Source organism: Maribellus mangrovi, from assembly GCF_037646455.1.
Taxonomy (GTDB): domain Bacteria; phylum Bacteroidota; class Bacteroidia; order Bacteroidales; family Prolixibacteraceae; genus Draconibacterium; species Draconibacterium mangrovi_A.
Window position 1 is genome coordinate 115,343 of the sequence record NZ_JBBIXN010000005.1, and the last position, 57,671, is coordinate 173,013.

The window sequence follows — 57,671 nt, forward strand, 5'->3', positions numbered from 1 at the left end:
TAAACCGGTAACAAGTTACCAATCAGTATTTGAGAATTTCATTCTGTTTTTTAACGAGAAAATCGCGGTTCAGCCCAATGCGTCAAATTATTTAAATCGGGGTATTTTTTACAGTCTGACCGAAAATTACAACCGGGCAATGGAAGATCTGAACAAGGCCATTGACCTTGACGAACGTCTGGGACTGGCTTATTTTGCACGGGCAAACTGTGCCTACAGAATTCAGGAACAAATTGAGCTGATCAGTGAATCGCAAAGTAATAATGTTTCCATTTCGATGACCAATCGTTTAAATGACACCGATGATGATGAATCGGATGTTGTAGCACATAATTACGACCGGATATTGGAAGATTACCAGATCGCTTTGTTTTTAAACCCCAAGTTCTTTTTTGGATATTACAACCGGGCATACATTAAACTCCGATTGAACGATTACCGCGGCGCAGTGGAAGATTTAAACCGTGCCATTGACCTGGAACCTGAATTTGCTGAAGCCTATTTTAACCGTGGCCTTACAAAAATATTCCTCAACGATATTGAAGAAGGAGCACTGGATTTAAGCCGTGCCGGAGAATTGGGAATCGATGGGGCGTATAATATTATTAAACGGTATTGTAATTAAGTTCGGATTGACAGAAGGTTGAAGCAGATTGAGGACGATTGTTAAACTGATAAGTTCTAAAATTGAAATATGCATGCTGCTGACATCTAAATCCACTCTATTAAATTTGATTTTTTACTTTTGACTTTTCAGTTTTCCCTTTTTACTTTGTACTTCTTACTTTTGACTTAAATATGAATCAACCACTCGCAGAACGACTTCGCCCCAAGACGCTTGATGATTACATCGGGCAGGAACACCTGGTGGGCAAAAATGCCGTTATGCGCAAGATGATCGAATCGGGAAATATTACTTCACTTATTTTGTGGGGACCACCCGGCGTAGGAAAAACCACACTGGCTAAAATTATTGCCAATACTTTGAAACGTCCGTTTTTTACTTTGAGTGCAATCAATTCAGGAGTAAAAGATATTCGCGAGGTAATCGAGAAAGCCAAAAAGCAACAATTTTTTAGCCGGCCAAATCCCATTCTTTTTATCGACGAGATCCATCGCTTTAGCAAATCGCAACAAGATTCGCTTTTGGGTGCGGTTGAAGACGGCACCATCACCTTAATTGGTGCCACTACCGAGAATCCATCGTTTGAGGTGATCTCTCCCCTGCTCTCGCGTTGCCAGGTTTATATTCTGAATCACCTCGACAAAAGTGCACTGCTTAAAATTGTGAAACAGGCCGCGAAAAAAGATTTGTTACTTAAAGAAAAGAAAATAACGATCCGCGAAGACCAGGCCATGTTGCGTTTTTCGGGAGGCGATGCACGCAAACTGCTGAATGTGGTTGAACTGGTTGTATTGGGTGAGGAAAGTAACAACATCGTTATTACCGATAAAAAAGTAACCGACCGGCTGCAGAAGAATCTGGCCATTTACGATAAGAAAGGCGAAATGCATTACGACATCATTTCGGCATTTATTAAGAGTATCCGCGGTGGCGATCCTGATGCGGCGGTATACTGGCTGGCAAGAATGCTCGAAGGTGGCGAAGACATTAAATTCATTGCACGCCGTTTGTTGATTCTGGCTGCTGAAGATGTTGGATTGGCCAATCCAAATGCATTGTTGCTGGCTCAGAACACATTTGATGCTGTACATAAAACAGGAATGCCCGAAGCACGAATCATCCTTTCGGAATGTGTGATTTACCTAGCCACTTCACCCAAAAGCAATTCAGCTTACGAAGCGATCGATGCGGCTATATCGATGGTCCGGCGAACAGGCGATCTCCCGGTTCCTTTGCACATCCGCAATGCTCCAACTAAGCTGATGAAGGAAATCGGTTATGGCAAAGATTATAAATATGCCCATGCTTACGACGGTAATTTTGTAGAACAGGATTTTCTGCCGGAAACCATCAAAACAGAACGCTTCTATCATCCACAAAAAAACGCGACGGAGCTCAAAATTCTGGAACGTTTGAAAAAGTGGTGGGGGAAACGATTTGAGTGATTGGAAATTCACAAAGCCTGATTCCATATAATTCTGATCCGGTTCCACATTCCGGTAATGCGCATTGCAAATATCCCTAAGTATATTTGTATGTTGGTATCTGTACGCTGATGGAAGTCACTTGATCGACATTTCAAATTTATCAGGGAAAACCTGTCAGCATTGATTTTACAGCCAGATTTTATCTCCGTGTGATGATAATCGGCCAAATTGATTTCAGCAGGCAAACATTCGCCTGCCAGCCGGATAAACGATAAAAACCAAAAAAGGCTGCCTGAAAAATTCAGAACAGCCTTTAAGGTTTGATAAACAAACAATGAACTATTGTTTCATAATTTTAAATGTACGTTCCAGGTTTTCACCGTGAAGTTTTACGTAATACATTCCGATGCTTGCCTCCGAAATGTCGAGTTGAATACGGCCGGATGATGCAGCAAACTGCTTATCATATATAGCAACGCCTGCAATATTCAAAACAGTAATCCTGACATTGCCGCGCATCATATTTTGCGGAAGATCTACAAACAATGCTCCTTCAGTCGGATTAGGATAATACCGGATATTTCCTTCAAAAGCGTTGTTAATACCGGTAATAGTCAGGTCGATATTTTCGATTATATCCGTATTATCTACAGCAACGTCACCTGAAACCATCTCGTATCCGTCGGCTTCGATTGAATAAGAATACGATCCTGCAATAACTTCCCTAAAAACGGCATCTCCGTCAGCGTTTGTACTTACAGTTTCGCCATTCATAACAACTGGTATATTGGCAACGGCAGTATCATGATTAGTGATATGGAAAGTAACACTTTGCCCCTGCGTTAATGTTACAATTTCAAACTCTTTACTAATGTCCAGGCTTGCATCCACCTCGTTATACCCTTCTTTTGTAGCCGCATAAGCATAAACATATTCCACTGCATTTTCAGGAAATCGGTTGAATTTGGCGAGGCCTGTATCATCAGTTGTATCAGTTACATTCCATACAAGTGTTACATCTGCCCACAGGTTCCAATCATAATACGTATAAGAAGCAGTCAAATTAACCACTGCCCCTTCAATAGGGTCGCTTGCCGTATTTACCGTGTAAATTTCGACATCCTTAGCCGGAGCAGGAGCAAACGATAAGGTGTAAGAAGGCGACTCTTCTGACAGTGTAAAAGTACCCGAGTATATTGCCAACGATTCATCATCAGGAATAATAGTATAAGTATGAGTCCCCAAATCAAGAGGATAAGTACTTCCCACTTCTGCATTGTAGAGTTGTTGTTCAACGTCATCTATAAAAACAGTTGAAGGAACTCCTCCAAAACCAATACCACCAGAAACCAAAAGATTAATAAATACATTTGGTTTTTGCAAATAAATATATTGGTTAAGCTTATTATTCACCCCCCATTTATAATTAATACTAGTCAGTGGAGCTGAAACAGATCCTGCGTCAGCAATAAAACCGGAACCTTCCGGGCCATTAACTGAGTATTGATAAGGATCGGCACTTGGTGCCACATGCGCAAATACAGCCATGCCATCAGCCCCGGTTACAATCGTATCAGTTCCAAAAATAACAGTTGCACCTTCCACCATAGAAAAATCGGCAGCGTTGTAAACATTAAAACTGACCAAATAGTCAGGAACCATGAAAATCGTAACAGTCGTATCTTTTTGAATATCTTCAATATTTACCGGAACACTTATAAAACCGGCCTTTTCATTGATAAACGACAGGGTTGTTCCGGCTGCCACACCAAAGGTCAGTATTCCGGAAGCATCGGTAATTTTGGTTAAATTATTAATGGTAACAGTATCCTGCTCCAGCCCCACATTGCCACTCTCGCCATTGATGATATTAAAAGTCAGGTCGAATCCCGATTGCAGTATAATATCGGTTTGGAGATCTGCATCAGCCACGGTAACAGTAACCGTTGTATCAACAAATCCGCTCCTTGTTACCAGGAACGAATAGGTTCCGTTTATCTTTTTTGAAAAAGATATGGAACCGCTGGCATCGGTGGTATCCGACTCACCTTCCATGGTAAAAAACGCCCCTGAAACCGGGTTTGTTCCGTCGCTTACAGAAAAGGTAATGTTATAAGCCGGTTTTAACTTAATGACAGGTACATGCACTGTTAATGCCGAATCTTTAGTAATCTTAACTTTGGCTGTAGAGTCGGCATAACCTTCGGCAGAAACCACGTACGTATGTGTTCCTGTGGAATAAAGGCTATCGAAAGAAACTTCGCCGTTGGCATCGGTATATCTCACCGAGTCGGGAGATGTTTTAATTTCTACCGAAGCATTTTCGATGCCTGTACTAGACTGATCTGCAATCGTGAAATCAATATTAAATGTTTTTCTAAGAGTAACTTTTTTTGATCCCTCAGTAGCTGTAGGCGAGACAGACACGGTGCCTGTATAGTCGATAAAACCCGGTGCTGAAACAGACATCGGTAAATACGCCCAGGAATCCGGAGATGGTACGGTAAAAGTAGCTTGCCCGTGGGCATCGGTAACTGCGATAGTGTCATCAGCAGCGGGCAATGTTACAGTGGCTCCTGCAATAGAATCGTAATTCAAATTATCTACTACTGTAATAGTTACCGTAACCTGAGCCATGGCAACCCTGAGAATTAACATTAAAAGCGAAAAAGTAATCATTCTTTTCATAAACTTTATTTTTTAAGGTTTGAAACTACTGTATAGTTGATGACCGAAATCCCATATGTATGGAACTCCGGCCATTAACTGTTATTAATTATTGCTTGATTATTTTATTTCCCCACACTTCGTTTTTGCAGATCAGTTTAACAAAGTAAAATCCATTGGGATAACCTGTTAAATCGAACGAAACCAGGGTTGATTCTCCTTCGTAAAAGCTCTTTTGTTTTAACATGCGCCCATTTGAATCGAACAGATAGAGTATTGATTCTCCCTCTATTTCTGAAGGTAGCGTTATGAAAACTTCCCCTTTGGTTGGATTTGGATAGATCCCAAATTCCTTGTCCTCTACACCTGGAGCAACTGAAGTAAATTTCTTCCCAACCAGGATATGAACAGTGTTGGTCGCCTGTGCACCATACTTATCGGTAGCCAGGAATGTAATCGAGGTTTCTCCCGATTCCCCGGGCATCAGCAGGAAGCTTTTATCGGAACTGTACAAATTCAGGATATCGGTATCCCCGGAACTGCCTTCCAGAATTTCAATATCGTTGTCCGAATCGTAGAACAGATCTTCCAGGTTAAATACCTGGTAATTTCCAAACGGTTCCAGTTTAACGGTATCAGTTGCAATGGCTTCAGGCCACCGGTTTACATTATTAACCGTTAATACAACTGTTGATGTTGTTGTTTTCTGATATGCATCCGTTGTTGTTATTCCAAACTGATGTATTCCCTGACTATTATAATCGGGTGTATATACAAAACTTAAGATCTTGTTTTTCGCGTTATCCAGACCTGAAGTTTCCCGTGTATTTTCAACGGAAAGAAAATCATATTGCTGATCGAGTTCGAATGAGAAATCATCTCCTTCCTGATCGGTAATTACCACGTCGAAACGCAGGGTATCGTTTTCATCCACATTTAAATCTGCCGGAGCAGAAATAAGCGGTCCGGAGTTTTTAACCAGGTGCAGTACAACTTTCTTTAACGGATTAACAATATCGTTTGAGTTAAACAATAATGTTGCATAGTTATCCCTGTTTTCCGCAGTTCTGGCTGTAAAATCCATTTGTATATTTCCACTCTCTCCGGGTTCCAGAGTTCCCTCATATGCTGATTTAAGCACTACCCAGGGCGTATCATTCTGAGTTGCTTCAACAGCCCTCATCATCCATCCGGTCCTAGCGAACTGACTATAATTGGCAAGATCATCCCAGGCATATCCCGAACCAAACATATACCTGTTATGTGGAATATCCTGGTCAGGAATAACACACCCCTGTGGATGTGTCAAAGCCGCCTCATAACCAAATGCTACAAAGAATTTTTCTCCCGGGTAAATCTGAAGACTGTCTGACAATTTATAGGTAAGAAGCGAACCTGCTTCATCATCTGCAGGTATGTTGTGCTCAAAAGTTTCGCTGGTAAGTACGACACAGTTATTTATATCATCGTCTCCGGCCAAAACCATGACCTGAATTCTAGAATTCAACCATTCACCCGGAACAAACCAGTTCTGAATATGAGTCAGGTTAAAGCCGTCAGGCGGGGCCACAAATCCGGTGGCAGTAAAAAATGCACGTCCTCCGTTATATCCCAGCCTGCTCTGGCTGTCCGTAATGGTATCGTGTGACAGAATACGGTTATATTCTACGTCCAGACTTAGCTGTCCTGCATTCACTGTCATAGTACCTGCGGCAACAGGGGCAATAACAAGCGAATCACCCATACCTGACGTTGCAACTGTTTTTTGATTCGAAGTGCCGGTTGCTGCATCTGATGTTTCGATGCCTTCCCTCTGGTAGAGTAATTTAACTGAATAGTCCAGTTTATAGCCACCGGTTTCATTCCCAAACTGTCTTTCTTTCAATGCAGTAAAATCATCGGTTTGTGCAAAACAGGTGATCGTATCTGTAGTCATCGATATAACCGACGGATTAAAGATATCCGCATTTACTGCAACCCGGTAAGAAGCCGGGGTCAGCGATGTACTGAGAATGATGGTGTCCCGGATAGACTCAGGTGTTTCAGGATGCATTGTAACCCTGATTTTCCGTGATGATCTTGCCAGAACCGTTACCGGGAAAGAGGTCGAAGCCATATCGGTCCACTCCCAGGTGTCGCCATTTTTCATGTATATCTCAATTTGTGAATCTTCATCCTGATGCGACAAACCGGATAATGTATAATTGGCAGTCCCTGTGTTTTTTATTTCAAATACCTTTGAGATATCAGGAGTTTCCGGATTGATAATCAGATCTCCGAATTCCAGCGATTCAGGAATTTCGATAGCCGGTTCCCCGCTTACAACCATCTTCACTGGCAGTTTGTGCAGCAGACTGAACGGATCGTTATTAACAAAATGAATACTGTCCGAATAAGATCCTTCAACAAGGTATTTTGTATCGAGGTGCAAATTAAAGTCTTTAGATTCGCCCGCAGGTATCGTGTAACTTCGTGCCGGGTAAAGGCCAATGGCCATATCTGAATTTACCACATACTGGAAATCAGACACCATCACACCATCCGTCCCAGACGCATTTTCAATTCCAATCGTACCCTGGTTGGTTACAGTGTTGTCGCCGCCTTCAGGCATTTTGTACTGAAACTTGATATTACCGTTTGGGTATAATATAACCTCGAACGAAATGGGTGGCCCCATTACAAAATTGGAGTTGTACTCGTGGTATTCAACAACAACTTTATCTTCATCGAAGCGGTAATAAATTCCGGCATTCGGATAAATTGTAACCCAGTCGGGCCCGCCGAACAACCATAGCGGAGCTATATAATTGTTTGGTTGAGTTGTATCCGGAATAGCTCCACCTCCCCAGAAATAGAAATGATCATTCTGATCTTTTGTAAAAGTAACCAGGCCATTCCCAATGTATAATGTATCGTATTCTACGCCGTAAAAGTTAAAACTGAACGGCATTTCCAGGCCTTCGCTCCAGTTAGGTCCATACCATGTATCAATACCTTCAATCTTACTTCCACCATTTCCAAAAACATCAATCCATTCGTACTGCACTCCTGATGAAAGATTACTTTTTTGTACCATATACATTACACTGTCAGTAAGTTCTGATTGAACGTTTTCTGTAATCGAGGTCCATTCATTGTTGAACGGAGCTACCTTCAAATCAGCACTGCCGGGATTGTTGATTTTAAATCCAACATCGGTATTGTCCCCCGCAGTCATAAATTTGGTCACCGATTTTAATGCTGAACTGCCCGAGGCATTCAGTAGTTCGAAAACCGGCCCCAGTATTATCTCTGAATGCAAGGCGACTTTAAAGACCTGCCCGTTTAATGATGTAATCCTCAAGGTATCAGCGAAATCTCCTATTGTTTCTGATTTCGCCTTAATTACCAGAGGAGCCTTGCGTTCAGGTTTCAACATACAGGGAACGCTCCCGCTCAGGGTAAAATAATCATGGTCGAATTCTGCTGATTTTATGCTATCAATTGCAGTGCCCGAATTGGATACCACGATGGTCTTTCCCGAAATTGTTCCTTTAAAAAAGGTACCAAAATCCAAATTCAATGTATCAACAGAAACGATTGATTTGCCACCATTTGTTATATTGAAATTAACGGTATGGATTGCCGGATTGGTCTGCGGATCATTGGTAATAACCACCAGATTTTCATTATATGGTATTGCCGATAAACTGTCGGTGGTTATACTATATGCAACCTGAACTGAGTCATGCGCCATTACCGTTCCAAACGGATTTGTCACATTTGAGAACAGGCCCAGTCCCGGATTTTTGATATGAATGGCACTTCCAGGTTTATAGGTAAAATCTCCAACTGTATTTCCCCAGTCTTTATATTTATTTCCCTGGATCAGAATTCCGTCTTCCATTGTTCTGTCTTCCATAGCAATCAGGGTATATTGCTTTCCAATCCATTCTGGAATTGTACCATCTTTATAAAACAGGTCAATATTACCGTTATCGTACAATACCATCTGGAATGTAACCGAAACTCTGATTTCTTTAGGAGTACTGCTGTAAGGATCATCATAAGCAATACCATCCCAGAATGGTGCATCCTCGAACTGGACAATTAATCTGTCCGGCTCATTTTTGTAATAAATTTTTCCAAAACCTGCTTCTTCGAACAACATTGGAAAACCACAGCCACTGATATAACGGTCCGGATTTCCTTCATAGTGATATGCTAACGGTGATGTTGCATTCATATACTTGTTCGGGGTGAATTCGAGCACTCCATATTTAGTGATGTATACATCGTTTTCATATTTTCCATAAAACGGGAATATGAAATCGATAGGAATTTTCTGTTCTATGTTATTATCAATATTTCCTAAATACATTGAAGTAATATCCGTTCCGGTTGCAGCAATGTCGTTCCAAACGAAAGTATTCCCGGTTGTATCGATCTCAACAGAATAGCCAAATTTTTGAATGTCTTCAGGGATATTCTCCATATTTGAGCCATCGGCAAAAACAGGCAGGTAATAATCTAATGGATAGTTCCCATCATTTTTAATCCAAACCTGGCCATTAATCGTATCGCCAATGCTTAAATTATCATAAGTTACCGAATTGGGATTAAGAGCAACAACAGGAGGTTCTAGTCCGGAGGCAAACAACTCAAAGCTGTAATCATTCCCGTTTTCTTCGAACAGGGTTACCTTACAAACATTATTTCCCACTTTGGCAGCATCGAACTTGAACCTTAATACCTGTGATGTTTTTGCCTCAAAATTCTGACTGACTCCGTTTACCAAAGAGAACTGAGGATTATCCAATTGAACGTAAGGAGCTTTAAACTTAAATCTTCCTAATCCGTTATTGTCGAATTTAACATCTATCGTTTTTGAAGTTCCAACAAGCAAGTTTCCAAAATTTACACGATTCTCCGATGATATTTCAGGCTTGTGCCCGGTTACAGTAATGTTAACAGGCATTCGCATGATTGAATTATCGGTTTCATTGGTATAAACAACCAGGTTGGCTTTATATTCTCCGTTAATCATATTTGTCCCGCTCACAGTGGCAACAATGGTCGTGTCCTTACCGGAAGCTACATTCCCGTATGTTGGACTGAGGATTACATATTCGTCAAGTTTAAGATTCTGCGACATGGCATATACTGCCCAAACCACCTGATTATCGTAATATAGTTCTTCGAAAAGACTCCATGTTTTTCCACCATTCAGGCTCATGTAACAGTTTTTTGAATCTTCTTCGTGCAATTCTGCCCCTGCACCCAATGGATATTTGTTTCCGGCAGGTACATGTAATACAATCCAGAAATACTTCCCGTTTTCAAAAAACATCTGTTCATCCAGCGGAATATTGGTAAAATTACCCGAAGCTGTTTCCGCAACTTCCTGTGCCAGCAAAAGTTTCGCGTTATTTATTTCATTCCCTTCATAAATTTCCAGGATTACCGGGCCTGTACTTTCATCATGGTTTAAATATGCATCTACCTGCGTTAAATTAAATCCATCTTCTTCATCAACATAAAACCGGGTTGCCGACGAATTTGGCAAATTCGTATTTGTTTCACCCATTATCCACAAATTCTGGGTAAAGTCCACATATCCTTTTTCGGTTGAATTTTCAAGCTGAATATTATTGGACATTAAAGGAGAAGCAAATGCAAAGCTTTTAATTATACCTGTAGGCGTTTGCACTTCGTTGGCTGCGGCCAATTCGGGATAGCGCAGCGCAGGAGGATTACTCAGCGGAACTGCTTCTTTATGACGTGGAGTAGCGTCCCATTTCAATATACCTTCACCTGTATTTATCAATTTGATATTATCAGATCCAAGAGTATCTTTGGTTACATCAATAACAATTTCCAATTCGTTCTTTTCAGGCGAAAAGGAAGTTATAGGGCCGTTATTTGTGGTTTCTGAAATTATGTTTGAAAAGTCCGAAATATTACCCCAACGGTCCAGCGAACGAACTGCAAAATAATATTTTGTGACAGACTGAAGTTCGTGCACTTCAAAATCAACCTTTTCCCCGGGGTTATTTGTATTTTTTATTTTGATCTTTGTTGCATATTCCAGGTTTGTCTCATTTATCTCTTCTTTTGAATAGAGAACCTCGAACCAACGAGGCAGATCATCGTCCTCATCGGCAGGGACAGTCCACGTAAGAGATGCAAAATCCTGGGATATCCCAGCCATTTTGAGATCTGAAACTATATCTGGTGCAATTTTATTGTCTATAGCAAGCGCGAGTCCCCCGTCAATCAAACCGGCCCCAAGCAGACCGATTTCGTCAGCATTTTCTTCTACCGTATAAATATCCTTAATCCCTGTCAGGATGTGGGCTTTTAAATCTTCGTTTGTAAAATCCGGGCCTCCGTATTCAGAAACGACCAGGGCAGCAACACCTGAAACGTGCGGACATGCCATTGAAGTTCCATCGAGATAACCATATCCGTTTTGATCGAGCGTACTTAGAACTCCGTTTGAATAATCTCCCCCAAATGTAAGATCATCGTCAGAGTCGCCACCCGGTGCGGCAATATCGACCCATTCCCCGTAATTGGAGTAAGGTGCACGGGTTCCGGTAGCATCCAGCGACGCTACTGAAACACATGATGAATAAGCTCCGGGATACATTTCTTCTTGAGTATTGCTGTTTCCGGCTGCAAAAATTACAATGCCCCCCTTCATCGGGCTGCCTGGATAATCACCGGCTTCTTCAATAAAATAGTCAATAGCATCGTGAACGGCCTGGTTATAATAGCCCGGAGTTTGGTATCCCCAGCTGTTTTGAGAAATAACAGCTCCGTTGTCAGCTGCATACACATAGGATAAAGGTATATTTGCCTCATGCACTCCGCCGAGTATCTGGCAACTCATCACACGCACGCCGTCTCTATTTCCCGAGCCACCAGCTACACCGCAAACGCCAATACCGTTATTGTTTTCAGCGGCTATAGTTCCTGCAACATGGGTACCATGCATCATCACATCAATTTCACCCGTATTGCCTGAAAAGTTAAATCCGTATATATCGTCTAAAAATCCGTTTTTATCATCATCAACTCCCGGTTCCCCGTTCAATTCAGCCTCGTTGATCCACATCATATTTTTCAGATCCTCGTGCCTGTAGTCAACACCCTGGTCGTGAATGGAAACAATCACATTCGGTGTTCCGTGCGTTATTTCCCATGCCTTAAACAGGTTGATATCCATTCCTGGTGTTCCACCGGTTTGCCCTGTATTATTATAATGCCATTGTTTTTCCAGGTATGGATCATCAAAATTCACGGTATCCGATGCTGAAGAAAAATCCGCTAACCCGGCTGAATTTGAACTTCCGTCATTAATTACGGGAACATAAATGGGTTCAGCTATTTCAACTTCCTGAAGCCCTGAATAATCTTCTGCCATATTGGTTGCGGAAACTGAAGCATTGACATCCAATTCGTACCACAGATGCAGGCCATGTTTCATGTGCTTCCCTTCAAATTCCTGCGAATAAGGGAAAAGCCGCTTCATCCCGGTTACATTATAACTGACATTTAAATTGTTCATGGCCTGAATCCCGGTGGATACAATTCCCGCGGATTTGGTAATGTTTATATTTTCTTTTGATTCGGGTTTTAATTTAATCCACAGTTTTCCCTGCACAATTCCATCATTATTTTGCTGAGCGCTTGTATTGAAATTAATTAATCCAAGCATAATGACAGAAAAAAGAATGAGTTCTATAGTTCGTTTCATTTAGTTATCTTTTTTATTGTTTCCTTTTGAATTTAAATTGGTAAGAATTTTTTTCAATGCTTTATTTTTCTCTTTTCGTTTATCGATAAACATCAATATTTCCTGGTCGTCAGGTTCCGGATTCTTTTCTGGAGGATCAGAAGGTTTATCCAGGTTTTTAGACTTTAGTAATTTTTTTTTCATCCGTTTCGTTTTACTTGATGCAATAATAATTCGCCCTCAACGAACGTGAGAATAATACTCCTATTCAAAAACATGACAGGTTAAAGCTTCACCCTGACATCACTTATACAGATCAGAAATCTACCTGTACATTACCCCTACAAGCATATATAACTTACTATACGAGTGATACTTGTGAAATCTTTTTTTTGAAGTTTGTGTGTAAATAAAGTCGGGATTAGTATTGTAAATGGTAGTAAGATTGCCTGATATCTAAATATTCAGCAGGAAATTCACAAGGTTGACTTCCTTGTTATTTATTCCGAGTTTTTTGCGTAGGCGGTACCTCGCTGTTTCAAGACTGTTCACGCTTTGTCCGGTTATGGATGATATTTCCTTTGTGGTCATATTCAGACGAAGAAATGCGGCAAGTCTGATTTCTAATGGAGTAAGTTGTGGATATTTTTGTTTAAGTGCCTGGTAGAATTCTTCATGCACATTTTGAAAACGATATTCAAATTCCTTCCAGACATCATCATCGCTTATCGATTGTAAATCGAGTATAATACGGTGAAGTTTGTTCACATTTTCCCCTTTTAACTGGGATTTCAGATTCAATAACCTTTCTGTTATACTGTCGATTAACTCATTCTTTTTTAGAAGGTAAATGACGTTGGTTGTGAGTTCCTTATTTTTGACGACCATATCTTTTCCCAACTGAACATACTCTTTAGTTATTCTTTTATTCCGGTTTTTACTTAATATATAGAGTAATCCGAGAATAATCAATCCAAGCGTTAAGGAAGATACTATAACTGTGATCCTAAACATTATTTTCTGACGTGACTTTTCCTTTTCAATCTCCTCCTTTTCGTAATTAAACTTTAGCTGGAGCCGTGTTATTTCTTTAATGTTATTTTCATTTATCAGACTATCGTTTAGCTGCTTAAAAATTTCGTGATAATAAAGTGCCGAGTCAGAATTACCCAGTTCTTTATAATTATTATATAACAACATAGCAGCCACCTGGGCCGATAAAGGTTCATTGACTTCCCTGCTAATCTGTAGCGCTTTGTGGGCATATTCAAGGGCCAGTTCCGACTTGCCAGTAACCTCATAATAGTGGGAAAGATTATAATAGGATTTGGCAATCCCTGATTTATCGTCAATGTCCTGTCTTGCCTGAAGCGATTTTTTTAGGTATTCCAGCGAGGTGGAAAGATTGTTTCTTTGCAATTCAAGTTTTCCAAGGTTGTTACAAATGATCCCGATATTGATATTATTGCTCTTTTTTACTGCCAGGGCCAAGCCTTTTAAATAATATTCCTCGGCATTCTCAAGTTCATTATTCGACAAATAAATATTTCCAATATTATTGTATATACCCTGAATATTTGTGTTATTTTCCAAAGGGTTATCGACCTCAACACTTTCGTTGTAAATATTCAGCGCTTTAAAATAATACTCAAGAGCAACATCGAATTGTTCAATCCTATCCTGAACAACGCCGAGACGAGTATAAATAATAATTTCATCAGTCAGGTAATTCTTGTCCTGTGCAGTTTTTAATGCTGATAAAAAATATGACATCGCTTCGTCATAGTTTCCAATTGATATGAGTGCCCTGCCAATGGCCATCTCTGACCTCACAATAAACAAGTTGTTTTCTATTTTTTTTGAGAGCTCGAGCGCGGATCTGGCTTCCTCCAGAGATTTGATAAGGTCGGTGGTGTAATATGCTTCTGCTAATTCAGTATATAGCTTTATCTTACTAGTATCTTCAACCTCGTTGTCAAGTTTTATGTGCAGACTGTCTATTATGACTTGTTTTTGTCCGACAATAATCTGCCAACTGAATAATAACAATATAATTAATAATCCTGATCGCATTCAAAAACAATTTTCTATTCAAATATAACAATTCGAATTTGTGGAAGATATTTTTCATCTCAGAGAAAATCAGGAAATGAATTCCAAAGTGTAGATTAGAGTTTACAGGAAACAAATTTTATGCCGTATTTAACCGATTTTTTATAAAACGAACGCAGGCTATTCCGCTAATTCATGAAAGTGTAAACAATATAATAATGATTCACGGAGTCTTAAAGAGTAACGAAAGCTAATTGAAGGCTTTAGCTACCATTTTTGACCTCTCCCCATAAGTTGGGAATTGCTTGCGGGTGGATTCCAGAATGCGGCCCATGATAAGGCAATATTTATTGGCAATACGGAGATTTAAAAAAAGCCGATCTGTTAAATACAAATCGGCTTTTCAATATCATTACGAAAAAATACTATTCTTCTTTCTTCTTATCCTCTTCGTTAGAAGCTTTATCTTCCTCGTCCGCCTCAGCTTTTGGCTCCTCAGCAACATCTTCAGCTTTCACTTCAACTTCAGCTGCCGGAGTTTCCTCCGCTTTGGTTTCTTCAACAACTTCTGCTTTTGGAGCTTCTTCCTTGGTTGCTTCTACTTTTGTTTCTTCAACCTTGGTTTCAGCTACAGGGGCAGCAGTATCGGCAGATTTTTTACCACCACGACGTGAACGACGTTTTTTCGGTTTTGCTGCTTCTTCTTTAGCCGCCAGCATTGCTTCGTTGTAGTCTACCAACTCGATGATACACATATCTGCATTGTCGCCTAAACGTGTACCGGTTTTCAGAATACGAGTGTATCCTCCCGGACGATCGGCAACTTTTACAGCTACGTCTCTGAACAATTCAGAAACTGCATTTTTATCTTGCAGGTAGCTAAATACGATCCTGCGCGAATGTGTAGTATCATTTTTTGCTTTGGTAATCAGTGGCTCAACATACATACGCAAAGCTTTCGCTTTGGCAACAGTAGTTGAAATTCGCTTATGCTCGATAAGAGAACTTGCCATGTTTGCCAGCATCGCTTTACGATGTGCTGATTTACGGCCTAAATGATTAAATTTCTTATTGTGTCTCATTGCTTATTACTCCTTATCCAATTTGTACTTGGTAATATCCATTCCAAAATTCAGTCCCATGTTATCCAGAAGGTCATCCAATTCTGTCAACGATTTTTTACCGAAGTTTCTGAATTTCAACAAGTCGTTACGATTGTAGGTTACCAGGTCGCCCAGTGTATCCACATCAGCAGCTTTCAGACAGTTCAGTGCACGCACTGAAAGATCCATATCTACCAATTTGGTTTTCAACAATTGACGCATGTGCAATACTTCTTCGTCGAACTCTTCGTTTGCAAATTTCTCATCGGTGTCAAGAGTGATCTTTTCATCCGAGAACAGCATGAAGTGATAGATAAGAATTTTAGCAGCTTCTTTCAAAGCGTCTTTTGGGTGAACAGAACCATCGGTTTCGATATCTAAAACCAGCTTTTCGTAGTCGGTTTTTTGCTCTACGCGATAGTTTTCAACAGCGTACTGAACTTTTTTAATTGGAGTAAAAATAGAATCGATCGGAATCAGTCCGAATTCTTCTTCTACCGGTTTATTTTCCACAGCAGGGATATAACCACGACCTTTGTTGATGGTCAGTTCCATCTGAACTTTTACATCGGGTTCCATTCTGCAGATTACCAATTCCGGATTCAATACCCTAAAACCGGTCATGAATTTGTTGATATCGCCGGCGGTCAGTTCTTCCTGTCCACTGATCGAAATCGATACTTTTTCACTGTCAAAATCTTCCACTTCGTTTTTAAAACGAACTTGTTTCAGATTCAGGATAATATCAGTAACATCTTCAATAACCCCTTTAATCGTAGAAAACTCATGGTCAACACCTTCAATTTTAACAGTTGTAATTGCATAGCCTTCCAACGACGATAACAGTATTCGACGCAGTGCATTACCAACCGTAATACCGTATCCCGGTTCTAAGGGACGAAATTCGAATTTGCCGACTTTTTCATCGGACTCTAACATTATCACCTTGTCAGGCTTTTGGAATGCTAATATTGCCATAATAACTTTAGTAAATTTATTATTTTGAATACAACTCTACGATCAGTTGTTCTTTGATGTTTTCCGGTATTTCTTCGCGTTCCGGACGATTCAGGAATTTACCAATCATTTGGTCGTTATCCCACTCGATCCATTCGTATTGTGAACTTCTACGCGAATGCAATGAGTCAGTAATTTCTTCCAGTGATTTTGACTTTTCGCGAACGCCGATTACGTCGCCCGGTTTAAGTGAATACGATGGAATATTTACTACATTTCCGTTTACTGTAATGTGTTTGTGTGTCACAAACTGACGGGCAGCTGCCCTTGTTTTAGCAACACCCAGGCGAAAAACAACGTTATCGAGTCTCGACTCCAGTAACTGAAGCAGAACCTCACCGGTAATCCCTTTTGCAGCCGAAGCTTTTTCAAAAAGGTTACGGAATTGTTTTTCCAAAATACCATAGGTATATTTTGCTTTTTGCTTTTCTTTTAACTGAAGCCCGTATTCCGATTTTTTTCTTCTTTTTGAAGACAAACCGTGCATCCCTGGAGGATAATTTTTGTGTTCGAACACTTTATCCGGTCCGAAAATTGGTTCACCGAATTTACGAGCGATTTTAGATTTTGGTCCTCTATATCTTGCCATTTCCTTTTCGTTTTAAAATTAAACTCTACGTCTTTTAGGAGGCCTGCAACCATTGTGTGGAAGCGGTGTAACATCAACAATTTCGGTTACCTGAATGCCAGTACTGGCCAGTGCCCTTATTGCTGATTCACGACCGTTACCAGGTCCTTTAACGAATACCTTAACTTTACGAAGTCCAAGGTCATAAGCAGTTTTTGCACACTCTTCAGAAGCTACCTGAGCTGCATACGGAGTGTTCTTTTTAGAACCACGGAATCCTTTTTTACCCGCTGACGACCAGGAGATCACTTCTCCGTTCATGTTGGTCAGCGTGACAATAATATTGTTGAAAGACGAGTGAATGTGAGCCATCCCGTTGGCCTCAACAACCACTTTTCTCTTTCTGCTTGTACCAGTTTTTTTTGCCATAACTCAAATTCCTTATTTAGTGGCCATTTTTTTGTTGGCAACAGTTTTACGTTTACCTTTTCGGGTACGAGCGTTGTTTTTGGTACTTTGTCCGCGCACCGGTAAACCGATACGGTGACGCACACCACGATAACAACCAATATCCATTAATCGCTTAATGTTCAATTGTACTTCTGAACGCAATTCACCTTCAACTTTAAAGTTGTCGCCAATTGCTTTCCGAATAGCAGCAAACTGGTCATCGTTCCAGTCCTGTACCTTCTGGTTTTTGTCTACTCCGGCTTCTGCCAGAATTTTTTGTGCCCTGCTACGGCCAATACCATAAATGTAGGTAAGCGAAACCTCACCTCTTTTATTATTTGGAATATCAACACCTGCAATACGTGCCATAAATTTAATTTTTACAGATTAATGCTACCCTTGACGTTGTTTAAACTTCGGGTTCTTTTTATTAATCACATACAAACGTCCTTTCCTGCGGATAATTTTGCAGTCTTCGCTACGTTTTTTTACTGAAACACGAGTTTTCATTTTTTAAATTGTTTTAATTTTTAGGTATATGATGTCCCACCTTCTTTCGGCGGGATAACTCACCCCGGCTATACCGTGACTCGTTTCTCTAATTATTCAATCTTAGTTTTTATAACGGAATGTAATCCGACCTTTTGTAAGGTCGTAAGGCGACATTTCGACTTTTACTTTATCACCTGGCAAAATTTTAATATAGTGCATTCTCATCTTACCGGAAATGTGCCCTGTAATAACGTGCCCGTTTTCCAATTCAACTCTGAACATAGCGTTCGATAATGCTTCTATTATTGTTCCATCTTGTTCTATGGAAGGTTGTTTTGCCATAAAAATTTAATTTACAATTCTTAGTTAAAGTTAAAATCTAATTTCGCTACTTATTTACATTCCCATACCCGGACGACCTTTAATACGGCCTGATTGCATCAGTCCGTCGTAATGGCGCATCAGCAGGTGACTTTCGATTTGCTGTAATGTATCTAACACAACACCTACAAGGATAAGCAGCGATGTTCCTCCGTAAAACAGAGCGAACGACTGGCTCATACCCATCATCATAGCAAAAGCCGGAAGAATAGTTACCAATCCCAAGAAAATAGATCCGGGGAGTGTAATTCTACTCATCACGGTATCAAGAAATTCAACTGTTTTCTTTCCGGGTTTAACACCTGGAATAAAACCGCCGTTTTTCTTCATGTCTTCGGCCATTTGTGTAGGGTTAATAGTAATAGCGGTGTAAAAATACGTAAAAGCTACCACTAATAAAAATTGTGTTAAGTTGTACCAAAACCCGGTGATGTTAGATAAAGCAGCCGCAACACCACGTAGGTTCTCTGAGTTCGCAACACCAACAATAGTAATAGGCACCATCATAATTGCCTGAGCAAAAATGATGGGCATTACACCTGCGGCATTTACTTTCAGCGGGATGTACTGACGTACACCACCATATTGCTTGTTACCCACAATTCGTTTGGCGTATTGTACGGGTATCCGGCGGGTTCCCTGAACCAGCGCAATGGATGCCATAAATACGATAAACAGGATAACAAACTCAACAAGGAACATTACCAGGCCGCCGCCGTTAACACGTGATCCAAATTCCTGAACCACTGCCATTGGAAGACGGGCTATAATACCAATCATGATTATCAGCGAAATACCATTACCAATTCCTTTATCGGTAATACGTTCTCCTAACCAAAGAACAAACATCGATCCGGCTGTTAGTATCACAATTGAAGGGGCATTAAACCAAATGCCTTTCATTGCAAAAGCCGTATCGGGCAACTGATAATGAAGGTTCGTAAGATAAGCCGACGCCTGAGGAATCAGAATCAACACGGTTAAATAACGTGTAATCTGATTGATTTTCCTCCTTCCTGACTCTCCCTCTTTCTGCAACCTCTGGAAATAGGGAACTGCGATACCCAGCAACTGGATAACGATTGAGGCAGAAATGTATGGCATGATTCCTAAAGCAAAGACTGAAGCCTGTGCAAAAGCACCTCCTGAGAACATGTTGATCAGGCCCAGCAATCCATCAGATGTCTGATTTTGCAAATTTTGCAGCTGAGCAGGATCGATCCCCGGCAAAGAAACAAACGAGCCTAATCTGTATATTAACAGAAAAAACAGGGTTGTCCCGATTCTGAATCGTAAATCTTCAATCTTATAAATATTCTTTAGGGTCTCAATGAATCGTTTCATTACGGTTTAAAGTATTTCAGTTGTTCCTTCTAATTTTTCTATTGCTTCTTTCGCAGTTTTCGAAAACGCGTCGGCTTTTACGTCCAGTTTTTTAGTTAAAGTTCCGCCGCCAAGAATTTTGATCTTGTCATTTTTCGATGCGATACCTGCCTGTACCAATGAAGCTTTATCGATAGCAGTTAGGTTATTCTTTGTTGCAATGGTTTCTAATACATCAAGGTTAATTGCTTTGTAGGCAACACGGTTAATGTTTTTGAATCCCATTTTAGGAACAACACGTTGCAAAGGCATCTGTCCGCCTTCGAAACCGATCTTCCTTGAATAACCTGATCTCGACTTCTGGCCTTTGTGACCACGTGTAGATGTACCACCACGGCCGGTGCCCTGTCCACGACCAATTCGCTTCGTTTTTTTAGTCGATCCTTCTGCAGGTTGTAAGTTATTTAAGTTCATTTTATTAATACTTTTTGGTTTCAAATGTTTCGGATTCCAGGTGTTTCAAGTTGAACGCCTAACATCCTCACTTTGAAATATTAATTCACTTCCTCAACACTAATCAAATGCCTCATTTTGTTAACCATGCCAACAATCTGAGGAGTAGCTTCGTGTTCAACAGTCTGATTAAGTTTTTTCAGTCCCAGAGCTTCCATAATGGCTTTCTGGCGTTTTGTTGAACCGATTGTACTTTTTACTTGTGTAATTTTTAGCTTCGCCATAACGTGTTATCCTTTAAAAACTTTTTCTAATGAAACACCTCTGTGTTCGGCTACTGTATATGCATCTCTGAGTTCCATCAGTGCAGTCATGGTTGCTTTAACCAGGTTGTGCGGGTTTGATGAACCTTTTGATTTTGCAAGAATATCGTGTACACCAACGCTTTCGAGTACTGCACGCATCGCACCACCGGCTTTTACCCCGGTACCTGATGATGCAGGTCTCAGCAAGATGTCGGCACCGCCGTATTTGGCAGCCTGCTCGTGAGGAATAGTTCCGTTAATTACCGGAATTTTCACCAGATTCTTTTTAGCTGCATCTACACCTTTGGCAATTGCGGTTGTTACCTCGCTAGCCTTTCCGAGTCCCCAGCCTACGATTCCTTTTTCGTCGCCAACCACAACAATGGCAGAGAAACTGAATGTACGTCCACCTTTTGTTACTTTGGTTACACGGTTAATGGCTACCAACCTGTCTTTTAATTCCAGGTCGCTTGTTTTTACTTTGTTACTTACTTTCGCCATAATTTATTAGAATTTAAGGCCACCTTCGCGGGCAGCGTCAGCTAATTGTTTTACTCTTCCATGGTATAAATAACCATTTCTATCGAATACAACTTCGGTAATTCCGGCTTTCTGTGCTTTTTCTGCTACCAGTTTACCTACCATTGCGGCTTTTTCAGATTTCGAACCTTCAGCACCAGCAATTGCTTTGTCTGAAGAACCTGCGGCAACCAGAGTTGTTCCCTGTACGTCGTCGATCAACTGAGCGTAAATCTGCTTATTACTTCTGAATACACTCAATCTTGGACGTTCTGCTGTGCCTGAAACAATGGTGCGCACGCGACTTTTTATCCTTGTTCGCCTTTGTACTTTTGTTAATGCCATAACAATTAATGTTTTAAATAATTATTTTGCAGCGGCTTTACCAGCTTTACGCCTCAATTCTTCGCCAACAAACTTAATACCTTTTCCTTTGTAAGGTTCAGGTGCACGGAATGATCTGATTTTTGCAGCAACCTGTCCAATCAGTTGTTTATCGTGGCTTTTCAGGGTCACGATCGGGTTGCTACGCTTATCTGATACTGCTTCTACTTTCACTTCATGAGGAAGTTGCAGGTAAGTGTGGTGTGAGAATCCCAACACAAGGTCGAGCACGTTATCCGGCATTACTTCTGCACGGTAACCAACACCTACTAATTCCAACTTAATTTCGTAGCCTTTTGAAACGCCTTCAACCATGTTGTTTACCAGCGAGCGGTATAATCCGTGCATCGATTTCTGGCGTTTAGTTTCGCCTTTTCTCGATACATTAACATTACCGTCTTCAATAGCTACTTCAATATCCTGGTCTATTTGTTGTGTCAATTCTCCAAGAGGTCCTTTAACGCTAACAACGTTTTCGTCGTTCACATTAACTTCTACTCCTGAGGGAATTGCTACGGGTAAATTACCTATTCTTGACATGACCGTTCCTCCTTTTTAATATACGTAACATAAAACTTCTCCGCCTACGTTCAGCTCACGAGCTTCTTTATCGGTGATCACACCTTTCGAGGTAGAGATAATTGCTATGCCCAAACCATTTAGTACGCGTGGAATACTGGTGCTATCGCAGTACTGACGCAAACCTGGTTTACTTATGCGTTCTAACGCTTTTATTGCAGATACTTTTGTCTCCGGGTTGTATTTCAATGCAATTTTAATGTTTCCCTGGTGGCCAACTTCGTCTTCAAACTTGTAGTTCAGGATATAACCTTTGTCTTTCAACAATTTGGTCATTTCCTTTTTAAGGTTTGAAGCAGGAATATCAACCACGCGGTGCTTCGCCATAATTGCATTTCTTACCCTTGTCAGGTAATCTGCTATTGGATCTGTTACTTTACTCATTTTTCAAGTTCTTTAAACGATTACCAACTTGCCTTTTTAACTCCGGGGATCAAGCCGTTTGAAGCCATTTCCCTAAAATTAATCCTGCTGATTCCGAATTGGCGCATGTATCCTTTCGGACGTCCTGTAAGTTTACAACGGTTGTGTAAACGAACTTTCGACGAGTTTTTAGGAAGTTTTTGCAACCCTTCCCAATCGCCTTCTGCTTTCAGCCTGGCACGTTTCTCGGCGTATTTCTCAACTAATTTTGCACGTTTTACTTCGCGTGCTTTCATTGATTCTTTAGCCATTACTAGTTCTTTTTAACGTTTTTAAATGGTAAACCTAATTCTCTTAACAGTGCAAAACCTTCTTCATCGGTATCTGCAGAAGTGACAAAGGTAATATTCATCCCGTTGATCTTACTCACTTTGTCGAGTACGATTTCGGGGAAAATAATCTGTTCCGGAACGCCTAAAGTGTAGTTTCCACGTCCGTCCATTTTGCTTTCCACGCCCTTAAAGTCGCGGATACGTGGCAATGCCACGGCGATCAGACGATCGAGGAATTCATACATTTGGTCGCGACGCAGTGTAACACGCACGCCAATAGGCATTTTCTTTCTCAATTTGAAATTAGAGATGTCCTTTTTTGACATAGTTTGTACGGCTTGCTGGCCGGCTATCTTAGTCATTTCGGTTGTGGCAACGTCAATCAGCTTCTTATCGGCGATTGCTGCTCCTACTCCCTGGTTAAGAACAATTTTTTCTAATTTCGGAACCTGCATTACAGAAGAGTAATCGAACTCCTTCTTCAGTGCAGGAATAATTTCTTCCTGATATTTCTTTTTAAGAGTTGGTACGTAAGCCATTACTTAATCTCCTCTCCTGATTTTTTCGAAATACGAACTAATTTACCATCGTCATTCAATTTCCTTCCAATACGTGTTGGTTCTCCTGATTTAGGATCAACCAGCATAAGGTTGGAAATGTGTACCGGTGCTTCTTTTTCAACAATACCACCCTGTGGCGTTTCCGCGTTAGGTTTGGTATGTTTTTTAATCATGTTCACACCTTCTACAATTGCTCTGTCGCTTTTACGGATCACTTCCAACACACGTCCTTTCGAACCTTTGTTGTTGCCTGCGATCACAACCACAGTGTCACCTTTCTTTATGTGTAACTTTTTCTGCATTTTGAGCTTTTTACTAATTACAGTACTTCTGGTGCGAGTGAAATAATTTTCATATTGTGCTCGCGCAATTCACGTGCAACTGGCCCGAAGATACGTGTTCCACGCATCTCGCCGGTGTTGTTCAACAGTACTACAGCGTTGTCATCAAAGCGGATGTAAGATCCGTCCTGACGACGAACTTCTTTTTTAGTACGTACTACAATGGCACGCGAAACGGTACCCTTTTTCACTTCGCCGCTAGGCAGCGCATTCTTAACAGTAACCACTACAGTGTCGCCCAGAGAAGCATAACGTTTTCTTGTACCTCCTAAAACACGGATACAAAGAACTTCTTTTGCTCCACTATTATCGGCTACCGAACATCTTGATTCTTGTTGTATCATGATTACTTCGCTCTTTCAATTACTTCAATTACTCGCCAGCATTTGGTTTTACTTAAAGGACGAGTTTCCATAATCCTTACTGTATCACCAACGTGACAATCATTTTTCTCATCATGGACATGGAATTTGGTTGTTTTGTTAACAAACTTACCATAGATCGGGTGCTTAACTTTACGTTTTTCGGCCACCACGATTGATTTGTTCATTTTATCACTAACAACAACCCCGATTCTCTCTTTCCTGAGATTTCTTGCGTTATTCTCTTCCATCGCTGAATTAATTCTGTTTTTCATTTAATTCTTTTTCGCGAAGAACTGTTTCTAACCGTGCAATGTTACGCTTGGTTTCCCTCAGTTTATTCGGGTTATCAAGCGGCGATACTGCGTGGTTCATTCTTAGGCGAACAAGACTCTCTTTTTCGATCTGTAAGCGTTCGACGATTTCTTTATCCGTCAATTCTTTGATTTCACTGATTTTCATGATTCACCTAATTTTATTCTTCAACATAATCGCGTCTTACGACAAACTTTGTTTTAACCGGTAGTTTCTGAGCGGCTAATCGCAAAGCTTCTTTGGCCGTTTCAAACGGCACACCTTCGGCTTCAATGATTATACGTCCCGGCGCTATCGGCGCAACAAATCCTTCAGGAGCACCTTTACCTTTACCCATCCTTACTTCGGCTGGCTTTTTGGTAATCGGCTTATCGGGAAAAATTCTGATCCAAATTTGACCTCGACGTTGCATGTGACGAGTTACCGCAACCCTTGCTGCCTCGATTTGGCGACCGGTAATCCACGACTCTTCCAACGACTTTATTCCAAATGAACCGAATGCTAACTCGGTACCGCGTTGTGCGTTACCTTTGATTCGGCCCTTCTGTACTCTTCTAAATTTTACTTTTTTCGGCTGTAACATTCTTGTTTACAATTGTGAGTGTTAAACCTCTATTTTCTTCTACCTCTACGGCCGCCTTTTGGTCCACCATGACGTCCACCGGACTTTTGTCCAACGTTAGGTGAAAGGTCGCGATTTCCGTATACCATACCTTTACAAATCCAGACTTTTACACCGATCAAACCGGTTTTAGTCAGGGCTTCAGCCAATGCGTAGTCGATATCGGCACGCAAAGTATGAAGCGGGGTACGGCCGTCTTTATACATCTCAGCACGAGCCATTTCTGCTCCGTTCAACCTACCTGAAACCAATACTTTGATTCCTTCGGCTCCCATTCTCATGGTTGAAGCAATGGCCATTTTTACTGCCCTGCGGTAAGCAATCTTACCCTCGATCTGACGTGCAATGTTATTTGCAACGATTTTCGCGTCGAGTTCCGGGCGTTTGATCTCGAAAATGTTGATCTGAACCTCTTTACTGGTCAGTTTCTTCAACTCTTCTTTCAGTTTATCTACTTCTTGTCCACCTTTACCGATAATAATACCGGGGCGCGAAGTATGAACGGTGATGGTGATCAGCTTCAAGGTACGTTCAATAACGACTCTTGAAATACTGGCTTTGGCCAAACGAGCGTTCAGGTATTTCCTGATCTTTTGGTCTTCAACCAGTTTATCGCCGTAGTTATCACCACCGAACCAGTTAGAATCCCATCCTTTGATGAATCCCAAGCGATTTGAAATCGGATTTACTTTCTGTCCCATGTATTACTACTAATTAAGGTTTTCTTCAACAACATTTTCCTTACTATCCACATAAATCGTTACATGGTTCGAGCGTTTTCTGATGCGGTGTGCACGACCCTGGGGAGCCGGACGTAACCTTTTCAAAATACGGCCTGAATCAACCATAATACGAGATACGTAAAGTTCACTTTCTTCAATACGAACTCCTTCGTTTTTAGCCTGCCAATTGGCAATGGCTGAAAGCAGAAGCTTTTCTACCCTGCGTGACGCTTCTTTTGAAGAATATTTCAAAACATCAAGCGCCTGGTTTACCTCCATTCCACGGATCATATCGGCTACTAACCTCATTTTCCTCGGAGATGTAGGGCAGTTTCTTAATACAGCAAAATATTGTTGCTTTTTTTCTTCTTTTCTTTTTTCAGCTGCTAGTCTTTTTCTGGCACCCATTGTACTTACTTTTTAAATTTTAAATGCCTTATTTCCTTTTATTACCAGCATGCCCCCTGAATGTGCGGGTTGGAGCAAATTCGCCTAAACGGTGTCCCACCATGTTTTCGGTGATGTAAACCGGAATGAATTTGTTTCCGTTGTGTACTGCAATAGTATGACCTACAAAATCAGGAGAAATAACTGATGCTCTGGCCCATGTTTTAACTACCGATTTTTTATTGGCATCATTCATAGCCAACACTTTTCTTTCAAGCTTGAAATCGATAAAAGGACCTTTTTTTAATGAACGACTCATAATTTATTCCTCTTTACTATTTTTTCCTACGTTCTACAATATACTTGTTGGACGCTTTCTTCTTCGAACGGGTTTTGTACCCTTTCGCAAGCATACCGTTGCGTGACCTTGGATGTCCTCCTGAAGAGCGGCCTTCACCACCACCCATTGGGTGATCAACCGGGTTCATAACAACACCACGAACACGAGGTCTTCTACCCAACCAACGCGAGCGACCGGCTTTACCTGATCTCTCGATGTTGTGTTCAGTGTTTCCAACTGTACCTACTGTAGCCTTGCAGGTTGTAAGTACCATACGAGTTTCGCCTGAAGGCAATTTCAAAATTGCATATTTGCCTTCACGTGAGGTCAATTGCGCATAAGCGCCTGCACTACGTGCCATCACTCCGCCCTGTCCGGGATGGAGTTCAATGTTGTGAACCAAAGTTCCAAGAGGAATTTCAGCCAGGGGAAGTGCATTTCCTACTTCAGGATCGGCACCTGTACCACTCATTACGTTTTGCCCAACTTGCAACCCGTTTGGTGCAATAATGTAACGTTTCTCGCCATCTTCGTATTTCAGAAGAGCAATGCGAGCAGTACGGTTTGGATCATACTGAATGGATTCGACAACAGCTGCAACACCGTCTTTATCGCGCGTAAAGTCGATAACACGGTATTTGCGTTTGTGTCCCCCGCCTCTATACCTCATTGTCATGCGACCCTGGTTGTTCCTACCACCAGTCTTGCGCAGGGGCTCCAACAATGATTTCTCAGGCGTAGATGCAGTAATGGTATCAAAAGCACCAATTATCTTGTGCCTCTGACCCGGAGTTACTGGTTTCAGTTTTCTTACTGCCATAATACTAATTAATTATATACTATTATATATTACTATAAAAGTCAATACTATCTCCTTCAACCAAAGTAACAACTGCTTTTTTGAAAGCAGCAGTTTTTCCGGTGATGATACCGCCTTTGGTATATCTCGATTTCATTTTTCCACCATAAACCATGGTGTTCACGCTTTCAACCGTAACATTATAAAGGTCTTCAACGGCCTTTTTAATTTGCGGTTTACTTGCGTTGCGATCTACCACAAAACCGTAACGGTTGAATCGTTCCGATTGCTCGGTCATCTTCTCTGTAACTAATGGTTTTACTAAAATTTCCATTTTTTCCCTCCGTTAAAGTTTAAATGCTTCTTCAATTTTCGCAACAGATCCCTCGCAAAGCACCAGGGCTTTTGCATTCATGATCTGATAAGTACTTAGCTCAGAAGCAGTTATGACAGATACGTCCTGTAAATTTCGCGAGGACAAATATATGTTATTATTTTCAGCCGGTAAAACGAAAAGTGCCTTTTTTTCAGCGATTTGCAAATTGTTTTGCAAGGCTACCAATTGCTTTGTTTTTGGGGCTTCGAAGTTGAAGTCTTCCAAAACCACAATTCCTTTTTCGTTTGCTTTATAAGTTAAAGCTGATTTACGGGCCAATTGCTTCACTTTTTTATTGAGTTTGAAGCCATAATTGCGCGGACGTGGTCCGAATACGGTACCTCCTCCACGGAAAATCGGCGACTTAATGCTACCTGCACGTGCTGTACCGGTACCTTTCTGACGCTTGATTTTACGTGTACTTCCAACAATCTCTGCACGTTCTTTAGACTTGCTCGTACCCTGGCGTTGGTTCGCCATATATTGTTTTACATCCAAATAAATGGCGTGGTCGCTGGGCTCAATACCGAAAATCTGGTCGTTCAATGTAACCTTTCTTCCGGTTTCTTTTCCTTCTATATTCAGTACACTTAGTTCCATTGCTTTCTAATAATTATGTATGAACCTTTGGCTCCAGGTACTGAACCTTTTACCACTATCAAATTCTTCTCCGGAATAATTTTCACGATCTCAAGGTTCTCGATAGTTACGGTTTTACCACCGTCTCTACCGGCCATGCGCATTCCCTTAAATACACGCGACGGCCATGATGAAGCTCCGATAGAACCCGGTGCTCTCAACCTGTTGTGCTGCCCGTGTGTAGCGTCGTTAACACCACGGAAATTGTGCCTTTTAACTACGCCCTGGAATCCTTTTCCTTTCGATACGCCAATTACATCAACGTAATCTCTTTCGTGGAAAATTGAAACATCGATTTCCTGTCCCAATTCAAATTCTTCCTGATAGGTGTTATGAAACTCTACTACTTTACGCTTCGGTGATACACCAGCCTTTTTAAAGTGGCCAACTTCAGCTTTGGTGGCGTGCTTGTCTTTCTTGTCGCCATAAGCTAATTGAAGCGCTTCGTAGCCGTCGGTCTCTGCCGTTTTCACCTGTGTTACTACACAAGGTCCGGCCTCAATCACAGTGCATGGGATGTTTTTCCCCTCAACACTGAATACGGATGTCATTCCGATTTTTTTTCCAATAATACCAGCCATTTTTTTCGACTACTTTAAATTATCAAACTTTAATTTCTACTTCGACGCCACTTGGAAGCTCGAGCTTCATCAATGCGTCGATGGTTTTAGCGGTTGAGCTGTAAATATCAATCAATCTTTTGTAAGACGACAACTGAAATTGTTCCCTCGATTTTTTATTTACGAAGGTTGAACGCAAAACAGTGAAAACCCTGCGGTGAGTAGGCAGTGGAATAGGACCACTAACTACAGCACCTGTAGTTTTTACGGTTTTTACGATTTTCTCAGCCGACTTGTCTACCAAGTTGTGATCGTACGATTTAAGCTTAATCCTGATCTTCTGACTCATAAGAGAAAATTGTTATATAATTATTTTAATAAATCAACTCTTCCCTGTACGTCTGCCAACACTTTTTCAGCAAGGCTGCGCGGTACTTCCTGGTAATGGCTAAATTCCATTGAAGAAGTAGCACGACCCGATGAAAGTGTCCGCAATACAGTTACGTAACCAAACTGTTCCGAAAGCGGAACTTTTGCCTCGATAACTTTTGCATTTCCTTTGCTGTCCATGCTTGCAATCTCTCCCCGACGACGGTTAAGGTCGGCGATGATATCACCCATGTACTCTTCAGGAGTTACAATCTCCACATCCATGATGGGTTCCATAAGTACCGGACTTGCTTTCGACGCTGCACTTTTGAACGCCTGACGCGCACAAATTTCGAACGACAACTGGTCTGAATCCACCGGGTGGAACGAACCATCAAGCAAGGTTACTTTCAGGCTGTCAACCGGGAATCCGGCCAACGGACCGTTTGAAAGTGCATCTTTGAATCCTTTTTCAACAGAAGGAATAAATTCGCGTGGAATACGTCCACCTTTTACTGCATCGATGAACTCGAGGCCGCTTTTACCATTATCGGTAGGCTCAACCTTAACGATAACATCGGCAAATTTACCACGACCACCGGTTTGCTTCTTGAATACTTCACGAAGCTCGACTTCTTGAGTAATCGCTTCTTTGTAAGCTACCTGAGGAGCTCCCTGGTTACATTCCACCTTGAACTCACGTTTCAGGCGGTCAACCAGAATCTCGAGGTGCAGCTCGCCCATACCGCGAATTACGGTCTGTCCTGAATCGGGATCGGTATTTACTACAAATGTTGGATCTTCCTCAGCCAGTTTTGCCAATCCGTTTGAAAGCTTATCAACGTCTTTCTGCGATTTTGGCTCAACGGCAACACCAATTACCGGCTCCGGGAAGTCCATACTTTCGAGCATTATCGGGTTTTTAATATCACCCAGGGTATCTCCCGTGCGGATGTCTTTAAAACCTACAGCTGCACAGATATCACCGGCTTCGATCTTATCTTTTGCATTTTGTTTGTTCGAGTGCATCTGGTACAAACGCGAAATACGTTCTTTTTTACCGGTACGTGAGTTATACACGCTATCGCCGGCATTCAGCGTACCTGAGTAAACACGAATGTATGCCAAACGACCAACAAAGGGGTCGGTAGCAATTTTAAATGCCAGTGCCGAAAGTGGTTCTTCCGGATCGGCACTACGTGTCACCTCTTTATCAATTATCGGGTTAACACCCTTTATATCACCTTTATCGAGCGGGCTTGGCAGGAATTCACAAACTGCATCCAGCAAACGCTGAACACCTTTGTTCTTAAATGCCGATCCACACATCATCGGGATAATTACACCTTCAAGCGTTGCACGACGGATAACCGCCAGCATTTCTTCTTTGGTAATTGAATCCGGATCTTCGAAATAGCGCTCCAAAATAGCATCGTCTACTTCAGCAACCGATTCTACCAGTTTCTCTTTCCATTCCTCGGCTTGTTCAACCAAATCAGCAGGAATATCTTCCAGCGTGTAGTTGGTTCCCATGTTCTCGTCGTCGTGCCAGCGAATAGCTTTCATTTCCACGAGATCGATAACACCTTCGAATTTTTCTTCGGCACCGATAGGAATTTGCATTGGAACCGGGTTAGCACCCAACTTTTCTTTAATCTCGCCATAAACGTTAAAGAAGTCGGCACCCTGACGGTCCATTTTATTTACAAATGCGATACGCGGAACGCCGTATTTTTCGGCCTGACGCCATACGGTTTCCGACTGAGCTTCAACACCACCAACAGCACAGAACAAAGCAACTGTTCCGTCCAGGATCCTTAACGAACGTTCAACCTCAACAGTGAAGTCAACGTGTCCGGGAGTATCGATGATGTTAATTTTATGCTCTACATCGTTGTGTTTCCAAAAAGTAGTGGTAGCAGCCGAAGTAATGGTAATACCTCTTTCCTGCTCCTGCTCCATCCAGTCCATGGTTGCAGCACCATCGTGCACTTCACCAATACGGTGAGTTAAACCTGTATAAAACAGAATACGTTCTGTTACGGTGGTTTTTCCGGCGTCGATGTGCGCCATGATACCGATGTTCCTTGTATTTTTCAGATCTTGTTTAGCCATCTTTTAAACCAATTTTCTTTTCCTTAATACTAAACTATATACTATCTATTTCTCTAAACTAGAATCTGAAATGCGCGAATGCACGGTTTGCTTCAGCCATTCTGTGGGTATCTTCTTTCTTTTTGAAAGCGCCACCCTCTTCGTTGTATGCAGCAATAATTTCTGCTGACAACTTATCGGCCATTGATTTGCCTGAACGTTTCCGGGCAAACAATATCATATTTTTGATGCTGATCGATTGTTTTCTCTCTGGTCTTACTTCCATTGGCACCTGAAAAGTAGCACCACCAACACGGCGGCTTTTCACCTCAACTGCAGGAGTAATGTTCTCGAGTGCTTTTTTCCACACATCAACCGGCGACAGTTCAGAATCTTTCATACGTTTTTCCACGAGGTCCATTGCATCGTAGAAAATAGTGTAGGCTGTTGATTTTTTACCGTCAACCATTAAATCGTTAACAAACCGGGTTACCATTTTGTCACCAAACTTTGGGTCCGGAAGCAGAATTCGCTTTTTTGGTTTTGACTTTCTCATTTTAAAACTTTTTAGTGTTATCTAAATCGGCTGCCCGTAGGCGGTCTTCAGTTCGTCTCCGGAAGACACTAGAGAGATTCCCTTACTCAACCAAACCACTAAATAAATAACAGTGTTAATTACTTTTCTTACTTCTTATTTTCTTGGTTTTTTAGCACCATATTTCGAACGACGCTGTAAACGTCCTTCAACACCTGCGGTATCGAGCGCACCACGAATTAAGTGGTAACGAACACCCGGAAGGTCTTTTACCCTACCTCCGCGAACAAGCACAATCGAGTGCTCCTGAAGGTTGTGGCCTTCGCCAGGAATATAAGCATTCACCTCTTTTCCGTTGGTTAACCTTACCCTGGCTACTTTACGCATGGCCGAGTTTGGTTTCTTCGGAGTAGTGGTATAAACACGAACACATACACCACGACGTTGTGGGCATGAATCTAAAGCCGGAGATTTACTCTTCTCAACTTTAGTCTGTCTTCCTTTTCTAACTAACTGTTGAATAGTTGGCATAAATACCTGTTTTTTATATAGTTAATAATCAATTCTTAAAAACGGACTGCAAAAGTATGCAAAAATCCTTAATTATCAATCGTTTCGAGAGGAAAAAGCACAGTTTTCCCCTAAAAACGGCTCGCAAAAGTACGAATTATTATGAAATAGCAATAACCTTTAAGTTTTTTTTTGAAAAATTTAAGATTGGAAGCAGTTGAGGGAGAGCTGTTTGAAGTTGGAAGCCGGGAACTGGAAGATGGAAGAACCATGGAATGCAGGGTGAATAAGCCTGAAGGAGAAATTCCAAAAAAAATGGCACCCTTTCGAGTGCCATTTTCAAGAATGTGTGGCCCGAGTTAATTCGTAATTATTTCGGGCGTTTCACTGCCCTCCTCTTTTTCATTTCTGCCCTGGCGAGCTGCCAGCAGATCGTTATAACGTTTTATTTTTTGATTCATTACCACTACAAAGTTTTCCATTTCGGGACTTGCCATGCCAATTCTAACGTAAGAATTTACCAGCTCGGTAATTTCGCGGTAAAGCGGACTCATTTTTTCACGTACGGCCTTTACATCACCGCTCGATTTGTACCCGGCTTCAGTATCGCGTTCGTTTTGTAAAGCTTTAAAGGCTTCCTGCTGGCTTTTGTACAAGGGAAGCCAGGTATCGAGGCGAATGGTGCTGAGGTGCACCGCATTCTTTGTTTTCTCGAGGTCTTGTATCAAGTTGCGGGCTTCGCTCGATTCGCTGTCGTAGGAGCGCTTCCGGTAATCGCCATAAACATCGAAAATGCGGCGGATGACCTTGGCACTCTCCACTTCCTCGGGTACCGGGCTGTGCAAATGAGCATCCACCATCAGGTCCATGGCCCGCCAGATATTGCCCCTTTTGTCGTCGGCTTCCTGAATTTGCCCGGTTAATACACTGCCCCTGTCAACTCGGGTTGCCGCATCCAGCTCTTCGTACACGGCATTAAAACGTGTAGTTAAATCGGTGCTTACTGTACTTTCGGGGAAGATGCCCGCGATACCGGTTTTTAAATCGGTCATGAGTTCGAAATACTCGCTGTTGCGTAATTTGGATAAGGGAATTAAATCAACTAATGTCATAATAGATAGTTTTAAGGTTAATACATTAATGAAAGCGTTTTTTGATTTTTATTGGAGTACTAAAGTGTGTTCATTGAATGTTGGTGATAATTAGTTCATTAAAATTAGGGCGTTTATGTATAAAAGTCAACCGTAACTCAATGTTCCTTAACATATTGAACGGGATGGATTCCAACCAACACTCAGGGATTGGGCAACCAGGTGCCGGAATTTGAAGAATGACTGCCCTGCATTTTTATGATCGCCAGTGAATTTCCCGCACAACTGCTACATGAGTTCGGAGCAATACGAGCGAGCCATTCTCCTTTGCGGTATATTATCTGAGGCTTATGATAGCATAAATTCAGGCTTCGGGAGTACTCAGAAGCTGTTGGCCATAACTTTTCTTATTTGCGGGAGGTTTTCGGAGTGGTCCGATAAAACTACTCTTGTTTGCGGCGAAACTTCGGAGCACTCGGTTTTTATTTCTCTCAGCTGCGGCAACTGCTATTAATCAGCACATTACGCTTTTTTGGCACAAAGCTTACGATTCTGATTTATTATGTTTATTTTTAAGAGCAAAAACCCAAAACCCGTACCATTGAATACGTTTTATCACATTATGCATAAATATTACAGGGCTGATTGGCACAGAGTACAGGTTCGCACCGCTGGGAAGAACGACTTAGATATACACTCCTAAGAATGAAGATTCTCTGAACAAAATCAAAAGTCCGATGGACCGGATTTAGAAGATAACAAAAAGGATAACAACAACTTACAACAGCACTAACTAATAAGATATAAGTTGCATAGCAACTAACACATACGTTAGGGTAATTAAAGAAAAGAACTGATTAATAATAATAAACAAGTAAAATAAAAATGCATGAAACAGATTTTTGCATTATTAGTGTTGACACTATCTATAAGCACAACTTACGGACAAGACAAAATTGTAAAATTATCCGGGGACACAATCAAGTGCAAGGTTAAAGAAATTACTGATAATAACATTAAGTACATCTATGAAGGTGAGGAATTACTCTACAACATATCAAAAAATGCAGTTAAGGAAATTATCTTCAGTTCTAGCAGAGTTCAAAAATTTAGTAAACGTGTCATAATTAATGGGGAAGAAGATTGGGAAAAGGTAATAATAACATTTGACAAAAAGGATATTGACGGGCTTGTTGAATGTTGTGAAATTGTTGGAAAGTCAAGTAAAGGAGGCGTTGCTTCTGTCAGTGGTGGAAAATCTGCAATGAAAAAAATGCAAAAAAAAGCAGCAGAAAACGGAGCTCATATAATTTTAATTACAGATGGTTGGCATCATGAAAAAAATAAACCAATATCGGGTTATGGAAGAGGAGTTAAATTAACAGGCACTGCTTATAAATATGAATAAATGCCCATAACTATACAAAATAGGCAAATAGCTGTGAATTCAATGGTTATATCACGTCCGCTGGACCGGATTTAGAAGATAACAAAAAGGATAACAACAACTTACAACAGCACTAACTAATAAGATATAAGTTGCATTGCAACTAACACATATGCTTCATTATGATGCAGTGTTTCAAACAAAATCCGTCATAAATTATAAAAACATATAATAATGAAAACTAAAATAGTTCTTTTCCTGGTACTATCAACATTACTGACGGATAACATTTCTGCACAGTCCAAACTTGAATCTGCAAAAGACAAGTACAATAACTTCAACATAATTGAGGCAAAAAAAATATACGAGGAAATATGGGCGTCATCAGGTTCATTAAACGAAAAAACAGAAGCTGGTAAACAGTTAGTGTACATCAATTGGAAGTTTTATCATGATTATGAACTTTCAAAAAAATATGCAGATTCTATCATTAAATTAGATACGAGTAATTTTGATATTTTATTGCAAATAATAGATGTATCAATTCAAGCAAAAAAATTCAATGATGCAAGCCAATATCTTAAAATGGGCTTTGAAAAAGCAAAAAGTGAAAACCAGATAAAGGAATTACATATTAAATATTCAGATTACACCCTTTTAAAATCTCAAAACGAGTTAACTTCTCAAAAAACAATTAATATTAATGACGTTAAAGACGCATTAGATAAAATTGAGACGTATTATCTTAATCAACCGGAAGATTTACAAATTGTAAAATTGTATTTGGGACTCGCATTAATTCTTAATGACAAAGAGAAAATAAAGGATTCATGGAAGGTTTATTTTAGAATTCCTCAAGATAAAAACGTCACCGGAATACTTGCCGAAGCAGAGATAAACATTGATAAAGGGCTTCAATCAAAAGATAGTATCAATTATCTGGCAGAGGGATTAGCCTATTCCCGTTTTTACGATTATGCTGTAATGATTATTAATGAAAACAGTATCGAATTAAACCAAAATCCCGATTTGAAGGATATATATAATTATTATATCTATTTAAAAGATATTGAAAAATTGATTTTTGGCTATTATAGAGATAAATTATTTAATCATGCATCCGATGAAAAGTATTTAAACGATTACTATTCATTATGCATTGCTTTGTGGAATAATCTGGATTGGGGAAGCAATAAACCCATGTTTTATGAAAAAGCATTCGAGGAAGAATTATTTAAGCGGTTCGGTGCTATAATTAATAACGGAAAAGGAGGTAATCAAATAGGCTTTTTTGTCGGACATTCTGTTGTTAACGAAAAGCGTTCAATTGAACAATATGGACGAAAAACAGATTTAACTTATCTTTCATTGGATTACATAATAGGTAATATTTTTCCTCATTGGTATTTTGGATTTTTTGGAATAGGAGGATGGGCTACAACCGATAATGAAGTTCTCCAAATTAGAGAAATTTATGCTAACATGCCAGTAGACGCGTGGTATAAGATCACAGATAAACAAAAGAGAGCTAATTGGGAAAGATCAATAAACGAAAAGCTAATTGTCGAAGATTCAATTGCAACAAAAAATCCATACTCAATTCTTGAAGGTGTCAGCGAGAAAATAAAGTTTAACCAATATAATCTATTGCTTGATTCTTTAAAGAAAATATATAAAAATGAACAGGAGTTAAAGATTGCTTTTATATCAACTTTAGAACGAATTTCTGTTTATTCGAGTATATTTTGTCATGAAAGCCGGCATTTACTCGATAGTTACAAAGATTATCCTAATAATAGTATTGAATTCTCAAGTGAGGAAAAAGAATTCAGGGCAAAATTATCTGAGTTGTCATTTTCGTATTATCCGAAACTAACCTTTGCTGAAGCTATATTACGATATGAAGGAACAGCCCATGAGAATGCAAATACAAGGATAATTAAAGGTATTGTAGATTGGATGGACATAAATAAGTTTGTTATCTCGGGTTTGGATAAATCAAAACCTTTACTTCCTCAATTGGATTTACTTACGAATAAACAAATTGTTCAAGCAATACAAAATATTGACCCATTATATGCAGAATATTCTGATAATTGAAAACAAATGAAACATAATATTGCATGAAAATAATAGCCGAGACACCAGTAAATTCAAAGGCTTTAGCCCGTTTCAACTTTCTTGTAACTTGACAGGAAAGTACCACAAAGTCGGCTATTACTCTTATACTCAAAGACCAGCAATTTTTATTTCCATGAAAAAATGAAAATAGGAATCAAAATATTTTTACTCTTTGTGCCAAGATTGGTGTCCGGACAAATTGAATTGACTCCACCAGAAGATACTGCTCTGGTTTTTCTACCAAACTCTATCTCAACAAAAAATCTCGAACATAGCAGTCCTTCCATAAATAACGATAATCAAATAATATGTTGGTCAATGTGGGAAAGACCAAAACCAGAAAATCCAAAACAACTAATCATGTTTATGGACTTAAAATCTGCGGAATTCGCTGAAGTGGCAGACTTCTCTAAAGATTATTCAAATGGTGGCCCAATTTGGATAGGACCTGACAAAATCTTATTTTATTCAGATAGACCTTCAGATAGCGAAAAAACTAATAAAAAAGTAAATGATTTGTGGACTGTTCAAAAAAAAGATTCGGTATGGAATCAACCTAAATGTTTGAATTTTTCCAAGTACACAAAATTTGCGGTTTCGCCAACAATGACTAAATCCGGGACAATTTATTTTGTTGGATTTAAAGACAGTGTAGAAAATAATATGGGTATTTATAGAGCAGTCAAAAATTCAAATGGATATGAAATCCCAGAACTTTTACCAAAAGAAATCAATTCTAAATTCTTTGACTGGACACCCTACATTTCACCAGATGAAACATATTTGATTTTTTCCTCGAACAGACCTGGGAGCAAAGACAATTACGGGGATTTGTATATCAGTTTCAAAGACAATGACAATAATTGGAGTAAGCCGATAAGTATGGGAGACAAAATTAACACCGACAAACAAGAAAGATTTCCAAGTGTATCAAAAGATTTAGGAATTCTATTTTTCACCAGAGCAACGAAATCTAATTATGATGATATTTTCTGGATTGATTCAAAAATAATTAATGAAATAAGAAAAAGATAAATAAAAATTATTGGCAATCGAGTAGACTACCCCGTCAGCGATAATTGAAGGGGAGAGCCTCTCACACCACCGTACGTACGAGTCTCGTGTATGGCGGTTTCCTTGGTCGTAGTAAAAGTCACCCCAGCATGTACTAATGGTTCTTAAAAACTAATAAAGCAAACCAAACTGCCAAAGCGGAATGGTATTTAGATATCTCACTCAAATAACTCATTTAACAATAAACAGGAATTTTCGTGATTTTGCACTCACACAGTGCACTTTTTGCCATTTTTTGCACTGTCATAGTGCATTTTTCCGAATATTCTGCACTATCGCAGTGCATTTTCAGAATATTTATAATGCATCTCAGCAAAGTTTATTGTTTCGCATCTTCTGTCCAAAGCGCCGCTGGTACTGATTGGCAATCAGTACCCCGGTCGGCAGGACCGGCAATTTTAGCCTTATAACTCAGCCGTGTTTATTCTATTGTTATAAATATAGTCTTGGTTGCAACAATAGTACGGATAATAACCCGATGGGTATCGGGACGTTACAGCGAATGGAATTCAGGTATTTTGATCATTTCTGATTATCTTTAAGAAAAAAAGCCTGCGACCTGTTTAATGCGTTGCCCTTTTATGCATACATTTTTAACATGAAACAACTTCTTACCATAGTTATATTTCTATTATTCGCTTCGACGCTCGCAGGACAGGAAGTGGTCGATAAGAAGAAGAAAATCATAAAAGAAAAAAAGGAACGACTTGATCATTCAGGTTACAATGTTAGCTTCATACCACTGCCTTATGTCAATTATAACCGGTCGATAGGTTTTATGGCAGGTGTTGCGCCAATGCTCCAATTCAGTCCCCTAAAGAATGATACGCTTTCTCCGCTGTCAACAGTTGGTGCTCTTGGATTGTACTCGGCAAACAAAAGCTGGGGCGCAGCAGTATTTGGCCTGTTTTACCTGAAACAAGATACCTGGCGCATTGCTACCGGTGCCGGAACCGGAACCCTTAACTTCCAGTTTTTTCTGAACCTGTTGAATTGGTGGATTCCGTATGATACCGACGCCGATTTCTTCGTATTCATTATAAACCGGAAATTAATTGAGCACTTGTACGGAGGAGTAAGCTACACCTACGTTAATCTGAAAACAAATTTTGGCGATGTACCTGTCGATTTAGAAACTGCATTACAGTCGCTTGGTGCTCAATTTAGACTGGATTCACGGGATAACGTTTATAACCCATTTCGTGGGACCAACTCAAAGGTACAGTTCACTATGTTTCCCGAGTGGATGGGGAACGAATTTGTTTCAAGAAATATCGAACTGGAATACAATCAATATTTTCCTGTACGTTCTTATACTGATGTGCTGGCCGCTCGTTTTTATGGGGGATTCGGAATCGGTGACATATCGTTTAACCAGCAATTTGTTGTTGGCGGAACCGATGTGCGCGGATATACCCAGGGAAAATACAGGGGGAATAACCAGTTTGCATTACAGGCCGAATACCGGTGGAATCCGTTCAAACGAACAGGCTTTGTTGGTTTTGCCGGAGTTGCAACGGTTTTAGAGAGTGTAAATGATGCCGACAACGGCAAAATTTTACCGGGTGCAGGATTGGGTTTCCGATATGTACTGCTCAAGGAAACCGGTATCAGGGTGGGACTCGACTTTGCCGTTGGCCAGGACGACTGGGGAGTATACTTCAGGATAGGAGAAGCATTTTAGTATAATAACCTTTAAATTAGTAATGTTATGAAAAACCAAATTCTTACGATTTTAGTGGCAGCCATTTTTATAGTGGCTTGCCAGGACGACAACAACGGAACAGGTATGTTAAATGTTTATTTAACTGATGCACCCGTGAACTATGATGCAGTGCTTATCGATTTGCAGGGATTAAAAATTAACGCATCGGGCGACAGTACCACCGAAAGCGGCTGGCAAAACTTAACGCTCGACACCATGGGGCAAATCGATTTGTTGATGCTCACCAATGGAAACTCCATCCTGCTTACCGAAGACGAACTCCCTGAAGGGCGGATCAACCAAATGCGGATGATATTGGGATCGAATAACGAGATCGTTGTTGATGGCGATACGCTGGACCTGGAAACCCCTTCTGCCCAGCAATCAGGCCTGAAATTTAATATTCATGCCGATATTGTTAACGGAGAAACCTACTCGATGACCCTGGATTTTGACGCCGAAAAATCGGTTATTGCAAAGGGTAACGGAAGCTATTCCCTAAAACCGGTTATTAAAGTTATTACAGAATAAAATTGAAAGCTTAACCAAACACTTGCAGGAGGATTTAGGGCTGAAGCCCGATTCTTGATACAAGTTCTCTAAGCCCGGCATTAATGCCGGGCTTAAGCATAACTATATACTGATGGGCTTTAGCCCTTATCCTGTTTTCCCCTTTTTTCAACCCGATATTGTTTTGTTTAACAGGAATGCTAATTTTAAAACGACAAAGAACTAAAAATCAATAAAAATCACGCCCAAAACCCCTCGCTGGCCCCGCTCGCGCCTCCCGATAGCTATCGGGATCTAATCGGTGTGAAATACAATGCTTTTGCATGTAAGCGTCGTTGATTTAGAAGTGAAGGTTCCGAACGAATACCTCTTTGTTTGTCGAGTACCAAAAGTTCATACACATAATCATCATAAAAAAGGTCGCCAAAATTGACGACCTTTTTGCGTGGCTCCCCTAATCGCAGGAAGTTATAACCAATCTTTTTGTAATTCGCTTCAATTTTAAATAACAAATTTGTATCCAACACCTCGAACACTGTTTCTATGTTTTGAAGCTGTAGTCTTCTTTAAATGTTGGTACTATATTCTAGTGACCATTAGGCAGATGGTTTATGCTTTTTCCTTGCAAAAAATCCCGATTTCCTGATTTTTTTATAACTCTCTTTTACGGCATTCATTTCGTCCTTCAAGAATCGCTCAATATTCTTAACGGTCACCTCCTCTCCTTTCATTTCAAGTCGTTGAGTTGTGGTGACAGCTTTGGGAACAACGATCCATAACAGAATGTATACCAATATCCCCGCTCCTGATGTAAACAGAGCCAGCAACACTACAATTAATCTTATTACAACCGGATCCATATTAAAATAAGCAGCTAATCCACCGCAAACCCCTGCCAAAACAGTTTGTTCCGGATCACGATAAAGTTTTCTTTTCCGCGCCCCCTGTCCTGCAAGAGGTTTCTCATCGCCGGCTTCCTCGGAGAAATTCTCGGGCGTTCCAAGCATCCCGATCATGTCGTCCACCACTTCCAATGTTATCGCCTGACTATTTTGGCCCGTTCTTTCTGTAAATATCTCCGAAATTCTAGCTTCAATATCAGCAACTATTTCTTTGCCTTCTTCGTCTTCACCAAAATAACTTTTTAATGTTATCAGGTACTTCTTTAGCACGTCGTATGCATCTTCCTCAATGTGAAACACCGTACCACTCATGTTTATTGTCAAAGTCTTTTTCATTTTTATCGATTTTTTAATTTATTACTTTTTACAGATTTTTACTATTATGCTCTTTGGGTTTTAACTCTTCTAACCGCATTAACCAATTCACCCCACGATCCTTCCAACTCGTTTAAAAAATCCCTTCCCTTAGCGGTCAGTTCATAATATTTCCGGGGTGGTCCCTGGGTAGACTCTTCCCAGCGGTATGATAATAATCCGTCATTCTTTAATCGGGTTAATAATGGATAAATAGTACCTTCCACTACTATCATATTGGCATCGCGTAAACCTTTAATCACATTAACTGCGTACACCGGTTCTTCTTTACAAATTAGTAGGATACAGTATTCCAATACCCCTTTTCTCATTTGTGCTTTTGTATTCTCTAATTTCATGATTTCTGACTTTTTACGTTTATAATTTTCTTTTTAACAATTTTATATGGAACTAACGATTCCATACTTTGTCAGAAGTCATCCAGCCATCCAGTTCCAGTTGAGATTCAGTTTCTACAGTAAAGCGAAAAGACGAATGGTTAAAAGTAGATTCATCAAACATCCAGTCTTCTAATTCCAATGCTTCTTCCTGTTCTGTTTGAAAATAGTGTAAATAGATATCAAACCTGTTTTCATCTGTCATCCAATCTTCCAGTTCCAATGCTTCTTCTGTTTCCACTTCGATATTTACAGCGTAAACCCTAGCCCCGATCGATGTTGAATTGGATTCGATAGAGTTATCAACCATTGCAAGATCTAATCCATTAAAGCTGACTATGTCCGCTAATGATTTTCCTAAATTCTGAGCATTTGCACTTAAACCCAGAACGACTAAGATTAATCCTAATGCTAATAATTTTGTAGCTGTTTTCTGAACATTGTTTTTTGTTTTCATGACTTATCCTCCCTTTGTTATTTGTTTTTGCTTAATTTTTTTCTAATCAATTTCACTTATAAGACGCACTTATATGCACGACGTTACAGATATATAGTTCTTTTTTTAAAATATTTCTATCTTTTACTTGGTACTATGCTTTACAATATACCGTTGCATTATTATCTGAACACGCTAAAAACACCATGGGCAGAGGGCTTCCGTGCTGTTACACTGCTCCACATTGAAACAGCACAGAGCCAGAAAAAATTTTAGAGTTCGGTATTCAAAATTACTTTTTAAAGAATTTTGAGGTAATTTGAGAATGTACTAAAAGCATTAATGAATCTTAACATTGAGGATCCTCCACGCAAAAATGTCGACCAATCGTATTGATTTTTGATGCTCCCCTGCTCGCGTCGATCTGCAATTGGTTTGCATTTCGATAGAATTGAAAAATAACAAAAGCCCCAACTGATGCGATTTTGCACTCACTAAGTACACTTTTTACGATGACCGGCACAGGTATAAAACTTTTAAATCACTTAAAATGTTATTGATTTGATCATTTTAACTATTAATATTTCTAATTATGCCAAAAACTCGCATCGCAAGATCCATCACCATTAATGCCGGTGCCAATAAGGTTAAAAACATCGTTAGCGACTTTAAACACTGGCGCGCCTGGTCGCCGTGGCTGGTTCTTGAACCGGAAGCTACCGTAACAGTTAGCGATAATGGCAAGAAACAACGCTGGGAAGGTAAAAGAGTAGGTACAGGAGAAATGACGGTTTTGGAAGAAAAGGCCTCGGCCATACATTACGACCTGACTTTTTTGAAGCCCTGGAAATCGAAAGCAACCGTTGATTTTTTTATCGAACCGGAAAGTAATAAAACGACCAAAGTTACCTGGATCATGGATGGCTCACTGCCATTTTTTATGTTTTGGATGAAAAACCTGATGGAACGCATGCTGGGCATGGATTACGACAGGGGACTTCAGATGTTGAAAGATTACATTGAAAAGGACGAGGTAGAAGCAAAACTAGAGTTTTTAGGCGAATCGGATTATGCCGGGTGTAAATATGTTGGATTAAAAAACAGTTGTACAATTGATGCACTTGGTAAAACCATGTCGGATGATGTGGATAAATTAAATGTATACGCAAAAGAAATCAGCGACAAGCTCTCGATGGAGTTCTTTTCGGTTTATCATAAATTTGATTTTGGGAAAAACCGGGTGGAATATACGGTTGGGATTGGGGTAAAAGAACCACAAGATGATCTTCCCAACGGATTTTTCAATGGCAATTTACCAGCAACAAAAGTATATACGGTACGGCACATTGGCCGATACGAATTATTAGGAAACGCGTGGAGTGCGTTGATGTCGATGGACCGGGCAAAAGAAATAAGGAAAAACAAAAAACTACATCCGATCGAGTTCTACAGAAACAATCCGGCCGATACAGCTCCCAAAGATTTAATTACTGATATAAGTATGCCCGTGAAATAAAGATTCAAATAAGCCTTATTGTTTGACGCGCTCTTTCCAAAGCGCTTTTAGCGGGTTAAAGAAGCGCTGGATGAGGCGCAGGTCTTCTGTAATGATCTCGGCCTGCCCCGCCAGTTGATTTTGCATTTCGAGCTGCCGGTTATAATTGGTTACCATCCCGTCGGGGAAAGCCACCTCAACCATGTAAAAATTATCTTCGGGCACCAGCGACACATTTTTAACCACACCTTTTACCATACCAAACTCCATGTAAGGGTAATTGTCGAATTTAACGTTTACGTTCAATCCCACTTTTACTTTTCCCGATCCGCGAACCGGTAGTTCCACTTTACCAATTACCTCTCCCATATCGTCGGGAACAATGGTAAATGCACGGTCGCCCTGAGTAATGTTCTGGTTTTCGGCGTAAAATTTATTGAACGAAACTGTTCCGTCGATCGGCGAACGTAGCAGGTAGGTCAGAAACCAATCACTCGATGCACTTTTCAGGTTGTTGAAGGCTTCGAGCAAAGCCGATTCGTGTTGTATTTTCAGGTCGTTAAATTCCTTTTCGTTTTCAATGATCTTCTGATCCAGTTCGCTGATGTCGATCTGTTTTTGAGCCAGGTCGGAACGAATGCCATCAAGTTCCGATTTCTTGGAGAGCATATCAGCCTCGGCTTTTTCAAGGTCGGTTGTTGCAATTACTTCGCCCGCCACCAGTTTTTTCTGACGTTCGTAATGACGCAGTTTCAGCTGGTATTCTTTGTCGACGGCTTGTTTGCGTTGCCACATCCGGTCGTACAAAATGCGGGCGTTTTTGGCCTGCTCGCGGTACGATTCTTCGCGCATTGTATAATAATTGCGCTCGTTGAATTCTTTTAGTTCCTGGAATTTGGTTAAAAACTGTGAGTAATACTCCTGGATGGAGCCAAGCTGCAGGATTCTGCTTAAACGAATATCGGGTGTAAAATTCAGGGTATCGAATACAGGCTGTATGTTGTTGATCAGTGTTTCGAGTTGGAGCACATCGAAATAATTGGCCGGATTTTCAATCAACGCAATCATCTGACCAGCTTCCACTTTCTCTTTATCCTCCACAAAAAGCTGATCGATTTTACCGGTTGCGCGTGCCACAAGTGTTGCCGGCGGATTTTCGGTGGTAACAACAATTTTAGACCGCAAAATATCGGGATAATGAAATACAAAACTAAAGACAATGATCAGTGCAAAAATGGCTGCAAAAACCAGGATCCCGTAACGTACCAACTTCGATGGCACCCCACCAAGTATTTCCTGCACTTCGCCGGAACGGATTTCTATTTTGTTATTGTCATTAGCCATTGGTCACTGGTCATTGGTGTTTAATTTCCAAGTTCAAGTTGGTTGCGAACCAATTCAAAATATTTTCCTTTTTTGCTGATCAGTTCATCGTGCGTTCCGCGTTCCACGATCTCGCCGTTATCGAGCACTACAATCTGATCGGCATTTTTCACAGTACTCAGGCGGTGAGCTACTACCACCACTGTTTTTCCGGCCGACACCTTTTCCATGTTCTCCATGATCAGCCGTTCGTTGTTGGCATCGAGCGCATTTGTAGCCTCATCGAAGAACAGGTATTCAGGCGATTTGTAAATGGCCCTTGCAATTAAAATACGTTGCTTTTGTCCCTGGCTCAGCCCAACGCCTTCCTGTCCTATTTTTGTATTGTAGCTCAGCGGTAACGACTCGATATAATCCTGAATGTTTGCCAGCTTCACAGCGCTGATCAATCGTTCCTGATCGATCACCTCGTCGTTTACCACAATATTTTTTGCAATGCTGTCGGAAAAAATAAAGCCATCCTGCATGACCACGCCGCAGTTATCGCGCCACATTTTGGGTGAGAAATTGGCCAGCCGTGTTCCCCCGATTTTGATATCGCCAGCCACCGGCGGATAAAAACCGAGCATCAGTTTTATCAGTGTGGTCTTTCCGCTGCCACTGGTACCAACAATCGCGGTTGTCTTCTTTTCCGGGATCTCAAGGTCAATCTCGTTCAACACTTTGGGTGAACGTGGTCCTTCGTACTGAAATACCAGGTTTGAAACGCTGATCCCTTTGTTTTCAGGGAGCATTTTTACATAACTGGCTGCGGCATCACTTTCATCTTTTTTATCGTGAATTTCTGCCAGTCGTTCCAAACTGATCTTGGCATCCTGTGCATTGTGCATGAAAGCGATCAGTTGCCGAAGCGGAGAATTCAGCTGTCCTATTATGTATTGTATAGCCAGCATCATACCAAGCGTGAGTTGTCCGTTAACAACCGACGTTGCAGCAATAATGATGATCAGTATATTCTTCGTTTCATTGATAAAAACCGAACCGGCATCCTGGTACTGTTGCAGCGAAAGGCTTTTCACACTCACCTTGAACAAACCGGCCTGAACCCGTTCCCATTCCCAGCGTTTTTGCTTTTCGTAGTTGTTCAGTTTTATCTCCTGCATCCCGTTAATGATCTGAATGAGCTTACTCTGGTTTTCCGATAACTTGTTAAAACGTTTGTAATCCAGCTCGCGGCGACGTTTCATAAAAATGTAGATCCACACAAAATAAAGGGCAGATCCAACCAGAAAAATAAAGAAGATCTTCATACTGTATATGGCCAGAACAATGGCAAAAACCACCATGCTAAAAACCGAAAACAAAACTCCTATCGACTGTGCCGTAAGAAAGCGCTCAATCCGGTCGTGGTCTTCAATACGCTGAAGTAAGTCGCCGATCATTTTTGAATCGAAAAAGCCCAGCGGCAGTTTCATCAATTTGATCAGAAAATCGGAAATAATTGAAATATTGATACGGGTGCTGATGTGGAGCAAAATCCACGACCGTATAAATTCTACCGACATCCGGCTGATAAACAAGACCAATTGTGCCAGCAACACCAGGTATATAAATCCAATATCCTGATTGTTGATACCAATATCTACTACGCTCTGGGTAAGGAAGGGTAAAACCAGCTGAATTAAACTTCCGAGGAAGAATCCCAGGATGAGCTGAATTACCAGTTTTCGGTATGGTTTCAGGTAATTAAGCACAAAACGAAAACCGGTTCGTGATCTTTCCTCATCGGCTTCCTTGTAAAAATCGGGCGACGGTTGCAACAACAAACAGATCCCTTTTTCCTCGCCTCCATCGACTGTGGAGATCCATTTTTCACAAAAATCTTTTTCGGAATATTCCATCCGGCCAAACGCGGGATCGGCCACATGAACTTTTCCTTTGGCCATTTTATACACCACCACAAAATGTTCTTGTCCCCAGTGAACAATGCAAGGCAGCGGCGCCTCTTTCTTTAGCTGCTCAAAAGTGATCTTCACTCCCATCGAGCGCATCCCGATCGATTCAGCAGCATCGCTTATACCAAGTAAAGAAACGCCTTCGCGGGTGATGTATGATTTTTCGCGTAAAGATTCGGTGGTGAAATGTTTCCCGTAATATTTGGCCACCATGCGCAAACACGAAGGGCCGCAATCCATTACATCAAACTGTTGATAAAACGGGAACTTAGCCATAATTTAGTTTTGTTGCGGAAAGATAGAAAAAAATTGAGCAGTGGCGAATAGTTATTCTGACGACTTATAAACTATAATATGATGAAAACTGCAAAAACGATGGCAGGCAGAAATCCGAGCAAAGCAAGTGGCCGGGCTTTGTTTTGATACTTCTCTTTATCATTCAGGTAATAGTACAGCCCGATGGGCAAAATGGCAATAAACAACACGCTACCCAGGTAATTGAAGAATTCAACGCGGTCCGTCAGAAAACGAAATTCGTGAACACCTTCTTCAAAATACCAGATTAACGCCGCCAGTATTGCCGACGCAAGGATTAAAACAATGGGAAATATCCGACAACACCATTTACTTCGCTCCATACTTAAAAACTTTTAATCCTATAAATGTAATACAATGTACATTTTCCACAAAAGCACAACGATTTTCCAATCAAAACGATACGCAATTTTGTCGAAATTCCCGCCAATTCTTCAAAAACATTGTACTTGAAATAACTATCACACCTCACTAAAAGTTGTTATCTTGCGGCTTGAGTTGATCAAATTAAAAAGAAATAACAAGGTAGAAGAACAGCATGAAGATCCTGATTGTTGAAGACGAGAAATCGCTTTCGGATGCCATGGTCAATTACCTGACGGAAGAAGATTTTATATGCGAAACAGCCTACGATTATGAATCGTCGGTTGAAAAAGTGGAACTGTATGAATACGACTGCGCACTGATCGACATTAATCTTCCCGACGGGAACGGCCTCGACCTTATTCGGCTCATTAAAAAACGGAATAAAAACATGGGGATCATCATTATTTCGGCACGCAACTCGCTCGATAACCGTATTGAAGGCCTGGAGATTGGTGCTGATTATTACCTCACCAAACCCTTTCACCTGACTGAACTCAATGCACAGTTGAGATCCATTCATCGCAGGATCAACTTCGAAGGCAACAACCAGATCGTGATCAATGAAATTAAAATTCTGCCCGACGCCCACCAGGTTTATGTTGATGATAAACTACTGAAACTCACGAAAAAAGAATATGAATTGATGCAGTTTTTTGCTGCCAACAGAAACAAAGTGATCACAAAAACAGGAATTGCCGAACACCTTTGGGGCGATTATATGGAAGTGGCCGATAACTACGATTTTATATACGGGCACATGAAAAACCTGCGCAAAAAGTTACTCGACAAAGGCTGCCGAGACTACATTAAAACCATTTACGGGGTGGGGTATAAATTCGACACCACCATTGAAAATTAAATTCAATCCCGGAGCGTCGGTTCCGCTTAAGAAGCTCGATTAATAATGAAACTGCTGACCAGAACAAATCTCAATTTTCTTACCATCTCGCTCTTCATTTTTCTGATCGGGCTAATCGTTTTTTATTACCTCCTGCGTAAACAGGTTGATGCCAATATCAACACAGCACTGGTCAAAAAGGAAATGAACATTTTATCGAATTTAAAAAAAGTGCACGGTACACAGGAAGCTGCCACCGATTTTGAGAATAAAGTAATCATTTTACCGACCACGGACAGATCGGAAAATTATCGTGCTTTTTCCGACACCGTTTTGTTCAATCCCGAAACCGAAACTTACAATGCCTACCGTCAACTGAAATTTAACACGTCAATAAATGACCAATTTTACCAGGTAACCATTTATAAAGCGTTGGCCGAAACCGACACATTAATCGTGCGCATTCTGCTGCTGGTTACCGGGGTTGTGGTGGCGCTGATTCTGGTCTTACTGATTCTGAACCAACACACTACACGTAAAGCCTGGCAAGGATTTTATAATACTCTTCACCAGATCAATGCTTACGATTTAAATTCGCAAAACGAGTTTGAGTTGAAGAAAACCGATATTGATGAATTCGACGAACTAAACCGGGTTTTGAGGGCGATGAACGAACGTATCAGAAGAGATTATCACAATCTGAAAGAATACACCGAAAATGCATCGCACGAACTTCAGACTCCGCTTGCCATTATAGCGTCGAAACTCGAATTGCTGTTGCAGTCAGAAAATCTTCCTGAAAAAGAACTGCAAACCATTACTGATGCCCTTGAAGCCAGCTCCAAACTTTCACGTCTGAACAACACCCTTTTGTTACTGGCAAAAATCGAGAACAGACAGTTCCCGGTGGTTTCAGACGTCGAATTTCTTGAGATCACAAAATCGCATTTATCCAATTTTGAAGAACTTATAGAAACCAGGAAAATCAGTGTCAGCTTACCTGCAGAACCACAAACAGTAAAAATGAACCGTTACCTGGCCGAAATAATGGTAGCCAATCTGATCAAGAATGCAATCAGACATAATATTCGGGGTGGCAAGCTAAAAGTTGAGCTCAATGCCAACAAGTTCATGGTAGCTAATAGCGGTGATAAAATGGCAGGCGATGAAGACCAGCTATTTCAGCGGTTCTATAAAGCAACAGGTTCGGGCAAATCAACCGGACTCGGTCTGGCCATCGTACAGAAAATTTGTGAGATTTCGGGATTTCAAATCCGCTACGAATTTAAAAACGACCTGCACTGTTTTAACGTGTTTTTTAAAAACGATTCTCAATAAGCAAATTCGGTCAATTTAAATTCGGTTTAAACAACTAAAAGAACCACTCATTCCAATACAAAAAACCGTTCATTTCAGAGCTCCTTCACAACGGCCCTTCCCAACTGATATTCAAGCCACTTAGAAACAATAAAGTTTTATTCTGAAATGTCCTAAAAGTACTTTTTATAGTAACCGAATATTTCTGCTCCGAGTATGCAGCATTCAATTCTGTACAAATCTGAGAATTTGCACAGATTTTCTACAGATTGTTTTCATAAACTTGAATTGCATTTCAAAAATATGTTCGAATGATCGGATTATTAGGACTAAATCATAAGACAGCACCAATTGCAATCAGAAGCCGCTTCGTATTTTGTGAAGAAGATGTAAGACGATTCACCAATCATTTAAAGGAGAGTGGATTAAAAGGTGCTATCATTCTTTCAACCTGTAATCGCACCGAAATATATTTTGATTATTCCGGTTCCGATATAGAAGTTTTCGCTCAAAATTTACTAAAAGCTTTAATCGAGTGGAGAACCACCGATAAAAAGGTAAGCGAGCATTTTTACTGCAAATACCAGGAGAATGTAGCACGCCACCTGTTTCGTGTAGCCGCAGGATTAGATTCAATGGCGCTGGGTGAATATCAAATTGTTGGTCAATTAAAAGAGGCTTTTGCCATCAGCGAAAGATTAGAGATCAACAGTCCGATCCTTATCCGTCTTTTCAACAAAGCTTTTGAAGCCGGGAAAAGTGTTCGAACCAATACTGAAATGAGCAAGGGAGCTGTTTCGGTAAGTTACGCCGCTGTTGAGCTGGCTTCGCAAAAATTGCATAAACTTACAGCACTTCCAACTTTGCTGATCGGTGCCGGACAAACCGGGGAACTGACCATGCAAAACCTGGTAAAAAAAGGTTGTTCACGCTTTACGATTACCAACCGCACCTTTGAAAAAGCAAGTGAATTGGCTGAGCGTTACAAGGGAACAGCTCGTGAATTTGAAGCATTGGAAGAACTGCTGACAGACAACGACATTGTAATTGCAAGTACCGCCTCAAAAAGAGCACTGATCTCCAAAGCACATATGGAAAAGATCATGCCACTTCGCCAAAACAGACCGATGATGTTCATCGACTTGTCGGTGCCTCGTAACGTGGACCCGGAAGTCGCCGAACTCGAAAACGTTTACCTGTATAACGTTGACGACCTGACTGCGGTAGTTGACGAAACATTTGAAAAACGAAAAGGAGAAATCGATAAAGCTGAAACCATCCTTCAAGGATTTGTACAGGAATTCGCCGACTGGCACCACACCAGAGAATTATCTGACACCTTTCAAAGTATCAGCAAAAACTTTCAGGCCATCAACCAAAAAGAACTTCAGGGTTTTATGAAACGCCAGATGAAAAACAACGGTGAAGATGCCGAACTTTATGCCGAGCACATCACCAATAAGTTTATTCGTCTGATGATTCGTAACGTAAAAGAAGTCACCGACCACGGACGCAAAAAAGAATACATCGAGCTGGTGAACGACCTTTTCAACATGGCAGAATGAAACAACACTTTCGCATTGGAACAAGAGGTAGCAAACTGGCATTGTACCAGGCCTACCGGGTTAAAGATGCCCTGGAAGAAAAATATCCTGAAAAAACATTCGAGATTGTTGTGATCAAAACCAAAGGGGACAAAATTCTGGATGTCCCGCTTTCGAAAATTGGCGACAAAGGCTTGTTTACCAAAGAGCTCGAAGTGGCCATGTTCAACGATGAAATCGATATGGCTGTGCACAGTTTAAAAGACCTGCCCACTGTTTTTCCCAAGGGAACAAAACTTGGCGCCGTTCTGAAACGAGCTGCGGCTTTTGATGCCCTGGTTTCAAAAGATAATCGTAAAATTTCGGAATTAACTTCAAACGATATTATTGCCACATCAAGCTTGCGCCGTAAGGCACAGTTGCTGAAAATGAACAAAGACCTGACCATCGTGGAAATTCGTGGTAATGTGAACACCCGCATCCGAAAAATGCAGGAAGGTTATTGTGATGCCATGGTGATGGCAGCTGCCGGGTTACAGCGTCTCGAGATGGATGAACACATTTCCGAGATCATCGATCCGGAAACAATGATACCGGCTTGTGCACAGGGTGCAATTGCCATTGAAATTAAAGATGACGATCCGGCAACGGAAGTGCTAATCACCGGGATTAACCACGAGGAAACGATGATTGCTGCAGAAGCCGAACGTACATTCCTACGCACACTCGAAGGCGGATGCCAGATTCCGGTAGGAAGTTATTCCGCTATTCAGGGAGAAGAATTTACGATCACCGGTTTTATTTCTAACCTCGACGGCAGTATATTTTTAAAGGACAGTTACTCAGGTTCGGTTTCTGAAGCCAGTCGTATCGCATTTAAACTGGCCGATAAACTTCTAAAAGAAGGAGGAAAAGAGATCCTCGAAGAAATAAAATCGAATTACGAGCCACAAACCGGCGAGTTACCGTTGAAAGGTAAAACCATCATTTCAACGCGTGCAGCCGATGCCGATGAAGAACTGACGCGGATGCTCCAGTCGCGTGGTGCAAATGTGATTAACTGCCCCATGATCGTGATTGAAACGACCGAATTAACAGCCGGCGATAAACAAGTGCTCGGACAACTCGATCGGTTCGACTGGTTGTTTTTTACCAGCCGCAACGGGGTCATTCATTTTTTCAGGCAACTGATGGATTTGCAGGGTGGCACCTCGCTTCCCGCTTCTTTAAAAATTGCCGTTATTGGCAGCAAAACAGCAGCCGAACTCGATTACTATGGCTACGCGCCCAATTTTACGGCATCAGGAAATACGTCGCACGAGTTTGCTGCCGAATTCAAAAAGCAGGTAAATCCTGAAAACAAAAAGCTGTTACTGGCTCTTGGAAACCTGGCTGGCGATGCTCTTGAAAAAGAACTGACCGCCGACAACGAGATTCAGCGACTGGAGGTATATCAAACAGTTCAACCCGAAAAAATAGAAGAAAAGGCGGCCAACCTGATCAGCAATGATCGTTACGATTGTATCCTGTTTACCAGTCCGTCAACATTTAATAACTTTTACGAACGAATGGAAAGCCGGCTTTCGGCTCCGTTAAAAATGGCCAGCATTGGCCCAACTACAACCAAAGCCATTGAAGCAAAAGGACTTGCTCCTGTGGTTACCGCAAAAGATTCATCGGCAGAAGGATTTTTTAGTTCAATTGTAGATTACTTTCAGAAAAATTAATTCATAAATCATAAAAATAGTATCATGGCATTTCCTGAAACCAGAATGAGAAGATTACGATACAATTCAGTATTAAGAGATATGGTGACCGAGACTCATCTTTCGGTCGACGATTTGGTAATGCCGCTTTTTGTATGTGCAGGAACTAATGTCCGCAATCCAATCGGGTCGATGCCGGGCAATTACCAGCTTTCAGTAGAAAACCTGGTGGAAGAATGTAAAAAAGTATATGCTTCCGGAGTGCGAGCAGTTTTGCTTTTTGGGATCCCTGCAGAAAAAGACGAGGACGGATCGGTAGCCTGCGAACACAACGGAATTGTTCAAACGGCCACCCGCGCCATTAAAAAAGAAATTGAAGACTTGTATATAATTGCCGACGTGTGCAATTGCGAGTACACCACACACGGACACTGCGGTACCATTATCGATGGCGATGTTGATAACGACACTACTCTTGAAACACTGGCCCGGCAATCGGTTTCGCTGGCTGAAGCCGGTGTGGATATGATCGCTCCCAGCGACATGATGGACGGACGTGTTGGGAAAATCAGAAAGGCACTGGATGAAGCACATTTCGAGAAGATCCCGATTATGGCTTACTCGGCAAAATTTGCTTCTGCTTTTTACGGTCCGTTCAGAGATGCTGCTGAAAGCGCGCCAAAATTCGGGAACAGGGCAACCTACCAGATGAATCCGGCCAATTCGAATGAAGCTGTGCGCGAAGTTCAGCTCGATATTGAAGAAGGTGCCGATATTGTAATGGTGAAACCGGCCATGGCCTTTCTCGACATTGTTTACCGGGTGAAAACTGAATTCAAAATGCCCGTTGCCGCCTACAACGTAAGTGGCGAATTTTCGATGGTAAAAGCTACCGGCGAAAAAGGCTGGATCGATGAAGCACGCGTGATGATAGAAGTGTTGACTTCTATAAAACGAGCCGGTGCCGATATCATTATTACCTACCATGCGGTGGAAGCGGCCAACATAATTAAAGGAATAAACGAACAGTAAAGCTGATATTAGAAGACATGCAATTTGAAAAAAGTATGAGCGCGTTTGAGCGGGCACAACAAACTATTCCCGGCGGTGTGAATTCACCGGTACGGGCTTTTAAGAGTGTAAACCTGAATCCGGTTTTTATTGAAAGAGCAAAAGGAGCGGAGATCATCGATATCGACGGGAATCGTTACATCGATTTTGTAGCCTCGTGGGGGCCATTGATTTTTGGTCATGCGCACGACTGCATCCTGACAGCCATAAATGAAGCTGCACAAAAAGGGACCAGCTACGGAGCACCAACTCAGTATGAAACCGAAATGGCTGAATTGATTGTTGAGATGATTCCTTCGGTGGAAAAAGTGCGTATGGTAAATTCAGGAACCGAAGCCACCATGAGTGCCATCCGCCTGGCAAGAGGATACACCAAACGTGAGAAGATCATAAAATTTGTTGGTAACTACCACGGCCACGGCGACAGTTTTCTGATTAAAGCCGGTTCGGGAGCCATTACTTTGGGCATCCCTGACAGTCCGGGCGTTACAAAAGGAAATGCACAGGATACACTGCTGGCCGATTACAACAACCTCGATTCAGTAAAACAACTTTTCGAACAGGAAAAGGACGAAATTGCCGCGGTTATTGTTGAGCCGGTGGCGGGAAATATGGGAGTGGTTCCACCCGCTACAGGATTTTTGGAAGGGCTACGCGAACTCTGCAGTTCAAATGGTGCACTGCTTATTTTTGATGAAGTAATCACCGGATTCCGCCTTGCAAAAGGAGGCACCCAGGAATATTATGGCGTAACACCCGACCTTACCACTTTAGGAAAAATCATTGGGGGAGGTTTACCTGTAGGTGCTTATGGAGGTAAAAAAGAAATCATGGATCAACTGGCTCCCGAAGGACCTGTTTACCAGGCCGGAACATTATCCGGAAATCCGCTGGCCATGGCAGCCGGAGCCACCATGCTGAAAATGATAAAAGAAACCGCCGATTTCTACCCGGAATTGGAACGGAAAGCAAAAAAACTGGAAGGGGGCATTCGTAAGAATCTTGCAGAAACAGGTGTTAATGCAGTACTTAACCGTGTTGGATCGATGATGACCTTATTTTTTACCGAAGAACAACAGGTAACCACTTTTAGCGAAGCTATGTCGTGCGACACAACAAAATATGCGACCTATTTTAAGCAATCGCTGGAAAGTGGTATTTACCTGGCACCATCACAATTCGAATGTCTGTTTGTGTCGTATGCCCACACCGACGACGACATCGACACAATTATTGAAGCCAATAAAAAGGCTTTAACCTTGTTAAGTTAAAAAGAATGGAGAGTATATTCATAAAAACATTAAAGGGAGAAAAAACGGAAAGACCGCCGGTTTGGTTTATGCGGCAGGCAGGACGCGTGCTGCCATCCTATATGGAATTGCGTAAGCAGTATTCTTTTCATGAATTGATGCGCGATCCGGAACTGGCCGCAAAAGTAACCCTGCTACCGGTGCATGACCTGGGTGTTGATGCGGCCATTCTTTTCTCCGACATCCTTGTCATTCCTGAAGCTTTGGGCATGAATCTGTCGTTTACCGATTCAGGACCACGTTTTCAGAAAGCATTAAAAGATGTGGATGATCCGGCTGCTTTTTTAAATCCCGATGCATCGAAGCTCGAGTACATTTATGATGTGATCGACCGGATTGAAGAGACCAGGCCGGCTGAAGTTCCTTTGATCGGATTTTGCGGAGCGCCGTTTACAACGCTTTGCTACATGGTGCAGGGATTGGGAACCAATCATACTTTCCCCGATGCCGTTGCGATGTTGTACAAGAACCGCGAACTGGCAAAACAGTTACTTGGCATCATCACCGACCTTTCGATTGAGTACGCATTGAACCAGGTCAGGCACGGAATTGCCGCTTTTCAGATTTTTGAAACGCACGCCGGACTGATTCCTTCGGATTTGTATATGGAACTGATCATGCCTTTTGTAAGAAAGATTTCGGCTGCAGTAAAAGGTGCCGGAACTCCTGTAATTTTCCTTCCAAAAGGATTGGGAACAGGGCTGCAGCATCTTCGTCCTGACGATGCCGATTTTATCAGCGTCGACTGGCAGGTGCCGCTGGAAGAAGCCCGCAAAATGATTCCTCCTACAATGGGTGTTCAAGGCAATCTCGACCCGCGTTTATTGCTTGCCGGTCAGGATGTGATCCAACAAAAACTTGAAAGCTACCTGGAATTCGGGGCTCAAAATCCGAACTGGATATTTAACGTAGGTCACGGTTTTATTCCGGGAATTCCGGTTGAAAATGCAAAATTTGCTGTTGACTGGATAAAACAGGCCGATTGGAACAGAAATTAAACTGAAAAATAGATAGGTAATGATAAATGCAACTATCCAGCTTTCTACTCTTTTAATGAGTTCACCGGTGAAGATCGCTCACTATGTGGTCAGTCTTTGCTTTTTGGTGTTCGCCGTATTACTGATCTTTCGGTCGGTAACGGGGCTCATAAAAAAACGGGAGTTTGGAAAGCTGGATAAGTTTCTTTCTTATGCTTTTATCGTGAACCTATACCTGCAACTTATATTTGGTATTGTTTTGTTTACCAATATGAATCCTACATCGGGCCTCAACTATCCGGGCGACAAAAGCCACGTTGATATGCTCTCGAAACGCCTTTGGCCAATTGAACACATTGTGCTAATGCTTTTTGCTTTGTTTATCGCCAATCTGGGATTAATTTCATCTTTAAAATCAAGGAACAGTTCAGCTAAATACCGAAAAGTACTGATTTATTATGTACTTTCCATTGTGCTGATCGCTTATTCGCTGATCTCCATTTATCTTTGATTATTTTTTTTCGCTAGTCAAACTTTTTAAGAAAAATAAGTGCCGGTGTTGGCAACGGCGACTTAGCATGCTGAATGATGACATCTTTGAGGCAGCCTTCCATGATGGCCGCATTTTTACGTCCGGCGCGTGAAACAATGGTTGTATTAATGCACTCGCGCTGTTCGGGATCAAGTGCCTGGTTAATCTCTTCCAGCACTTTGGTGCCCATGTAAAGCACGGCAGTTCCCCGCTTATCCAGAATATCACATAAATGTTGCGCACTTACCGCTTTCCCCGAAACATCGGTGCCGGAAAGCAAGTGCAGCGAATTGCTTCCACGCCGATCGGTAAGGCTAACGCCAAATTCTGCTGCGGCAGCATTAAATGCCGAAATTCCGGGAATAACCTCGTATTGCAATTTATGTTCTTTTAAGAAAGAAGTTTCTTCTGCACCGCGGCTAAAAATCATCGGGTCTCCGGATTTTACGCGAACTACCGCTTTACCTTCCTGTGCAAAATGCAGGAGTTTTTGATGAATGGCATTTTGGCGGACCGTTACATCCCGGCCATCGCCGGCTCTTTTCCCCACAAAAACCTTTTCTGCTGCTTCGGGAAAAAGATCGCGGATTTCGCCCGAAACAAGTGCGTCATAAAGCACCACTTCTGCTTTTTTAATGGCATTGTATGCACGC

The 57,671-nt window shown here is 41.2% G+C and carries 61 protein-coding genes (2 of these 61 running past the window's edge); 17 read left to right on the plus strand and 44 right to left on the minus strand.

What is annotated here, in order from left to right; translation table 11 throughout:
* Nucleotides 1-625, plus strand: the final stretch of a protein-coding gene (locus WFY05_RS18235) for a tetratricopeptide repeat protein (RefSeq protein WP_340114353.1). It extends 1,334 nt beyond the left edge of the window; only the last 625 of its 1,959 coding nucleotides appear in the window; the start codon falls outside the window, past its left edge; its stop codon occupies nucleotides 623-625.
* Nucleotides 626-798: 173 nt separating this feature from the next.
* Complete coding sequence (locus WFY05_RS18240) at nucleotides 799-2,070, plus strand: replication-associated recombination protein A (RefSeq protein WP_340114354.1); 1,272 nt, start codon at nucleotides 799-801, stop codon at nucleotides 2,068-2,070.
* A gap of 321 nt (nucleotides 2,071-2,391) precedes the next feature.
* Here the strand turns inward: WFY05_RS18240 and WFY05_RS18245 are convergent, their stop codons facing one another.
* The 36 genes from WFY05_RS18245 to rpsL form a co-directional block, all read right to left on the minus strand.
* A complete protein-coding gene (locus tag WFY05_RS18245) occupies nucleotides 2,392-4,740 on the minus strand; it encodes a carboxypeptidase regulatory-like domain-containing protein (RefSeq protein ID WP_340114355.1) in 2,349 nt (782 codons plus the stop codon).
* Nucleotides 4,741-4,828: 88 nt separating this feature from the next.
* Nucleotides 4,829-12,460, minus strand: coding sequence for a S8 family serine peptidase (locus tag WFY05_RS18250; protein ID WP_340114356.1), 7,632 nt, complete (start codon nucleotides 12,458-12,460; stop codon nucleotides 4,829-4,831).
* Entirely contained in the window at nucleotides 12,461-12,643 is a 183-nt protein-coding gene (locus tag WFY05_RS18255; RefSeq protein WP_340114357.1) for a hypothetical protein, read from the minus strand.
* A gap of 252 nt (nucleotides 12,644-12,895) precedes the next feature.
* Nucleotides 12,896-14,512, minus strand: coding sequence for a tetratricopeptide repeat protein (locus WFY05_RS18260; RefSeq protein WP_340114358.1), 1,617 nt, complete (start codon nucleotides 14,510-14,512; stop codon nucleotides 12,896-12,898).
* A 404-nt stretch (nucleotides 14,513-14,916) separates the two neighbouring features.
* Entirely contained in the window at nucleotides 14,917-15,573 is a 657-nt protein-coding gene (gene rplQ / locus WFY05_RS22330; RefSeq protein WP_437127412.1) for a 50S ribosomal protein L17, read from the minus strand.
* 6 nt (nucleotides 15,574-15,579) lie between these two features.
* Nucleotides 15,580-16,572, minus strand: coding sequence for a DNA-directed RNA polymerase subunit alpha (locus WFY05_RS18270; protein WP_340114359.1), 993 nt, complete (start codon nucleotides 16,570-16,572; stop codon nucleotides 15,580-15,582).
* Between the two features lie 19 nt (nucleotides 16,573-16,591).
* Nucleotides 16,592-17,200: a 30S ribosomal protein S4 gene (gene rpsD / locus WFY05_RS18275; RefSeq protein WP_340114360.1), complete on the minus strand. Its 609-nt coding sequence runs from the start codon at nucleotides 17,198-17,200 to the stop codon at nucleotides 16,592-16,594.
* A gap of 18 nt (nucleotides 17,201-17,218) precedes the next feature.
* Nucleotides 17,219-17,608, minus strand: coding sequence for a 30S ribosomal protein S11 (gene rpsK, locus WFY05_RS18280; RefSeq protein ID WP_340114361.1), 390 nt, complete (start codon nucleotides 17,606-17,608; stop codon nucleotides 17,219-17,221).
* A gap of 12 nt (nucleotides 17,609-17,620) precedes the next feature.
* Nucleotides 17,621-17,998: a 30S ribosomal protein S13 gene (gene rpsM, locus WFY05_RS18285; protein ID WP_340114362.1), complete on the minus strand. Its 378-nt coding sequence runs from the start codon at nucleotides 17,996-17,998 to the stop codon at nucleotides 17,621-17,623.
* 24 nt (nucleotides 17,999-18,022) lie between these two features.
* The gene (gene rpmJ / locus WFY05_RS18290; protein ID WP_074780216.1) at nucleotides 18,023-18,139 is read right to left on the minus strand and encodes a 50S ribosomal protein L36; all 117 of its coding nucleotides are present in this window, start codon (nucleotides 18,137-18,139) and stop codon (nucleotides 18,023-18,025) included.
* A gap of 102 nt (nucleotides 18,140-18,241) precedes the next feature.
* Nucleotides 18,242-18,463, minus strand: a complete 222-nt coding sequence (infA, locus tag WFY05_RS18295; RefSeq protein WP_038559066.1) for a translation initiation factor IF-1 — start codon at nucleotides 18,461-18,463, stop codon at nucleotides 18,242-18,244.
* Between the two features lie 54 nt (nucleotides 18,464-18,517).
* A complete protein-coding gene (secY, locus tag WFY05_RS18300) occupies nucleotides 18,518-19,846 on the minus strand; it encodes a preprotein translocase subunit SecY (RefSeq protein WP_340114363.1) in 1,329 nt (442 codons plus the stop codon).
* 6 nt (nucleotides 19,847-19,852) lie between these two features.
* Entirely contained in the window at nucleotides 19,853-20,299 is a 447-nt protein-coding gene (gene rplO, locus WFY05_RS18305; protein WP_340114364.1) for a 50S ribosomal protein L15, read from the minus strand.
* An 80-nt stretch (nucleotides 20,300-20,379) separates the two neighbouring features.
* A complete protein-coding gene (gene rpmD / locus WFY05_RS18310) occupies nucleotides 20,380-20,562 on the minus strand; it encodes a 50S ribosomal protein L30 (protein ID WP_340114365.1) in 183 nt (60 codons plus the stop codon).
* 6 nt (nucleotides 20,563-20,568) lie between these two features.
* Nucleotides 20,569-21,084: a 30S ribosomal protein S5 gene (gene rpsE, locus WFY05_RS18315; protein WP_340114366.1), complete on the minus strand. Its 516-nt coding sequence runs from the start codon at nucleotides 21,082-21,084 to the stop codon at nucleotides 20,569-20,571.
* Nucleotides 21,085-21,090: 6 nt separating this feature from the next.
* Nucleotides 21,091-21,447, minus strand: coding sequence for a 50S ribosomal protein L18 (gene rplR / locus WFY05_RS18320; protein ID WP_340114367.1), 357 nt, complete (start codon nucleotides 21,445-21,447; stop codon nucleotides 21,091-21,093).
* 21 nt (nucleotides 21,448-21,468) lie between these two features.
* A complete protein-coding gene (gene rplF, locus WFY05_RS18325; RefSeq protein WP_340114368.1) occupies nucleotides 21,469-22,026 on the minus strand; it encodes a 50S ribosomal protein L6 in 558 nt (185 codons plus the stop codon).
* 15 nt (nucleotides 22,027-22,041) lie between these two features.
* On the minus strand, nucleotides 22,042-22,449 hold the full coding sequence (rpsH, locus tag WFY05_RS18330; RefSeq protein ID WP_340114369.1) for a 30S ribosomal protein S8: 408 nt from the start codon (nucleotides 22,447-22,449) through the stop codon (nucleotides 22,042-22,044).
* A 20-nt stretch (nucleotides 22,450-22,469) separates the two neighbouring features.
* The gene (gene rpsN / locus WFY05_RS18335; protein WP_340114370.1) at nucleotides 22,470-22,739 is read right to left on the minus strand and encodes a 30S ribosomal protein S14; all 270 of its coding nucleotides are present in this window, start codon (nucleotides 22,737-22,739) and stop codon (nucleotides 22,470-22,472) included.
* A 2-nt stretch (nucleotides 22,740-22,741) separates the two neighbouring features.
* Nucleotides 22,742-23,299 carry a 50S ribosomal protein L5 gene (gene rplE, locus WFY05_RS18340; protein ID WP_340114371.1) on the minus strand — a complete coding sequence of 186 codons (558 nt, stop codon included), beginning with the start codon at nucleotides 23,297-23,299 and terminating at the stop codon, nucleotides 22,742-22,744.
* On the minus strand, nucleotides 23,299-23,622 hold the full coding sequence (rplX, locus tag WFY05_RS18345; protein WP_340114372.1) for a 50S ribosomal protein L24: 324 nt from the start codon (nucleotides 23,620-23,622) through the stop codon (nucleotides 23,299-23,301). Before rplX ends, rplE begins: the two co-directional genes overlap by 1 nt.
* Before the next feature lie 17 nt (nucleotides 23,623-23,639).
* Entirely contained in the window at nucleotides 23,640-24,005 is a 366-nt protein-coding gene (gene rplN, locus WFY05_RS18350) for a 50S ribosomal protein L14 (RefSeq protein ID WP_340114373.1), read from the minus strand.
* 2 nt (nucleotides 24,006-24,007) lie between these two features.
* Nucleotides 24,008-24,298, minus strand: a complete 291-nt coding sequence (gene rpsQ / locus WFY05_RS18355; RefSeq protein WP_437127413.1) for a 30S ribosomal protein S17 — start codon at nucleotides 24,296-24,298, stop codon at nucleotides 24,008-24,010.
* The gene (gene rpmC, locus WFY05_RS18360) at nucleotides 24,282-24,485 is read right to left on the minus strand and encodes a 50S ribosomal protein L29 (RefSeq protein WP_340114374.1); all 204 of its coding nucleotides are present in this window, start codon (nucleotides 24,483-24,485) and stop codon (nucleotides 24,282-24,284) included. The genes rpsQ and rpmC overlap by 17 nt, the downstream gene beginning before the upstream one ends.
* Nucleotides 24,486-24,498: 13 nt before the next feature.
* Nucleotides 24,499-24,921, minus strand: a complete 423-nt coding sequence (gene rplP, locus WFY05_RS18365) for a 50S ribosomal protein L16 (protein WP_340114375.1) — start codon at nucleotides 24,919-24,921, stop codon at nucleotides 24,499-24,501.
* A gap of 29 nt (nucleotides 24,922-24,950) precedes the next feature.
* Nucleotides 24,951-25,661, minus strand: a complete 711-nt coding sequence (rpsC, locus tag WFY05_RS18370; protein ID WP_340114376.1) for a 30S ribosomal protein S3 — start codon at nucleotides 25,659-25,661, stop codon at nucleotides 24,951-24,953.
* 9 nt (nucleotides 25,662-25,670) lie between these two features.
* On the minus strand, nucleotides 25,671-26,090 hold the full coding sequence (gene rplV, locus WFY05_RS18375; protein WP_340114377.1) for a 50S ribosomal protein L22: 420 nt from the start codon (nucleotides 26,088-26,090) through the stop codon (nucleotides 25,671-25,673).
* Nucleotides 26,091-26,118: 28 nt separating this feature from the next.
* Nucleotides 26,119-26,388 (minus strand): 30S ribosomal protein S19, encoded by a 270-nt coding sequence (rpsS, locus tag WFY05_RS18380; protein WP_340114378.1) that lies wholly within the window; start codon nucleotides 26,386-26,388, stop codon nucleotides 26,119-26,121.
* A 16-nt stretch (nucleotides 26,389-26,404) separates the two neighbouring features.
* A complete protein-coding gene (rplB, locus tag WFY05_RS18385; protein WP_340114379.1) occupies nucleotides 26,405-27,229 on the minus strand; it encodes a 50S ribosomal protein L2 in 825 nt (274 codons plus the stop codon).
* A 22-nt stretch (nucleotides 27,230-27,251) separates the two neighbouring features.
* Nucleotides 27,252-27,542, minus strand: a complete 291-nt coding sequence (rplW, locus tag WFY05_RS18390; RefSeq protein WP_340114380.1) for a 50S ribosomal protein L23 — start codon at nucleotides 27,540-27,542, stop codon at nucleotides 27,252-27,254.
* Nucleotides 27,543-27,554: 12 nt separating this feature from the next.
* Entirely contained in the window at nucleotides 27,555-28,184 is a 630-nt protein-coding gene (rplD, locus tag WFY05_RS18395; protein WP_340114381.1) for a 50S ribosomal protein L4, read from the minus strand.
* On the minus strand, nucleotides 28,175-28,804 hold the full coding sequence (gene rplC, locus WFY05_RS18400; protein ID WP_340114382.1) for a 50S ribosomal protein L3: 630 nt from the start codon (nucleotides 28,802-28,804) through the stop codon (nucleotides 28,175-28,177). The genes rplD and rplC overlap by 10 nt, the downstream gene beginning before the upstream one ends.
* Nucleotides 28,805-28,826: 22 nt before the next feature.
* A complete protein-coding gene (gene rpsJ / locus WFY05_RS18405) occupies nucleotides 28,827-29,132 on the minus strand; it encodes a 30S ribosomal protein S10 (RefSeq protein WP_038558987.1) in 306 nt (101 codons plus the stop codon).
* A gap of 20 nt (nucleotides 29,133-29,152) precedes the next feature.
* Nucleotides 29,153-31,267, minus strand: coding sequence for an elongation factor G (fusA, locus tag WFY05_RS18410; protein ID WP_340114383.1), 2,115 nt, complete (start codon nucleotides 31,265-31,267; stop codon nucleotides 29,153-29,155).
* A 58-nt stretch (nucleotides 31,268-31,325) separates the two neighbouring features.
* Nucleotides 31,326-31,802: a 30S ribosomal protein S7 gene (gene rpsG, locus WFY05_RS18415; RefSeq protein ID WP_340114384.1), complete on the minus strand. Its 477-nt coding sequence runs from the start codon at nucleotides 31,800-31,802 to the stop codon at nucleotides 31,326-31,328.
* Nucleotides 31,803-31,937: 135 nt separating this feature from the next.
* The gene (gene rpsL / locus WFY05_RS18420) at nucleotides 31,938-32,312 is read right to left on the minus strand and encodes a 30S ribosomal protein S12 (protein ID WP_340114385.1); all 375 of its coding nucleotides are present in this window, start codon (nucleotides 32,310-32,312) and stop codon (nucleotides 31,938-31,940) included.
* A 171-nt stretch (nucleotides 32,313-32,483) separates the two neighbouring features.
* Here rpsL and WFY05_RS18425 point away from each other — a divergent pair, with 171 nt between their 5' ends.
* Nucleotides 32,484-32,654 carry a hypothetical protein gene (locus WFY05_RS18425; RefSeq protein ID WP_340114386.1) on the plus strand — a complete coding sequence of 57 codons (171 nt, stop codon included), beginning with the start codon at nucleotides 32,484-32,486 and terminating at the stop codon, nucleotides 32,652-32,654.
* Here WFY05_RS18425 and WFY05_RS18430 read toward each other — a convergent pair.
* Nucleotides 32,651-33,403 carry a DUF6261 family protein gene (locus tag WFY05_RS18430; protein WP_340114387.1) on the minus strand — a complete coding sequence of 251 codons (753 nt, stop codon included), beginning with the start codon at nucleotides 33,401-33,403 and terminating at the stop codon, nucleotides 32,651-32,653. The genes WFY05_RS18425 and WFY05_RS18430 overlap by 4 nt on opposite strands.
* An 868-nt stretch (nucleotides 33,404-34,271) precedes the next feature.
* Between WFY05_RS18430 and WFY05_RS18435 the strand changes: the two genes are divergently transcribed.
* From WFY05_RS18435 to WFY05_RS18455, 5 genes are all read left to right on the plus strand, one after another.
* Nucleotides 34,272-34,790: a hypothetical protein gene (locus WFY05_RS18435; RefSeq protein ID WP_340114388.1), complete on the plus strand. Its 519-nt coding sequence runs from the start codon at nucleotides 34,272-34,274 to the stop codon at nucleotides 34,788-34,790.
* A 213-nt stretch (nucleotides 34,791-35,003) separates the two neighbouring features.
* The gene (locus tag WFY05_RS18440; protein WP_340114389.1) at nucleotides 35,004-36,869 is read left to right on the plus strand and encodes a hypothetical protein; all 1,866 of its coding nucleotides are present in this window, start codon (nucleotides 35,004-35,006) and stop codon (nucleotides 36,867-36,869) included.
* Nucleotides 36,870-37,031: 162 nt separating this feature from the next.
* The gene (locus tag WFY05_RS18445) at nucleotides 37,032-37,925 is read left to right on the plus strand and encodes a TolB-like translocation protein (RefSeq protein WP_340114390.1); all 894 of its coding nucleotides are present in this window, start codon (nucleotides 37,032-37,034) and stop codon (nucleotides 37,923-37,925) included.
* 637 nt (nucleotides 37,926-38,562) lie between these two features.
* Nucleotides 38,563-39,648 carry a BamA/TamA family outer membrane protein gene (locus WFY05_RS18450; RefSeq protein ID WP_340114391.1) on the plus strand — a complete coding sequence of 362 codons (1,086 nt, stop codon included), beginning with the start codon at nucleotides 38,563-38,565 and terminating at the stop codon, nucleotides 39,646-39,648.
* A 27-nt stretch (nucleotides 39,649-39,675) separates the two neighbouring features.
* Complete coding sequence (locus tag WFY05_RS18455; protein ID WP_340114392.1) at nucleotides 39,676-40,200, plus strand: DUF4382 domain-containing protein; 525 nt, start codon at nucleotides 39,676-39,678, stop codon at nucleotides 40,198-40,200.
* 575 nt (nucleotides 40,201-40,775) lie between these two features.
* Here the strand turns inward: WFY05_RS18455 and WFY05_RS18460 are convergent.
* Genes WFY05_RS18460 through WFY05_RS18470 form a run of 3 tightly spaced genes read right to left on the minus strand, consistent with a single transcriptional unit; the run spans nucleotide 40,776 to nucleotide 42,290 of the window.
* A complete protein-coding gene (locus WFY05_RS18460; protein WP_340114393.1) occupies nucleotides 40,776-41,417 on the minus strand; it encodes a PspC domain-containing protein in 642 nt (213 codons plus the stop codon).
* Nucleotides 41,418-41,461: 44 nt separating this feature from the next.
* Nucleotides 41,462-41,794 (minus strand): PadR family transcriptional regulator, encoded by a 333-nt coding sequence (locus WFY05_RS18465; protein WP_340114394.1) that lies wholly within the window; start codon nucleotides 41,792-41,794, stop codon nucleotides 41,462-41,464.
* Between the two features lie 52 nt (nucleotides 41,795-41,846).
* Nucleotides 41,847-42,290, minus strand: a complete 444-nt coding sequence (locus WFY05_RS18470; RefSeq protein WP_340114395.1) for a hypothetical protein — start codon at nucleotides 42,288-42,290, stop codon at nucleotides 41,847-41,849.
* Between the two features lie 571 nt (nucleotides 42,291-42,861).
* Here WFY05_RS18470 and WFY05_RS18475 point away from each other — a divergent pair.
* Entirely contained in the window at nucleotides 42,862-43,785 is a 924-nt protein-coding gene (locus WFY05_RS18475) for an SRPBCC family protein (protein ID WP_340114396.1), read from the plus strand.
* Between the two features lie 15 nt (nucleotides 43,786-43,800).
* Here WFY05_RS18475 and WFY05_RS18480 read toward each other — a convergent pair whose 3' ends face one another.
* The 3 genes from WFY05_RS18480 to WFY05_RS18490 all read right to left on the minus strand — a co-directional run bounded on the left by WFY05_RS18480 (nucleotide 43,801) and on the right by WFY05_RS18490 (nucleotide 47,680).
* Entirely contained in the window at nucleotides 43,801-45,108 is a 1,308-nt protein-coding gene (locus WFY05_RS18480; protein ID WP_340114397.1) for an HlyD family secretion protein, read from the minus strand.
* Nucleotides 45,109-45,128: 20 nt separating this feature from the next.
* A complete protein-coding gene (locus WFY05_RS18485) occupies nucleotides 45,129-47,318 on the minus strand; it encodes a peptidase domain-containing ABC transporter (RefSeq protein WP_340114398.1) in 2,190 nt (729 codons plus the stop codon).
* A 71-nt stretch (nucleotides 47,319-47,389) separates the two neighbouring features.
* Nucleotides 47,390-47,680: a hypothetical protein gene (locus WFY05_RS18490; RefSeq protein WP_340114399.1), complete on the minus strand. Its 291-nt coding sequence runs from the start codon at nucleotides 47,678-47,680 to the stop codon at nucleotides 47,390-47,392.
* Between the two features lie 215 nt (nucleotides 47,681-47,895).
* Between WFY05_RS18490 and WFY05_RS18495 the strand changes: the two genes are divergently transcribed.
* From WFY05_RS18495 to WFY05_RS18530, 8 genes are all read left to right on the plus strand, one after another.
* Nucleotides 47,896-48,582 (plus strand): response regulator transcription factor, encoded by a 687-nt coding sequence (locus WFY05_RS18495; protein WP_340114400.1) that lies wholly within the window; start codon nucleotides 47,896-47,898, stop codon nucleotides 48,580-48,582.
* A gap of 45 nt (nucleotides 48,583-48,627) precedes the next feature.
* Nucleotides 48,628-49,899 carry a sensor histidine kinase gene (locus WFY05_RS18500; protein WP_340114401.1) on the plus strand — a complete coding sequence of 424 codons (1,272 nt, stop codon included), beginning with the start codon at nucleotides 48,628-48,630 and terminating at the stop codon, nucleotides 49,897-49,899.
* Nucleotides 49,900-50,189: 290 nt separating this feature from the next.
* Entirely contained in the window at nucleotides 50,190-51,443 is a 1,254-nt protein-coding gene (gene hemA, locus WFY05_RS18505; protein WP_340114402.1) for a glutamyl-tRNA reductase, read from the plus strand.
* Nucleotides 51,440-53,149, plus strand: a complete 1,710-nt coding sequence (gene hemC / locus WFY05_RS18510) for a hydroxymethylbilane synthase (protein ID WP_340114403.1) — start codon at nucleotides 51,440-51,442, stop codon at nucleotides 53,147-53,149. Before hemA ends, hemC begins: the two co-directional genes overlap by 4 nt.
* 24 nt (nucleotides 53,150-53,173) lie before the next feature.
* A complete protein-coding gene (hemB, locus tag WFY05_RS18515) occupies nucleotides 53,174-54,160 on the plus strand; it encodes a porphobilinogen synthase (protein WP_340114404.1) in 987 nt (328 codons plus the stop codon).
* A 17-nt stretch (nucleotides 54,161-54,177) separates the two neighbouring features.
* Entirely contained in the window at nucleotides 54,178-55,470 is a 1,293-nt protein-coding gene (hemL, locus tag WFY05_RS18520) for a glutamate-1-semialdehyde 2,1-aminomutase (RefSeq protein WP_340114405.1), read from the plus strand.
* Nucleotides 55,471-55,475: 5 nt separating this feature from the next.
* The gene (gene hemE / locus WFY05_RS18525) at nucleotides 55,476-56,507 is read left to right on the plus strand and encodes a uroporphyrinogen decarboxylase (protein WP_340114406.1); all 1,032 of its coding nucleotides are present in this window, start codon (nucleotides 55,476-55,478) and stop codon (nucleotides 56,505-56,507) included.
* 19 nt (nucleotides 56,508-56,526) lie between these two features.
* Entirely contained in the window at nucleotides 56,527-56,997 is a 471-nt protein-coding gene (locus WFY05_RS18530) for a hypothetical protein (protein ID WP_340114407.1), read from the plus strand.
* A gap of 13 nt (nucleotides 56,998-57,010) precedes the next feature.
* On the opposite strand, the gene cobA is transcribed toward WFY05_RS18530, so the two are convergent.
* A protein-coding gene (gene cobA, locus WFY05_RS18535; RefSeq protein WP_340114408.1) for a uroporphyrinogen-III C-methyltransferase crosses the window boundary here: on the minus strand, nucleotides 57,011-57,671 show its 3' portion. 62 nt of this gene lie beyond the right edge of the window; the window shows 661 of its 723 coding nt (coding positions 63-723); its start codon lies beyond the right edge, outside the window — the gene reads right to left on this strand; its stop codon occupies nucleotides 57,011-57,013.

Excerpts from the sequence above, each read along its gene's own strand:
- rplB (WP_340114379.1), bottom strand. The coding sequence starts at position 27,229 with ATGGCAGTAAGAAAACTGAAACCAGTAACTCCGGGTCAGAGGCACAAG.
- rpsK (WP_340114361.1), bottom strand. The coding sequence starts at position 17,608 with ATGGCAAAAAAAACTGGTACAAGCAGAAAGAGAAAAGTGGTTGTTGAG.
- rpsE (WP_340114366.1), bottom strand. The coding sequence starts at position 21,084 with ATGGCGAAAGTAAGTAACAAAGTAAAAACAAGCGACCTGGAATTAAAA.
- WFY05_RS18465 (WP_340114394.1), bottom strand. The coding sequence starts at position 41,794 with ATGAAATTAGAGAATACAAAAGCACAAATGAGAAAAGGGGTATTGGAA.
- rpsJ (WP_038558987.1), bottom strand. The coding sequence starts at position 29,132 with ATGAGTCAGAAGATCAGGATTAAGCTTAAATCGTACGATCACAACTTG.
- WFY05_RS18255 (WP_340114357.1), bottom strand. The coding sequence starts at position 12,643 with ATGAAAAAAAAATTACTAAAGTCTAAAAACCTGGATAAACCTTCTGAT.
- WFY05_RS18270 (WP_340114359.1), bottom strand. The coding sequence starts at position 16,572 with ATGGCAATATTAGCATTCCAAAAGCCTGACAAGGTGATAATGTTAGAG.
- rpmD (WP_340114365.1), bottom strand. The coding sequence starts at position 20,562 with ATGGCGAAGCTAAAAATTACACAAGTAAAAAGTACAATCGGTTCAACA.
- WFY05_RS18260 (WP_340114358.1), bottom strand. The coding sequence starts at position 14,512 with ATGCGATCAGGATTATTAATTATATTGTTATTATTCAGTTGGCAGATT.
- rplR (WP_340114367.1), bottom strand. The coding sequence starts at position 21,447 with ATGGCATTAACAAAAGTACAAAGGCGAACAAGGATAAAAAGTCGCGTG.
- rplO (WP_340114364.1), bottom strand. The coding sequence starts at position 20,299 with ATGAACTTAAATAACTTACAACCTGCAGAAGGATCGACTAAAAAAACG.
- rpsM (WP_340114362.1), bottom strand. The coding sequence starts at position 17,998 with ATGGCACGTATTGCAGGTGTTGATATTCCAAATAATAAAAGAGGTGAG.
- WFY05_RS18470 (WP_340114395.1), bottom strand. The coding sequence starts at position 42,290 with ATGAAAACAAAAAACAATGTTCAGAAAACAGCTACAAAATTATTAGCA.
- secY (WP_340114363.1), bottom strand. The coding sequence starts at position 19,846 with ATGAAACGATTCATTGAGACCCTAAAGAATATTTATAAGATTGAAGAT.
- rpsN (WP_340114370.1), bottom strand. The coding sequence starts at position 22,739 with ATGGCTAAAGAATCAATGAAAGCACGCGAAGTAAAACGTGCAAAATTA.
- rplP (WP_340114375.1), bottom strand. The coding sequence starts at position 24,921 with ATGTTACAGCCGAAAAAAGTAAAATTTAGAAGAGTACAGAAGGGCCGA.
- rplX (WP_340114372.1), bottom strand. The coding sequence starts at position 23,622 with ATGCAGAAAAAGTTACACATAAAGAAAGGTGACACTGTGGTTGTGATC.
- WFY05_RS18490 (WP_340114399.1), bottom strand. The coding sequence starts at position 47,680 with ATGGAGCGAAGTAAATGGTGTTGTCGGATATTTCCCATTGTTTTAATC.
- WFY05_RS18455 (WP_340114392.1), top strand. The coding sequence starts at position 39,676 with ATGAAAAACCAAATTCTTACGATTTTAGTGGCAGCCATTTTTATAGTG.
- rpsS (WP_340114378.1), bottom strand. The coding sequence starts at position 26,388 with ATGAGTCGTTCATTAAAAAAAGGTCCTTTTATCGATTTCAAGCTTGAA.
- WFY05_RS18530 (WP_340114407.1), top strand. The coding sequence starts at position 56,527 with ATGATAAATGCAACTATCCAGCTTTCTACTCTTTTAATGAGTTCACCG.
- rplN (WP_340114373.1), bottom strand. The coding sequence starts at position 24,005 with ATGATACAACAAGAATCAAGATGTTCGGTAGCCGATAATAGTGGAGCA.
- rplV (WP_340114377.1), bottom strand. The coding sequence starts at position 26,090 with ATGGGTGCCAGAAAAAGACTAGCAGCTGAAAAAAGAAAAGAAGAAAAA.
- WFY05_RS18250 (WP_340114356.1), bottom strand. The coding sequence starts at position 12,460 with ATGAAACGAACTATAGAACTCATTCTTTTTTCTGTCATTATGCTTGGA.
- WFY05_RS18495 (WP_340114400.1), top strand. The coding sequence starts at position 47,896 with ATGAAGATCCTGATTGTTGAAGACGAGAAATCGCTTTCGGATGCCATG.
- WFY05_RS18430 (WP_340114387.1), bottom strand. The coding sequence starts at position 33,403 with ATGACATTAGTTGATTTAATTCCCTTATCCAAATTACGCAACAGCGAG.
- rpsD (WP_340114360.1), bottom strand. The coding sequence starts at position 17,200 with ATGGCAAGATATAGAGGACCAAAATCTAAAATCGCTCGTAAATTCGGT.
- rpmJ (WP_074780216.1), bottom strand. The coding sequence starts at position 18,139 with ATGAAAACTCGTGTTTCAGTAAAAAAACGTAGCGAAGACTGCAAAATT.
- hemB (WP_340114404.1), top strand. The coding sequence starts at position 53,174 with ATGGCATTTCCTGAAACCAGAATGAGAAGATTACGATACAATTCAGTA.
- WFY05_RS18500 (WP_340114401.1), top strand. The coding sequence starts at position 48,628 with ATGAAACTGCTGACCAGAACAAATCTCAATTTTCTTACCATCTCGCTC.
- rpsH (WP_340114369.1), bottom strand. The coding sequence starts at position 22,449 with ATGAGTAAAGTAACAGATCCAATAGCAGATTACCTGACAAGGGTAAGA.
- rpmC (WP_340114374.1), bottom strand. The coding sequence starts at position 24,485 with ATGAAAATCAGTGAAATCAAAGAATTGACGGATAAAGAAATCGTCGAA.
- WFY05_RS18445 (WP_340114390.1), top strand. The coding sequence starts at position 37,032 with ATGAAAATAGGAATCAAAATATTTTTACTCTTTGTGCCAAGATTGGTG.
- hemL (WP_340114405.1), top strand. The coding sequence starts at position 54,178 with ATGCAATTTGAAAAAAGTATGAGCGCGTTTGAGCGGGCACAACAAACT.
- hemE (WP_340114406.1), top strand. The coding sequence starts at position 55,476 with ATGGAGAGTATATTCATAAAAACATTAAAGGGAGAAAAAACGGAAAGA.
- rplW (WP_340114380.1), bottom strand. The coding sequence starts at position 27,542 with ATGGAAATTTTAGTAAAACCATTAGTTACAGAGAAGATGACCGAGCAA.
- rplF (WP_340114368.1), bottom strand. The coding sequence starts at position 22,026 with ATGTCAAGAATAGGTAATTTACCCGTAGCAATTCCCTCAGGAGTAGAA.
- rpsQ (WP_437127413.1), bottom strand. The coding sequence starts at position 24,298 with ATGAAAAACAGAATTAATTCAGCGATGGAAGAGAATAACGCAAGAAAT.
- WFY05_RS18245 (WP_340114355.1), bottom strand. The coding sequence starts at position 4,740 with ATGAAAAGAATGATTACTTTTTCGCTTTTAATGTTAATTCTCAGGGTT.
- WFY05_RS18475 (WP_340114396.1), top strand. The coding sequence starts at position 42,862 with ATGCCAAAAACTCGCATCGCAAGATCCATCACCATTAATGCCGGTGCC.
- hemC (WP_340114403.1), top strand. The coding sequence starts at position 51,440 with ATGAAACAACACTTTCGCATTGGAACAAGAGGTAGCAAACTGGCATTG.
- rplC (WP_340114382.1), bottom strand. The coding sequence starts at position 28,804 with ATGGCTGGTATTATTGGAAAAAAAATCGGAATGACATCCGTATTCAGT.
- rplE (WP_340114371.1), bottom strand. The coding sequence starts at position 23,299 with ATGGCTTACGTACCAACTCTTAAAAAGAAATATCAGGAAGAAATTATT.
- WFY05_RS18240 (WP_340114354.1), top strand. The coding sequence starts at position 799 with ATGAATCAACCACTCGCAGAACGACTTCGCCCCAAGACGCTTGATGAT.
- WFY05_RS18435 (WP_340114388.1), top strand. The coding sequence starts at position 34,272 with ATGAAACAGATTTTTGCATTATTAGTGTTGACACTATCTATAAGCACA.
- rplQ (WP_437127412.1), bottom strand. The coding sequence starts at position 15,573 with ATGAGACACAATAAGAAATTTAATCATTTAGGCCGTAAATCAGCACAT.
- WFY05_RS18440 (WP_340114389.1), top strand. The coding sequence starts at position 35,004 with ATGAAAACTAAAATAGTTCTTTTCCTGGTACTATCAACATTACTGACG.
- rpsL (WP_340114385.1), bottom strand. The coding sequence starts at position 32,312 with ATGCCAACTATTCAACAGTTAGTTAGAAAAGGAAGACAGACTAAAGTT.
- WFY05_RS18480 (WP_340114397.1), bottom strand. The coding sequence starts at position 45,108 with ATGGCTAATGACAATAACAAAATAGAAATCCGTTCCGGCGAAGTGCAG.
- fusA (WP_340114383.1), bottom strand. The coding sequence starts at position 31,267 with ATGGCTAAACAAGATCTGAAAAATACAAGGAACATCGGTATCATGGCG.
- infA (WP_038559066.1), bottom strand. The coding sequence starts at position 18,463 with ATGGCAAAACAACCTTCCATAGAACAAGATGGAACAATAATAGAAGCA.
- hemA (WP_340114402.1), top strand. The coding sequence starts at position 50,190 with ATGATCGGATTATTAGGACTAAATCATAAGACAGCACCAATTGCAATC.
- WFY05_RS18460 (WP_340114393.1), bottom strand. The coding sequence starts at position 41,417 with ATGAAAAAGACTTTGACAATAAACATGAGTGGTACGGTGTTTCACATT.
- rplD (WP_340114381.1), bottom strand. The coding sequence starts at position 28,184 with ATGGAACTAAGTGTACTGAATATAGAAGGAAAAGAAACCGGAAGAAAG.
- rpsC (WP_340114376.1), bottom strand. The coding sequence starts at position 25,661 with ATGGGACAGAAAGTAAATCCGATTTCAAATCGCTTGGGATTCATCAAA.
- WFY05_RS18450 (WP_340114391.1), top strand. The coding sequence starts at position 38,563 with ATGAAACAACTTCTTACCATAGTTATATTTCTATTATTCGCTTCGACG.
- WFY05_RS18485 (WP_340114398.1), bottom strand. The coding sequence starts at position 47,318 with ATGGCTAAGTTCCCGTTTTATCAACAGTTTGATGTAATGGATTGCGGC.
- rpsG (WP_340114384.1), bottom strand. The coding sequence starts at position 31,802 with ATGAGAAAGTCAAAACCAAAAAAGCGAATTCTGCTTCCGGACCCAAAG.